This is a genomic window from Collimonas fungivorans (assembly GCF_001584145.1).
GTDB classification, from domain to species: Bacteria; Pseudomonadota; Gammaproteobacteria; order Burkholderiales; family Burkholderiaceae_D; genus Collimonas; species Collimonas fungivorans.
Map to the genome: position 1 here is coordinate 5,164,071 of NZ_CP013232.1, position 56,046 is coordinate 5,220,116.

59 protein-coding genes and 1 riboswitch (2 of these 60 running past the window's edge) are annotated in these 56,046 nt (G+C 61.0%); of the genes, 17 read left to right on the top strand and 42 right to left on the bottom strand.

Going from position 1 to position 56,046, the window contains the following annotated elements:
- The 17 genes from CFter6_RS22630 to CFter6_RS22710 all read right to left on the bottom strand — a co-directional run.
- Window positions 1-449 carry the 5' portion of a type II secretion system protein N gene (locus CFter6_RS22630; protein WP_061541815.1) on the bottom strand. 112 nt of this gene lie to the left of the window's left edge, so the window shows 449 of its 561 coding nt (coding positions 1-449); it begins with the start codon at window positions 447-449; the stop codon falls past the left edge of the window.
- A gap of 18 nt (window positions 450-467) precedes the next feature.
- Window positions 468-1,688 carry a type II secretion system inner membrane protein GspF gene (gspF, locus tag CFter6_RS22635; protein WP_061541816.1) on the bottom strand — a complete coding sequence of 407 codons (1,221 nt, stop codon included), beginning with the start codon at window positions 1,686-1,688 and terminating at the stop codon, window positions 468-470.
- Between the two features lie 31 nt (window positions 1,689-1,719).
- Entirely contained in the window at window positions 1,720-3,171 is a 1,452-nt protein-coding gene (gspE, locus tag CFter6_RS22640; protein ID WP_205631418.1) for a type II secretion system ATPase GspE, read from the bottom strand.
- Window positions 3,168-5,462 (bottom strand): type II secretion system secretin GspD, encoded by a 2,295-nt coding sequence (gene gspD / locus CFter6_RS22645; protein ID WP_061541817.1) that lies wholly within the window; start codon window positions 5,460-5,462, stop codon window positions 3,168-3,170. Before gspD ends, gspE begins: the two co-directional genes overlap by 4 nt.
- On the bottom strand, window positions 5,459-6,238 hold the full coding sequence (locus CFter6_RS22650) for a type II secretion system protein N (protein WP_061542529.1): 780 nt from the start codon (window positions 6,236-6,238) through the stop codon (window positions 5,459-5,461). The genes gspD and CFter6_RS22650 overlap by 4 nt, the downstream gene beginning before the upstream one ends.
- A 66-nt stretch (window positions 6,239-6,304) precedes the next feature.
- Window positions 6,305-6,856, bottom strand: coding sequence for a type II secretion system protein GspM (gene gspM / locus CFter6_RS22655; protein ID WP_061541818.1), 552 nt, complete (start codon window positions 6,854-6,856; stop codon window positions 6,305-6,307).
- Window positions 6,856-8,139: a type II secretion system protein GspL gene (gene gspL / locus CFter6_RS22660; RefSeq protein ID WP_236904452.1), complete on the bottom strand. Its 1,284-nt coding sequence runs from the start codon at window positions 8,137-8,139 to the stop codon at window positions 6,856-6,858. The genes gspM and gspL overlap by 1 nt, the downstream gene beginning before the upstream one ends.
- A gap of 14 nt (window positions 8,140-8,153) precedes the next feature.
- The gene (gene gspK / locus CFter6_RS22665) at window positions 8,154-9,131 is read right to left on the bottom strand and encodes a type II secretion system minor pseudopilin GspK (RefSeq protein WP_236904453.1); all 978 of its coding nucleotides are present in this window, start codon (window positions 9,129-9,131) and stop codon (window positions 8,154-8,156) included.
- Complete coding sequence (locus tag CFter6_RS22670; RefSeq protein ID WP_061541820.1) at window positions 9,128-9,808, bottom strand: PulJ/GspJ family protein; 681 nt, start codon at window positions 9,806-9,808, stop codon at window positions 9,128-9,130. Before CFter6_RS22670 ends, gspK begins: the two co-directional genes overlap by 4 nt.
- A complete protein-coding gene (gene gspI / locus CFter6_RS22675; RefSeq protein WP_061541821.1) occupies window positions 9,798-10,190 on the bottom strand; it encodes a type II secretion system minor pseudopilin GspI in 393 nt (130 codons plus the stop codon). Before gspI ends, CFter6_RS22670 begins: the two co-directional genes overlap by 11 nt.
- A complete protein-coding gene (locus CFter6_RS22680; RefSeq protein ID WP_061542531.1) occupies window positions 10,191-10,688 on the bottom strand; it encodes a GspH/FimT family protein in 498 nt (165 codons plus the stop codon).
- A gap of 8 nt (window positions 10,689-10,696) precedes the next feature.
- The gene (gene gspG, locus CFter6_RS22685) at window positions 10,697-11,158 is read right to left on the bottom strand and encodes a type II secretion system major pseudopilin GspG (protein ID WP_183081630.1); all 462 of its coding nucleotides are present in this window, start codon (window positions 11,156-11,158) and stop codon (window positions 10,697-10,699) included.
- A gap of 200 nt (window positions 11,159-11,358) precedes the next feature.
- Complete coding sequence (locus tag CFter6_RS22690; RefSeq protein ID WP_061541823.1) at window positions 11,359-12,375, bottom strand: NAD(P)H-dependent glycerol-3-phosphate dehydrogenase; 1,017 nt, start codon at window positions 12,373-12,375, stop codon at window positions 11,359-11,361.
- A 77-nt stretch (window positions 12,376-12,452) separates the two neighbouring features.
- Window positions 12,453-12,803 (bottom strand): SH3 domain-containing protein, encoded by a 351-nt coding sequence (locus tag CFter6_RS22695; RefSeq protein WP_417924816.1) that lies wholly within the window; start codon window positions 12,801-12,803, stop codon window positions 12,453-12,455.
- 238 nt (window positions 12,804-13,041) lie between these two features.
- Window positions 13,042-13,548 (bottom strand): protein-export chaperone SecB, encoded by a 507-nt coding sequence (gene secB, locus CFter6_RS22700; protein ID WP_014008035.1) that lies wholly within the window; start codon window positions 13,546-13,548, stop codon window positions 13,042-13,044.
- 134 nt (window positions 13,549-13,682) lie between these two features.
- Window positions 13,683-13,946, bottom strand: a complete 264-nt coding sequence (gene grxC / locus CFter6_RS22705) for a glutaredoxin 3 (RefSeq protein ID WP_014008036.1) — start codon at window positions 13,944-13,946, stop codon at window positions 13,683-13,685.
- A gap of 48 nt (window positions 13,947-13,994) precedes the next feature.
- Entirely contained in the window at window positions 13,995-14,396 is a 402-nt protein-coding gene (locus CFter6_RS22710; protein WP_061541825.1) for a rhodanese-like domain-containing protein, read from the bottom strand.
- 184 nt (window positions 14,397-14,580) lie between these two features.
- On the opposite strand from CFter6_RS22710, the gene gpmA reads away from it, so the two are divergent.
- The 5 genes from gpmA (at window position 14,581) to CFter6_RS22735 (ending at window position 21,235) form a co-directional block, all read left to right on the top strand.
- A complete protein-coding gene (gene gpmA, locus CFter6_RS22715; RefSeq protein ID WP_061541826.1) occupies window positions 14,581-15,327 on the top strand; it encodes a 2,3-diphosphoglycerate-dependent phosphoglycerate mutase in 747 nt (248 codons plus the stop codon).
- A gap of 98 nt (window positions 15,328-15,425) precedes the next feature.
- Window positions 15,426-16,877, top strand: coding sequence for a murein hydrolase activator EnvC family protein (locus CFter6_RS22720; RefSeq protein WP_417924781.1), 1,452 nt, complete (start codon window positions 15,426-15,428; stop codon window positions 16,875-16,877).
- A gap of 3 nt (window positions 16,878-16,880) precedes the next feature.
- Complete coding sequence (locus CFter6_RS22725) at window positions 16,881-18,392, top strand: S41 family peptidase (protein ID WP_061541827.1); 1,512 nt, start codon at window positions 16,881-16,883, stop codon at window positions 18,390-18,392.
- A 101-nt stretch (window positions 18,393-18,493) separates the two neighbouring features.
- On the top strand, window positions 18,494-19,252 hold the full coding sequence (locus CFter6_RS22730) for a HesA/MoeB/ThiF family protein (protein ID WP_061541828.1): 759 nt from the start codon (window positions 18,494-18,496) through the stop codon (window positions 19,250-19,252).
- Between the two features lie 180 nt (window positions 19,253-19,432).
- Window positions 19,433-21,235 carry an alkaline phosphatase D family protein gene (locus tag CFter6_RS22735; RefSeq protein WP_061541829.1) on the top strand — a complete coding sequence of 601 codons (1,803 nt, stop codon included), beginning with the start codon at window positions 19,433-19,435 and terminating at the stop codon, window positions 21,233-21,235.
- Window positions 21,236-21,300: 65 nt separating this feature from the next.
- Here the strand turns inward: CFter6_RS22735 and CFter6_RS22740 are convergent, their stop codons facing one another.
- The 7 genes from CFter6_RS22740 to CFter6_RS22770 all read right to left on the bottom strand — a co-directional run bounded on the left by CFter6_RS22740 (window position 21,301) and on the right by CFter6_RS22770 (window position 28,445).
- Window positions 21,301-21,834: a 6,7-dimethyl-8-ribityllumazine synthase gene (locus CFter6_RS22740; RefSeq protein WP_061541830.1), complete on the bottom strand. Its 534-nt coding sequence runs from the start codon at window positions 21,832-21,834 to the stop codon at window positions 21,301-21,303.
- Between the two features lie 154 nt (window positions 21,835-21,988).
- Window positions 21,989-22,157: riboswitch (FMN riboswitch) on the bottom strand.
- A gap of 75 nt (window positions 22,158-22,232) precedes the next feature.
- On the bottom strand, window positions 22,233-22,991 hold the full coding sequence (locus CFter6_RS22745) for an ABC transporter ATP-binding protein (protein WP_061541831.1): 759 nt from the start codon (window positions 22,989-22,991) through the stop codon (window positions 22,233-22,235).
- Complete coding sequence (locus CFter6_RS22750; RefSeq protein ID WP_061541832.1) at window positions 22,984-24,786, bottom strand: branched-chain amino acid ABC transporter ATP-binding protein/permease; 1,803 nt, start codon at window positions 24,784-24,786, stop codon at window positions 22,984-22,986. The genes CFter6_RS22745 and CFter6_RS22750 overlap by 8 nt, the downstream gene beginning before the upstream one ends.
- Window positions 24,786-25,841: a branched-chain amino acid ABC transporter permease gene (locus CFter6_RS22755; RefSeq protein WP_061541833.1), complete on the bottom strand. Its 1,056-nt coding sequence runs from the start codon at window positions 25,839-25,841 to the stop codon at window positions 24,786-24,788. Before CFter6_RS22755 ends, CFter6_RS22750 begins: the two co-directional genes overlap by 1 nt.
- Window positions 25,842-27,008, bottom strand: coding sequence for an ABC transporter substrate-binding protein (locus CFter6_RS22760; protein ID WP_061541834.1), 1,167 nt, complete (start codon window positions 27,006-27,008; stop codon window positions 25,842-25,844).
- An 82-nt stretch (window positions 27,009-27,090) separates the two neighbouring features.
- Window positions 27,091-27,666 carry a nucleoid occlusion factor SlmA gene (slmA, locus tag CFter6_RS22765; protein WP_061541835.1) on the bottom strand — a complete coding sequence of 192 codons (576 nt, stop codon included), beginning with the start codon at window positions 27,664-27,666 and terminating at the stop codon, window positions 27,091-27,093.
- A gap of 80 nt (window positions 27,667-27,746) precedes the next feature.
- Window positions 27,747-28,445 (bottom strand): HAD-IA family hydrolase, encoded by a 699-nt coding sequence (locus tag CFter6_RS22770; protein WP_236904454.1) that lies wholly within the window; start codon window positions 28,443-28,445, stop codon window positions 27,747-27,749.
- Window positions 28,446-28,476: 31 nt separating this feature from the next.
- On the opposite strand from CFter6_RS22770, the gene CFter6_RS22775 reads away from it, so the two are divergent.
- Window positions 28,477-29,412 carry a TraB/GumN family protein gene (locus CFter6_RS22775; RefSeq protein WP_150118842.1) on the top strand — a complete coding sequence of 312 codons (936 nt, stop codon included), beginning with the start codon at window positions 28,477-28,479 and terminating at the stop codon, window positions 29,410-29,412.
- Between the two features lie 9 nt (window positions 29,413-29,421).
- Window positions 29,422-31,215 (top strand): FAD-dependent 5-carboxymethylaminomethyl-2-thiouridine(34) oxidoreductase MnmC1, encoded by a 1,794-nt coding sequence (mnmC1, locus tag CFter6_RS22780; RefSeq protein WP_082814947.1) that lies wholly within the window; start codon window positions 29,422-29,424, stop codon window positions 31,213-31,215.
- A gap of 43 nt (window positions 31,216-31,258) precedes the next feature.
- On the opposite strand, the gene CFter6_RS22785 is transcribed toward mnmC1, so the two are convergent.
- Complete coding sequence (locus CFter6_RS22785; protein WP_061541838.1) at window positions 31,259-31,576, bottom strand: YXWGXW repeat-containing protein; 318 nt, start codon at window positions 31,574-31,576, stop codon at window positions 31,259-31,261.
- Window positions 31,577-31,831: 255 nt separating this feature from the next.
- Between CFter6_RS22785 and CFter6_RS22790 the strand changes: the two genes are divergently transcribed.
- Complete coding sequence (locus CFter6_RS22790; protein WP_061541839.1) at window positions 31,832-33,463, top strand: NAD(P)/FAD-dependent oxidoreductase; 1,632 nt, start codon at window positions 31,832-31,834, stop codon at window positions 33,461-33,463.
- Between the two features lie 34 nt (window positions 33,464-33,497).
- Here the strand turns inward: CFter6_RS22790 and CFter6_RS22795 are convergent, their stop codons facing one another.
- The 3 genes from CFter6_RS22795 to CFter6_RS22805 all read right to left on the bottom strand — a co-directional run bounded on the left by CFter6_RS22795 (window position 33,498) and on the right by CFter6_RS22805 (window position 34,623).
- A complete protein-coding gene (locus CFter6_RS22795; protein ID WP_061541840.1) occupies window positions 33,498-33,779 on the bottom strand; it encodes a type II toxin-antitoxin system RelE family toxin in 282 nt (93 codons plus the stop codon).
- Window positions 33,769-34,017 carry a type II toxin-antitoxin system Phd/YefM family antitoxin gene (locus CFter6_RS22800; protein ID WP_061542534.1) on the bottom strand — a complete coding sequence of 83 codons (249 nt, stop codon included), beginning with the start codon at window positions 34,015-34,017 and terminating at the stop codon, window positions 33,769-33,771. The genes CFter6_RS22795 and CFter6_RS22800 overlap by 11 nt, the downstream gene beginning before the upstream one ends.
- Before the next feature lie 243 nt (window positions 34,018-34,260).
- On the bottom strand, window positions 34,261-34,623 hold the full coding sequence (locus CFter6_RS22805) for a hypothetical protein (RefSeq protein ID WP_061542535.1): 363 nt from the start codon (window positions 34,621-34,623) through the stop codon (window positions 34,261-34,263).
- Between the two features lie 133 nt (window positions 34,624-34,756).
- On the opposite strand from CFter6_RS22805, the gene CFter6_RS22810 reads away from it, so the two are divergent.
- From CFter6_RS22810 to CFter6_RS22840, 7 genes are all read left to right on the top strand, one after another.
- On the top strand, window positions 34,757-35,326 hold the full coding sequence (locus tag CFter6_RS22810; RefSeq protein WP_014008055.1) for an MASE1 domain-containing protein: 570 nt from the start codon (window positions 34,757-34,759) through the stop codon (window positions 35,324-35,326).
- 140 nt (window positions 35,327-35,466) lie between these two features.
- Window positions 35,467-35,874, top strand: coding sequence for an ExbD/TolR family protein (locus CFter6_RS22815; protein ID WP_014008056.1), 408 nt, complete (start codon window positions 35,467-35,469; stop codon window positions 35,872-35,874).
- Between the two features lie 8 nt (window positions 35,875-35,882).
- The gene (locus CFter6_RS22820; protein ID WP_061542536.1) at window positions 35,883-36,602 is read left to right on the top strand and encodes a TonB family protein; all 720 of its coding nucleotides are present in this window, start codon (window positions 35,883-35,885) and stop codon (window positions 36,600-36,602) included.
- Window positions 36,603-36,682: 80 nt separating this feature from the next.
- Window positions 36,683-39,076, top strand: coding sequence for a TonB-dependent receptor (locus tag CFter6_RS22825; RefSeq protein ID WP_061541841.1), 2,394 nt, complete (start codon window positions 36,683-36,685; stop codon window positions 39,074-39,076).
- 98 nt (window positions 39,077-39,174) lie between these two features.
- On the top strand, window positions 39,175-39,825 hold the full coding sequence (locus CFter6_RS22830; protein WP_061541842.1) for a MotA/TolQ/ExbB proton channel family protein: 651 nt from the start codon (window positions 39,175-39,177) through the stop codon (window positions 39,823-39,825).
- A 45-nt stretch (window positions 39,826-39,870) separates the two neighbouring features.
- Window positions 39,871-41,592 (top strand): bifunctional metallophosphatase/5'-nucleotidase, encoded by a 1,722-nt coding sequence (locus tag CFter6_RS22835; RefSeq protein ID WP_061541843.1) that lies wholly within the window; start codon window positions 39,871-39,873, stop codon window positions 41,590-41,592.
- Between the two features lie 28 nt (window positions 41,593-41,620).
- Window positions 41,621-42,838 carry a phospholipase D-like domain-containing protein gene (locus CFter6_RS22840; protein WP_061541844.1) on the top strand — a complete coding sequence of 406 codons (1,218 nt, stop codon included), beginning with the start codon at window positions 41,621-41,623 and terminating at the stop codon, window positions 42,836-42,838.
- Window positions 42,839-42,856: 18 nt separating this feature from the next.
- Here the strand turns inward: CFter6_RS22840 and ygiD are convergent, their stop codons facing one another.
- Window positions 42,857-43,654, bottom strand: a complete 798-nt coding sequence (ygiD, locus tag CFter6_RS22845; protein WP_236904455.1) for a 4,5-DOPA-extradiol-dioxygenase — start codon at window positions 43,652-43,654, stop codon at window positions 42,857-42,859.
- Window positions 43,655-43,673: 19 nt separating this feature from the next.
- Window positions 43,674-44,072, bottom strand: a complete 399-nt coding sequence (locus CFter6_RS22850; protein ID WP_061541845.1) for a DoxX family protein — start codon at window positions 44,070-44,072, stop codon at window positions 43,674-43,676.
- Window positions 44,073-44,209: 137 nt separating this feature from the next.
- Between CFter6_RS22850 and CFter6_RS22855 the strand changes: the two genes are divergently transcribed.
- Window positions 44,210-45,124 carry a LysR family transcriptional regulator gene (locus CFter6_RS22855; protein ID WP_061541846.1) on the top strand — a complete coding sequence of 305 codons (915 nt, stop codon included), beginning with the start codon at window positions 44,210-44,212 and terminating at the stop codon, window positions 45,122-45,124.
- 45 nt (window positions 45,125-45,169) lie between these two features.
- Here CFter6_RS22855 and phaP read toward each other — a convergent pair whose 3' ends face one another.
- From phaP to CFter6_RS22880, 5 genes are all read right to left on the bottom strand, one after another.
- Window positions 45,170-45,724 (bottom strand): TIGR01841 family phasin, encoded by a 555-nt coding sequence (gene phaP, locus CFter6_RS22860; RefSeq protein WP_061541847.1) that lies wholly within the window; start codon window positions 45,722-45,724, stop codon window positions 45,170-45,172.
- A gap of 102 nt (window positions 45,725-45,826) precedes the next feature.
- The gene (locus CFter6_RS22865; protein ID WP_236904456.1) at window positions 45,827-46,618 is read right to left on the bottom strand and encodes a M15 family metallopeptidase; all 792 of its coding nucleotides are present in this window, start codon (window positions 46,616-46,618) and stop codon (window positions 45,827-45,829) included.
- Window positions 46,618-47,802, bottom strand: coding sequence for a patatin-like phospholipase family protein (locus CFter6_RS22870; protein ID WP_061541849.1), 1,185 nt, complete (start codon window positions 47,800-47,802; stop codon window positions 46,618-46,620). The genes CFter6_RS22865 and CFter6_RS22870 overlap by 1 nt, the downstream gene beginning before the upstream one ends.
- Before the next feature lie 348 nt (window positions 47,803-48,150).
- Entirely contained in the window at window positions 48,151-48,570 is a 420-nt protein-coding gene (locus tag CFter6_RS22875) for a type II toxin-antitoxin system HicB family antitoxin (protein ID WP_061541850.1), read from the bottom strand.
- A 1-nt stretch (window position 48,571) separates the two neighbouring features.
- A complete protein-coding gene (locus CFter6_RS22880; protein WP_061542538.1) occupies window positions 48,572-48,835 on the bottom strand; it encodes a type II toxin-antitoxin system HicA family toxin in 264 nt (87 codons plus the stop codon).
- Between the two features lie 208 nt (window positions 48,836-49,043).
- Here CFter6_RS22880 and CFter6_RS22885 point away from each other — a divergent pair, with 208 nt between their 5' ends.
- Window positions 49,044-50,561 carry a B12-binding domain-containing radical SAM protein gene (locus CFter6_RS22885; RefSeq protein WP_061541851.1) on the top strand — a complete coding sequence of 506 codons (1,518 nt, stop codon included), beginning with the start codon at window positions 49,044-49,046 and terminating at the stop codon, window positions 50,559-50,561.
- Here CFter6_RS22885 and CFter6_RS22890 read toward each other — a convergent pair.
- From CFter6_RS22890 to CFter6_RS22920, 7 genes are all read right to left on the bottom strand, one after another.
- Window positions 50,558-50,803 (bottom strand): DUF3717 domain-containing protein, encoded by a 246-nt coding sequence (locus CFter6_RS22890; RefSeq protein WP_061541852.1) that lies wholly within the window; start codon window positions 50,801-50,803, stop codon window positions 50,558-50,560. The genes CFter6_RS22885 and CFter6_RS22890 overlap by 4 nt on opposite strands.
- Window positions 50,804-50,856: 53 nt before the next feature.
- Complete coding sequence (gene rbsD / locus CFter6_RS22895; RefSeq protein WP_061541853.1) at window positions 50,857-51,249, bottom strand: D-ribose pyranase; 393 nt, start codon at window positions 51,247-51,249, stop codon at window positions 50,857-50,859.
- A 1-nt stretch (window position 51,250) separates the two neighbouring features.
- Window positions 51,251-52,171, bottom strand: a complete 921-nt coding sequence (rbsK, locus tag CFter6_RS22900) for a ribokinase (protein WP_061541854.1) — start codon at window positions 52,169-52,171, stop codon at window positions 51,251-51,253.
- Between the two features lie 60 nt (window positions 52,172-52,231).
- Entirely contained in the window at window positions 52,232-53,239 is a 1,008-nt protein-coding gene (locus CFter6_RS22905; protein ID WP_061541855.1) for a LacI family DNA-binding transcriptional regulator, read from the bottom strand.
- 22 nt (window positions 53,240-53,261) lie between these two features.
- Window positions 53,262-54,227 carry an ABC transporter permease gene (locus CFter6_RS22910; protein WP_061541856.1) on the bottom strand — a complete coding sequence of 322 codons (966 nt, stop codon included), beginning with the start codon at window positions 54,225-54,227 and terminating at the stop codon, window positions 53,262-53,264.
- Between the two features lie 23 nt (window positions 54,228-54,250).
- On the bottom strand, window positions 54,251-55,858 hold the full coding sequence (locus CFter6_RS22915; protein WP_236904457.1) for a sugar ABC transporter ATP-binding protein: 1,608 nt from the start codon (window positions 55,856-55,858) through the stop codon (window positions 54,251-54,253).
- A 132-nt stretch (window positions 55,859-55,990) separates the two neighbouring features.
- Window positions 55,991-56,046, bottom strand: the end of a protein-coding gene (locus CFter6_RS22920; protein ID WP_041742629.1) for a sugar ABC transporter substrate-binding protein. Its footprint extends 901 nt past the window's final position; only the last 56 of its 957 coding nucleotides appear in the window; the start codon falls outside the window, past its right edge — the gene reads right to left on this strand; its stop codon occupies window positions 55,991-55,993.

The window sequence follows — 56,046 nt, forward strand, 5'->3', positions numbered from 1 at the left end:
AGTCCCGACTTGGTGCGCGCATCTTCCGGCAGCATCACACGCTTCAGGACGCCGCCCTCTGATAACAAGACGTAGGTTGCGTGCACTTCCTTGACGCTGGTTCCCGGCAGCAGCTCCTTGCCCTGCCGCACCGCCTGCGCCGGCTTGCCGTCGGCGCTCAGGATCGCCACGCTCTCGCCGTCTTTTTTCGCCGCCACCACGCCCAGCAGCTGGTAGTTGCTGGCGACCGTCACCGTGCCGCGGCCGCCAAACAAGCCTGCCGCCAGGGAAACATCGATCTGCGCCTGTTCCGCCTGCGGCGGCGCCGTCACTGCACGCAGCTGCGGCTTGACCAGTTGCATCACCCAGTATGCCGTGCAAGCGCACAGCAGCATGAACAGCAGCAGGCTGAGGAGTTCCGGCAGGCGCTTGCTTTGGCGGCCGAGTTTTTTTGTTATTTGCAGTTTCACGCTTTTCCTAACCTTGTCCTAACGCACCAACTGGTTGATTTCAATAATCGGCATCAGCACCGCCAGCACGATCAACAGCACCACCACCCCCATCGCCAGGATCAGGGCCGGTTCCAGCAAGCCGGCGATAGTCATGGCGCGCCGCTCCAGGTCCTGCTCCTGGGCGCTGGCGGCACGCTCCAGCATGGCGGGCAATTCGCCGGTCACTTCGCCGGCCCGTATCATGTGGATCAGCATCGGCGGAAAATGCTTATGCGCAGCCAATGCGCGCGCCAGGCCCACCCCCTCGCGCACGCTGGTGGCGGCGGTATCGACCTGCTGCCGCATGGCGACGTTGGACAGCGTATCGCGGCTGGTTTGCAGCGCTTTCAGGATCGGCACGCCGGAGCCGGTGGTAATCGCCAGCGTACTGGCAAACCGCGCGGTATTCAGGCTGCGCTCGAATTTTCCATACAGCGGCGCATTCAGCAGCCAGGTATGCCAGCGCATCTTGGTCGCCGGGTTTTTCAGCGCCATGCGCCAGCTATAGAACAGCGCGATCACCACGATCAGGACTATCCAGCCATAGTTGCGGACAAAGTCCGAAGTGGCCAGCATCATCACCGTCAGCATCGGCAGTTTCTGCTTGGTGTTGGCGAACACCGAAACGATCTGCGGCACCACGTAGGTCAACAGGAAAATCACGATCACAAAGGCCACCACAGTCACGATCGCCGGATAGGTAAACGCCAGTTTCACCTTCTGCACCAGCGAATTGCGGCGCTCGATATAATCGGCCAGCCGCGACAGCACACGCGACAACTGGCCGATCTGCTCCCCCGAAGCAACCAGCGCCCGGTAGATTTCGGCGAAATCGCGCGGATGGCCGGCCAGCGCGGAAGACAAGGAAGCGCCGCCCATGACCTCGGACCGGATCGATGCGATCAGGTCGCGCTGGTAGCTGCGCTCGGCCTGTTCCAGCAACGCCGTCAGGGCCTGCTCCAATGGCAGGCTGGCTTCCAGCAGGCTGGCCAGCTGACGCGTAAACAAGGCGATCTCCACCGTCGACAGATGCTCGCCAAAGCCGCGCCGTTTCAGGTTGCCGGCAGCATCCACCTGCTGCGCGATCGCTTCTACCGTCAGCGGCAGCAACCCCTGGGCGCGCAGATCGGCGCGCGCCATCTTGGCGCTGTCCGCATTCACCACGCCCTTGGTGGTGCTGCCGGCGGTATCTACCGCTTCGTAACGAAATGCTGGCACTCTGTTCCTCTGCTCTTCGCTGGTTTCTCAGTCATTCTTTGGTGACCCGCAGCAGCTCGGCCTGGGTCGTGATGCCTTCGGTCAGCCAGCGTTCGCCATCCTGGCGCATGGTGCGCATGCCATTGCGCTGCGCCACCTGCTGGATCTCTGCTTCCGACGCCCGGTTATGGATCTGCGCGGTAATTTCATCGGTAGTCAGCAACAACTCGTAGACGCCGACCCGGCCGTGATAGCCGGTATGGCCGCATTGCTCGCAGCCGACCGCATGCCACAGCTGGCCGTCGTGGCGACGGCAATGGGTGCACAGTTTGCGCACCAGGCGTTGCGCCACCACTCCCAGCAGGGAAGACGACAGCAGGAAGGGTTCGATCCCCATGTCCAGCAAACGCGTCACCGCGGCGGCGGAATCGTTGGTGTGCAAGGTGGCCAGCACCAGATGGCCGGTCAGCGAGGCCTGCACCGCGATCTGCGCGGTTTCCAGGTCGCGGATTTCACCGATCATGATGACATCCGGATCCTGCCGCAAGATCGCCCGCAAGGCTTTGGCGAACGTCATGTCGATGCGCGCATTGACCTGGGTCTGGCCGACACCGGCCAGTTCGTACTCGATCGGATCTTCTACCGTCAGGATATTGGTGCTGCTGGTATTCAGGCGCGACAATGCCGCGTACAGCGTGGTGGTCTTGCCCGAACCGGTCGGCCCGGTGACCAGCACGATGCCGTGCGGCTGCGCGATCAGGCGGTCGAACTGCGGCAGGACCGCCGGACTCATGCCCAGGTGCTGCAAATCGAGCCGGCCGGCTTCCTTGTCCAGCAGGCGCAGCACGGCGCGTTCGCCGTGGCCGGTCGGCAAGGTCGACACCCGCACATCCACCGGCTTGCCGCCGACGCGCAAGGTAATGCGGCCATCCTGCGGCAGGCGTTTTTCGGCGATGTCGAGCTGCGCCATGATCTTGATACGGGAAATCAGCGAGGCATGGACCGCTTTTTTCGGCCGCACCACGTCGCGCAGGCTGCCATCGATGCGAAAACGCACTACCGATATCTGCTCGAACGGTTCGATGTGGATATCCGAAGCGCCTTCGCGCAGCGCTTGCGTCAACAGCACGTTGATCATGCGGATCACCGGCGCATCGTCGGACGATTCCAGCAAGTCCTCGATGGCCGGCATGTCTTGCATCAGCTTGGCGAGATCGAGATCGGATTCGAATTCGTCGACCACTTGCGCGGCATCGCCGCCGGCGCCGGCATAGGCCCTGGCGATCGCCTCGTCGAGCTGTTCGCGCGACAGCGTGCGGAACCTGACGCGGCCGAAACGGCGGCTGGCTTCAGCGATCGCACTAGGCTTGGTTGCCTCGGAAATCCATAACTCGACCGCGTTGTCGGCGCCGTTGGCATCCTCGGTACGCTGCGCCAGCAATGAAAAATCGCGGGCGAAGGCGTAGGGCAGCAGGCGTGTATCGGTCATCCTGGGATCGCTCATGGCGTTCTGTCATTCAAGAAGCCCGGAGCAGGCGTAGCCGCGGGTTTCGGCGGCTGCAGCGAAGGCTGCTCGGGAGCAGGCTGATGTCCGTCCGGCGCATCCTGCTGCTTGCGCAGGTCGATGAACGGACCGCCGTCTTCCAGCTTGGACGTCACCGACGAGCCGAAATCGGTCAGGACACTTTTGTTCGGCTGCACCTTGATCTGCTGCTTGCGCATGTAATCGTAGCGATCCACGGCCAGCAGGTTGCTGGTCTCTTTGTCGCGCACGATGATCGGACGCAGGAATATCATCAGGTTGGTTTTCTCGCGGGAACCGGACTGGTATTTGAAGAGATTGCCGATAAACGGCAAATCGCCCAGCAGCGGGACTTTTTGCACGCCGCTCTGGTTGTTATCGCCAATCAAACCACCCAATGCAATAATTTCGCCGTCATCAATCACGACATTCGTATCCAGGGAACGCTTGGTCGTCGTCGGGCCATTGGTATTACCGGCGGTGCCGGCAACGACTGCCGACACTTCTTGCGAAATTTCCAGGCGAACCGTGCCGCCTTCCGAAATATGCGGCTTGATCTTCAGTGCCGTGCCGACGTCCTTGCGGTCAATAGTGGTGAACGGGCTGCTGGTGCCGGCTCCTGTGGTCAAGGTAGAACCCGTAACAAAAGGCACGTTCTGGCCAACGATGATCTTTGCTTCCTCGTTATCCAGGGTCAGCAAATTCGGCATCGACAGTACATTGCTGCCGGTAGTCGAATTCAAGGCGCTGGCTAAAGCACCCAGGCCGATCTTGCCGGCGATCTGGCGAAATATGCCTAGCTGTAAACCGCTGCCGACCGTTGGTACCGACGCAGTGGTGCCGGTATTAACCGCCTGGCCGATAGCCGTGTTGAACAAGTTACCACTAGTAATACCAGTATTGGTCCCGGTAAAACCGGTGCCGCCGCCGATCCGGTAATTGCTGTTCGAATCCCCGCTCAACGCCAGCCACTGCACACCAATCTCGCTCGCCGCGCTATCTGTAACCTCGACAATCAAGGCTTCCACATAAACCTGGGCACGGCGCGTATCGAGCTGGTCGATCACGCCGCGCATATTGCGGTAGACCGGTTCGCTGGCAGTGATGATAAGGGTGTTGGTGGAGTCGTCCGCCTGGATAAAGCCGGCGGCGCCGCTACCGCTGCCGCCGGAAGACTGGGACGAGCTATCGGAAGATGGCGACGACGGTGTCGACGGCGAAGTGGAATTATTATTCGATCCGAGCGCGCTGCTGCTGTTGGAGCCCTGCAGCATGCCGCCGGAACCGCTGCTGCTGGAACTCTTGGCCTGACTGACATTCGACATCGACGTATCCTGCGACACAATCGCGCGCAAGGTCTTGGCCAGTTTCACGGCATCGGCATTTTTCAGGTAAACCACATGCACGTTGCCGGCGTTGGCGGTCGGCTGGTCGAGCTTGGCGATCAGCGACTTGGCCAGGTTGGCGCGGCCGGCGGACGGCGCCCGGACGATCACCGAATTGGTCCTGGAATCGGCCATGATCATGGTGCGGGCGCTATCGCTGGCGCCAGGCGCGGCCGAGCCGGAATCGAGCAGCTTGCTGGCCATCACGGCGATATCGCTGGCCACCGCGTAGCGCACCGGAATCACGTCCAGGTCATTGACCGCCGGCACATCGAGGGCGGCGATCATTTTCCCCAGGCGCTGCAGGTTTTCCGCGTAATCGGTCACCACCAGCGTGTTGTTGCCCGGATTGGCGTTGATCGTGTTGTTGGGCGAAATCAGCGGCCGCAGCACCGGCAGGATATTGGTTGCCGATTCATAGTTCAGCGAAAAAATCTGGGTGGCGATCTGGTCGCCGCGGACGCTGGCCGGGCGCGTTGGCGCTACCTGCAGCTTGGCGTCGGCTTCCGGCACCACTTTCACAAAACCATCGCCGCGCACCACCGCATAACCTTGCAGGCGCAGGGTCGAGGCCAGCAGATCGAAAGCCTGGGTTTTGCTCAGCGGTTTTTCCGACACCAGGTTGATGCTGCCCTTGACGCGCGGATCAACGATGAACGTCGTATTGGTGTACTGGCCGACAGCCTTGATCACCGACTCGATGTCGGCGCCGACGAAATTCATCACGGCCTGGCCGCTCACGCCTTCGGCGGTTGTTCCGGCGGTTCCCAGCACCGGCTGTGCCACGGAGGTGCCGGCAGCAGTAGCACAAGTCAGCAGGGCGATGGCGGCGGCGCTGCGCCAGTTGCTTGTACTTGAAAGTAGTGCGAAATACATTTTATCTTTCATGATTTGAACTCTAGTCCGATAACGTTTCTGCCATTCACCTGGCGCCGCTGCCCCAATAAACTGAGCAAGGTCGCCAACTTTTCCTCTTGTCCTGCCGCAGCTTCCGCGCTACCCGAAAACTGAAAATGTCCATCTTGCAGTTTGCCGCTGCCGTTCAGCAGCATCGCCCCGCCCAAGGTCGATAGCGTCAGTCCCGCCTGCCGCCCCTGCCAGTCAAAGCGCAAGCGATAACTGCCGAGCGGCTTGACCGGCGACAAACGCGACGCCATCGCCAGCAAATCCAGCGTCATCACGCCATTGACATCCACCCTGCCGCTGCCCGCCAACGCCACTGTCAGCGGCTGCCAGCCCAGCTGCATCTTGCCCGACGGCTGCAAAGTGTTCAAGGGCGCACCCAGCGCCGCCAACCGCTCGGCCGGCAAAACCATGCTGGCCGGGCTGATGTTCCATGCGCTCCAGCTGCCGCGGATGCTGACCGCCGTCGACAGCACTTGTGCATTTTCCAATGTCGCCTCGACCCGCCCCAGCAATACCAGCGGCGACAGGTGCCAGGCGAAACGCCCCGGCAACAAAGCCGTCACGGCATCCTTGCCGCTAGGCGCAGCGCCGATAAAGGCCGAACCATGCCACAAGGAACCTTGCGCATCGCCCAGCGTCAGCCTGCCCCCGGTGCGGCTTTCCAGCAGCGGCGCCAGCCACGCGGCCGGCAAAAAAACCGATATCGTGACCAGTGCGCTCAGCAGCGCCACCGCTGCCCACATCAATATTCTGCCCAGGCCGCGCATCAAATTCCCTGGAACCGGAATGACGACGCTGGCGCTGGTCCTGTTCGTTTGCCGCCATTACTCATGCTTTTGCTGCCACAAGGTGACCGTGGCGTTGACGATGCCCGGCTGCGCATTCGCTCCCGTGGCCGCGCTGATGTTGGCGTCCACTACTTGCCAATGCGCGTTCTTTTGCGCATCGTCGAGCCAGTCGAGCAGGCCGGCGAACGCCACCGCCGATAACTGCACCTTGGCCATGTCGCCGCTCAGCGCCACGCTCTGCGGATTCAAACCCTTGCTTTTTAATGCGGTCTCAACCGCCTCCTTGCTGAGCGGCGCAGCCGGCCGCTCGGCCGCCTGGCCGGACAAGGACAACGCCTTGGCCGTCAGCGACTGCAGTTCGGCGGCTTGCTGGCGCAGCGCCGGCAAGTCTTTCTGCAGGCGAGCGCGTCCGCTCAGCGCCGGATCCAGCAGCAGCAGGTAAATCACGGCGACCAGGATCAGCGCCCCGGCCCCGGCCAGCAGCCGGCGTTCGCGCTGGTTCCTTTGCGCCCAATACTGGCTTGCAGGAGTGCTGATTTTTTCCCAGGCTTGCTGTAGCGGATTCGAATTACTGGTGCTGGTCGACATTACTTGCGGCTCCCGATCTGCCATACGCCGGTAGCCGGCTTGCTCAGCGTTAATTGATTGCTCTCCAGCGCGCCCTTGACCTGCGCTTCCGCCGCATCTGCATCGGCCGCATTTTTCAAGCGCACCAGCAGATGATGATCGCGATACTCGACGCTGCTGATCGCTGCGATGTCCGCGCTTTGCGGCGAACCGGCCCAGGTTGCGCCGAATATGGACGCCAGGGCAAGAAAATCGTCGGCTGCAAGCTGGCCGCCGTCGCGCTGCGCGGCAGCGATCTTTTGCCTGGTCTGGGCGATCGGATCGACGATCACGGTTTCTTTCGGATAGGCCGCGCGGTAGCTCTGCATCATGCCGCTGCGCAGGCTGGCGGCTTCGCGCCGCATGCGCAGCCAGTCGTAATTCAGGCTGACGATATTCACCAGCAGCACGGCTGCCGCCAATCCCAGCGGCCAGCGCCAGCGGCGCCAGCTGAACTCGGTGCCGGCGGCGCTGGCGGTCAGGCCGCTCATCAAATCGATACCGCTGCGTGCCAGCTCCTGGACGCCTGCTATCCATTGCGACCAGTCGTCAGGCTGCACCGTAATATGCGACTGATCGAATTCCTGGTATTGCGCCAGGCTCGATTGCGGCACATACAAGGTGATTGGGTGCTGCGGCGAGATCGCCATCATGCTTTCCAGCACATCCTGCGCCACCGATTGTCCCGACGCCGGCGACATGGACCAGCCCAAGCCTTGCTCTGCCGATATCCGCAGAGCGACGTCGATATCACCGCCGTGGTCGGTAACGGCGGCGACCGCCGTATCCGGATCGCGCAGGGGCAGGCACAGCTGCGCCGGCCATGCTTGCAGGTTATGCGCGCCCAGCGCCAGCAAGGTCTTGACCAGCAGTTCCAGCCAGTCCCTCTGCACCACGGCGATCAGGCGCAAATTATCGACGGCGCGGCCGGCAACGCTGCTGCGCTTGCGGCCGGCGACGATCACGCAATCAAAGGGGTCAACCAGCAGTTGTTCTTCCACCAGGTTCGGCAGCGCCATTTTCAGCTTGGCGTCGGATAGCGGCGGCACCTGCAGTTGCAGCAGGTTGACGTCGGCCGCGGCCAGCAGCAGCACCACGCGGGTGGCGCCCGCGATCACTTCAGCCAGGCCGGACAGCTGCTCGGCGCCCTGGCGTTCGATGCGGCCGCTGTCGGCCGCCAGCGCATAGCGGCAATCGGGCATGGCTACCGCCGCCGCGCTGTCAAGCGTGGCTTTGGCGGGCAAGCGGATATATAAGGTACTCAAAACGCATCTTCCATTTATTGTTCTCTAATCCACACTATGTTGCTGCCGGCTCGGTTATTGGTCGGACGCTGTATCAAGGATACGGTATTGAGGCCCGCCCGCCCCATTCGAATCTTGCCGTACACCAAAAAAAAGTTGCTGGCGACTGCCACATTGGTGTTCGCCGAAAAGGGTTTCCCAAACAAGTTTGACATTTGTGTCGACAAATTCGTCGTATCGAGAAACGGCGCGGTACGGCGGGCGGCTACCAGCGTATTCGCCTCCGACAGCGACAAATCGGCGAAACGGGCCGCCAGCACCTCCGCCGGCGCGGTATTTGCGTTGATCGGCATGGCGGCGCCGGCCAGGGGCAGAACCACGACAAAGTCTTGCAATTGCTTCACCATGGCCGGGGTATAACCAGGCACCGACAGCAGGTCGTCCACCTGCAGCAAGGGCAAAGCACTGCTGTCCGACTTGGCTGCGGTCTGCTGCCCGGCAGGATTGGTGATCGGCTGGCTTTTGGCGATGGCTTGCGCGGTGGCGGTAGCCAGCGTGGTCGGCAGATGGAGGTAGCCCAGCAGGCGCTTGTACACCGCCACCTCGTCGGCGACCGGATTGCCGTTCTGGCTCAGGTTGTTCAGGTTGTAACGCGACTGCGCATCGATGATGCTGCCGGAGAGGACGGCGTCGCCCGCATCGCCTGCCGGCTGACCGTCTTCCACGTATTGGTCGAGACGGGTGTCGGCCAGCGGCGCGGCCCACGGCTGGCCGAGGTGGTCATAGTTGAACTGGCGGCCGCTGGCGCGCAAGATCATGCTGGCCCAATCCAGGGCGCCGCGCATGATCCAGTCTTTCTGCAGCTGCAGGCGCTGGTTCTCGATCGAACGCACTTGCACCTGCTGCTGCCAGAACAGGCTGGCGACGATGGTCACCGCCAGCGTCGTCAGCAGCAAGGCGGTCACTACCGCGACGCCACGCTGCGCATATGACATGTGCGGCGCCCTGCTCATGAGGCCCCCAGCAGGAAGGTCTTGGCCATGGTGCTGCTGTTACCGTCGCTGTGGCCGCGCAGCTGCAAGGCTACCTGCAGGCCGGTCCAGCGATTGGCGTTGAGGTTGGCGCTGTCCTGGCTGCCGGTGCTGGCGGCAGCGGCAGACGGGCGCCAGCCCTGGCCGTCGCTGCCCCACAATTGCATCTGCATGTCGGCGATATCGGACTGCAGCAGCACGGCCTGGCCGTTGTTGCCAGTATCGCCGGCATCGTTAAGGGCGCCCTGCCACATGGTGTCGAGCTGGTTCAGGTCGCGCGTGGGCGCCGATTCCTGGCGTGTCAGCCGGCCGTCGCGCAAACGGTAGTCGATGACCTGGACGCGGGTCGGCTGCTGGTCGGCAAACACCAGCCGCACCATCAGCAAGCGCCCCGGTTGCGCCAGCAAGGTGGGCCGCGCCGACATCAGGCTGAGCGGCGCGATCTGGGCGCAATCGCTTTGCAACTGGGCAAACGTCAGCTGCATGCCGCGCGTCTGTTCCATTTCGGTGGTGAGTGAAACCCGCGACCGCACAATGCCGTCCAGTCCGCGCCAGCCGAGTATCGCCACCATCGCCAGTATGGTGATGGCAATAATCATTTCGACCAGGGTGAAACCGGACGAGCCGTTTCTGCTGCGAACTTTGCTGCTAACGCGCATTCGGCACCACCTGCGACAGGTTGATGATGCGCCGGTCCGAACTGGCGTTGGCGAACACCGCTACCTCGACCCGCCGGAAATACGGGTTCGGCGTGCCGGATACCTTTTCTTCGCAACGCAGCGGCAAATCGCCTTGCGGACAATCGAAGGAACGGTTGCCGATGGAAGGCCATTCATGGCCGAGACGGATCTGGGTCAGCCGGTTTTCCGCCGACCAGTTCGCCATCATGGCGGCGCGCAAGCCGCTGCTGTTCTGCGTCAGGCTGCCGACCGCACGCAGGCTGGCGCCCAGCGAAGTACCGACGATGACCAGCGCCACCAGCACTTCCAGCAAGGTAAAACCTGCATCATGGCGATGGGAGAGCGGCTTCGGTGTAAACATTTATTCGACCGCAAAATGACCGACGCCGTCGGCGCGGATGACAACGCTGCTGTCGCCGCTGGCCATGGTCAGTGCAAACGGCTTGTCGACCGGCTCGCGGCCGAAGATGATGCGCAGCGTATCCGGCGCGGAAGCTTCGGTCGGCGCTGGACTCATGGACAACTGCATGGGCGTGCGCTTGAAATCGCGCTGGCGCAGCATGTCGTCCTGGGTCAGCGCCTGCCAGCCGTTTTCTTCGCGCACCAGGAAACGGTAGCTGCTGGCGTCGGCTTCAAAAGCAGTGGGACGATTGCGCAAGATGGCTTCTTCGCGCGTCAGCTGCAGCAGCAAGGCGATGCGCTGCGCATCGTTCTGCATCACCTGCCGATCGCTGCGGAAAGCGTTAAGTGAGACGGCGCCCAGCGTGATGCCGGCAATCACCACCACTACCAGCAGCTCCAGCAGGGTAAAACCCTGGAGCCGGCCGGCTCTGACCTGGCGCAGATTGCGATGCGCCATTGCAAACATTACAGATCCCACGAGCCGATGTCGGCGTCATTGCCTTCGCCGCCCGGCTGGCCGTCGGCGCCATAGGAGAATATATCCACTTCGCCCTTGATGCCGGGCGACAGGTATTGGTAAGGAGTGCCCCAAGGATCTTTAGGCAGCTTGTCGATGTAACCGCCGCTCTTCCAGCCGTTGGCGGCGGGACCGTTGGTAGGCTTGGCCACCAGCGCCTGCAAGCCTTGTTCGGTGGTCGGGTAGCGCTGATTGTCCAGCTTGTACAGCTTGAGCGCCTGCATCAAGGTGCCGATGTCCTGGCGTGCCGCCTGGATCCGGGCATCGTCGGTGCGTCCCATCAGCTTAGGCACCACCAATGCCGCCAGGATCCCCATGATCACCACCACCACCATGATTTCAATCAGCGTGAATCCGCGCTGCATGAGCGTAGGGCGACGTCGAACAGCAGGGAACATTGTGCTATGCATTTCTTTCCTTATCAAAAAAGCCATGGACATGTTTGGAAAGGGCGATTATATGCCGCAATCGTTGCAAATCAGCATGAGAGATACACTTAATTCTACCCAGTGTATCTATCCAGGTTTTGTCATTGATTTGACACAAAGAAATGATACTACTTCAAACATGCGCGACGACATTGCATCGCCGCGCCCAATCCGCAAAAATATTACGCGGACTCTTCGCGCGGATTGCGCGACAGCAGCAGCTCCATTACCGACTGCAGCGAATCGCCGTCGAATAAAACGCCGGCCACCGCATCGCTGATCGGCATGTCGACCCCGGACTCCTGCGCCAGTGCGCGCACCGCGGCGGCGCAACGCACGCCCTCGGCGACATGGCCGAGTTCGGTGACGATGGTAGCCAGCGGCTTGCCTTGCGCCAGGCCCAGCCCGACCCGGCGATTGCGCGACAGGTCGCCGGTGCAGGTCAGAATCAGGTCGCCGACCCCGGACAAGCCCATGAAGGTTTCGCTGCGGCCGCCGAGTGCAATGCCGAGCCGGGTGATTTCCGCCAGGCCGCGGGTGATCAGGGCGGCCCGTGCATTCAGGCCGAGCCCGAGGCCATCGGCTACGCCGGTGGCGATCGCCAGGATATTCTTCACCGCGCCGCCGACTTCGACGCCGACCAGGTCGTCGGTTGAATAGACGCGGATATTGCCGCCGTGGACCGCCGCCACCACCTGTTCGCACAATCCCGTATGGACGCTGGCGACCGACAAGGCGCATGGCAGGCCGCGCGCGACTTCCTGCGCAAAAGACGGCCCCGACAGCGCCGCGGCAGGAATCGCGTCGCCCAGCACCTGGCGCACGATCTGGTGCGGCAGCAGGCGCGTGTTTTCTTCAAAACCCTTGCACAGCCAGACGATATTCGGGATAGGGAAAGCTTGCAGCTGCTGCGCCAGTTCGCGCAGACCGGCGACGGAAGAAGCGACGATCAGCAATGCTTCGCTTTGCGTCGCTTGCGCAGCCGTGGTCACGTGCGCAAGCGCTGCGGAAAAATCGGCGCTGAGGGCCAGCGTGTCCGGCAAGGAAAAACCGGGCAGGTAAGCAGTGTTTTCGCGTTGTGCTGCAGCCGCCGCCATGGTGTCCGGATTGCGCCCCCACAGCAGCACGTTGTGGCGCTGCGCCAAGGCGACCGCCAGCGCGGTGCCCCAGGCGCCGGCGCCAAGTACGGTGATATTCATGGATGGGATGGTGGGTTCAGAAGACACGGGCGGCCATCAAAGGTGTAAAACAAAAATCGGCGAAGCAAAGATCAAGGTCAATCGCCCCAGACCTCGGTCGCCTTGACATACCCGGCCTGGCCGTCGCGATGGCGCACCTTGGCCCAGCCGGATGCTACCGGATCAACCAGTTCCAGCAGCACGCCCTTGTCGGCGGTAAACACGACAGCCGCGGCATCGTCGGGATTGGCCCGGATCTTGGCGTTGGCGATACTGACCTGCAGGTTGCGCTTGGCGACCAGCCCCTTGGACTGCAGCCACGACAAATCGCCGCTGGCGTCGCGCACCTTGGTCCACTCGCCGTAGGTCAGCACTACTTCGACCGGCATGCCGCGCGGCGCAACCGCCACCCGCCGGCCTTTTTCGGATGGCGCATCGTACAGCACCACCGGCGCCGCACCGACCGCCTTGAAGTCGAGCGCATGGGCAGAACCGGCAACGCCAAGCAAGCTGGCCGATAACAACACGGTGGAACCGGCTATGCGTGCAAAATTCATCTATTGCTCTCCAGTTGCGGTAAAACTTCCAGGACGGGCAACGACACCCCTGGCTGGCGCCGTCGATCTGGCGCCAGCCAGGATAAAACTACGCGCCCCGCCCTGCTTACTGTGCAAATACTGTGCGAAATCAGTTGATCGCCGAAGTGCCGTCAACCGCGATGCTGTCGCCGCTGCCTTTTTGCTGCTGTTCGGCCAGCGCTTGCAGGCGTTGTTGATAGAACACTTCGAAATTGATTTCGGCCAGGTGGATAGGCGGGAAACCGGCGCGTGTGATGGCGTCCGCCAGGTTGGCGCGCAGATAAGGGTAGACGATGTTCGGGCAGCCAATGCCGAGCAGCGGGTCCAGCTGTTCGGTCGGGATGTTGCGCAACTCGAAAATACCGGCTTGCTTGCCTTCAACCAGGAACGCTACCTTGTCTTTCACCTTGGCGGTGACGGTCACCGTGACAGTCGACTCGAAAATGCCTTCGGCCAGCGCTTCAGCGCCGACATCCACCGCTACTTCGATTTGCGGAGCTTCCTGCTCGAGGAAAATGGCCGGCGAATTCGGTTGTTCAAGCGACAAATCTTTCAGGTAAACGCGTTGAATCTGGAACACCGGTTGTTGTTCAGCTTGTTGGTTCTCTTCAGCCATGACACTCTTTCAGTTAACATTTAAATTAGCCGGGCAGCAGACAGGCTGCCTGGCGGGTTTTTGGCGCGATCAGCGGCACAATCTGCAACAATACCTGAATCGCGGGGCCAATTGACGAAATTAGTTGCCCGAAATCAGGCACTTTGCAGCAAAGGCTCCAGCTTGCCATCGCGATCCAGCGCATGCAAGTCGTCAAAGCCGCCGACATGGGTCGCCCCGATATAAATCTGCGGCACGGTGCGGCGGCCGGTCTTTTGCATCATCGTGTCGCGCTGCGCCGGATCGAGGTCGATCCGGATCTTTTCGATATCCTCCACGCCTTTCGCCTTCAGCAATTGTTCGGCGCGGATGCAATATGGGCACACAGCGGTGCTATACATTACTACATGGGCAGTCATGGTTGTTCCTTGTACTGGCTGAGCCGGATCCAGGAGATCCCGGCCGCGTTATTTGACGGTAGGCAGGCCCTGGGTCTGCCAGGCAGCGATGCCGCCTTCCAGGTTATAGGCCTGGGCAAAACCGGCCTGCCCCAGCTGCGAGACGGCCTTGGCCGACTGGTTGCCAGTCTGGCATACCACCAACACGTTCTTTGCTTTAAACTTCTCCAGTTCAACCATGCGCTGCGGCAAGTCCTTCAAGGGAATATTCTTGGCGTCGATCAGGTGGGCTGCAGCGAATGCATCGCTATCGCGCACATCGAGCACCAGTGTCTTGCCTTGGTTAATCAGCTGGGTAGCCTGTAAAGTCGACACCCGGTTACCGCGTTTTTGCAACAAGGGCAGCAGCAGCGCGCCACCCGACAAAATTGCTACTGCGAACAGAAAAATGTTATCAATCAAGAATTTCACGTTGATCCAATGGTATTAGTTAATCCCGCCATTATAAAATAGAAGCTGAAGCGCCATTCAATTCGTATCAGGTCCCGCGAAAAAACCTTTGTGCTTTGCCTGCCGACAGGTAAATGCGGAGCCTTCGGCTGAATTCCAATGGCAAGCAATAGATTTCTTACTTTTAGTTGACAAACTTACCACCATGTACAAAATCGTATTGATGCGCCACGGCGAATCCACCTGGAACCTGGCTAACCGCTTCACCGGCTGGGTCGACGTCGACCTCACCGAAAAAGGCGTGGCTGAAGCCAGGCAGGCCGGCCAGCTGCTGAAAGAAGCCGGTTTCACTTTCGACCTGGCCTACACCTCGGTACTGAAACGCGCGATCCGCACCCTGTGGGGCACGCTCGACGAGATGGACTTGATGTGGCTGCCGGTCAGGCATCACTGGCGCCTGAACGAACGCCACTATGGCGCCCTGCAAGGCTTGAACAAGGCGGAAACCGCGGCCAAATACGGCGACGAACAAGTCATGGTGTGGCGCCGCAGCTACGACACGCCGCCGCTGCCGCTGGAACCGGACGATCCGCGCACCTCTTACGACGATCCGCGCTACGCCGGCCTGAAACGCGAGGAAATCCCGCTGACCGAATGCCTGAAAGACACGGTAGCGCGTGTCTTGCCGTTCTGGAACGATGAAATCGCGCCATCCATCCGCAACGGCAAGCGCATCATCATTTCGGCCCACGGCAACAGCCTGCGCGCCCTGATCAAGATGCTGGACGGCATCAGCGACCAGGATATCGTCGGCCTCAACATCCCCAACGGCCAGCCGCTGGTATACGAACTGGACGCCGACCTGAAACCGATCAAGAGCTATTACCTTGGCGACCAGGCGGCGATAGCAGCGGCGATGAACGCCGTCGCCAGCCAGGGGAAAGCGAAATAAATATCTCGCTGGACAAGCTCTTCGGCAGCAGCAAACTCCGTCGCGCCATTGGCCGCCCGCCAGCGGCGCGCTTGTTGGCGAGCTTATTGGCACGATCCTTGGCTCGATTGCCAGTGCTGCTGCTGGCGGCAGCCCTGGCGGCAACCTTGTCCCCGGGCGCCGGCGCCGCCGTCAAAATCACCGAGCGCAGCAAGCAGAAGCAAGCGGCGGAAGCACAGCGCGCCGACCTGCGGCAAAAACTGGACAACCTCAAGCGCGACATCAGCCAGACCGAAACCGAAAAAGACAACGCCAGCGACGCCCTGGCAGATTCCGAAGCGGCGGTTTCCAAGGCCACCCGTTCCCTGCGCGATCTCGGCGCCGAACAAAAGCAGACCGAAGCCAAGCTGGCCAAGCTGGCTAAACAGCATGACGAACTGAGCAAGACCGTGGTCCGGCAACAGAACCAGCTGGCCAACCTGCTGCGCCAGCAATACGTTGCCGGCAACGAAGACCGCATCAAGCTGCTGCTGTCGGGCGACAACCCGAACCGGATCAATCGCGACCTGCAATACCTGGGTTACGTCTCGCAGGCGCAAGCGCGCTTGCTGGAATCGCTGCGCGCCAACCTGGCCGCGGTGGAAGCCAACCAGACCGAAGCCCAGGACGCCAAGGACGACCTGGACGAAATCGCCCAGGAACAGCGCGATCAAAAGAACCTGCTGGAAAAGGAAAAAGCCAAGCGCAGCGCCCTATTGACCCAGCTATCGAGCAAGCTGGCGAGCCAGCGCAAGGAAGCCGGCAATATCCAGCGCGACGACCAGCGCCTGTCTGGCCTGGTCGACAAACTGGCGGAGCTGATTGAAGCGCAAAAGAAAGCCGAAGCTGCGGCCCGCGAAAAACTGCGCCAGCAACAGCTGGCCCAGGCGCAAGCCAAGGCCCAAGCCCAGGCAGCGCGCGAACGCGAACGCCAGCGCTTGCTTGAGCAACAGCGCGCGGCCCAGGCCGGGAAACCGCCGGCCTCCGGACCTACCCCGGCGGGACCAAAAGTCCCCAATCCGGACGCGATCGACGACGATCAGCCGCCGCCGGCAGTAGCCGCGGCGCCGACGCCCGCCCCGGCGCCGCTGGCGCGCAACGAACTGACGCCGGAAGCCGACAGCGCCTATGGCAAGCCGTTCGAATCCCTGCGCGGCCAGCTCAGGCTGCCGGTGCGCGGCGACGTCATGGCGCGCTTCGGCAGCAAGCGCGGCGATGGACCGAGCTGGAAAGGCTTGTTCATCCGAACCCCGGAAGGCAGCGAAGTAAAAGCTGTCGCCGCCGGCCGGGTGGTGTTTTCCGACTGGCTGCGCGGCTTCGGCAACCTGATCATTGTCGACCACGGCAACCAGTACATGACGATTTACGGTAATAATCAGGCATTATTGAAGCGTCCCGGAGATGCCGTGAAAGCCGGCGACGTAATTGCCAGCGCCGGCAACAGCGGCGGCAATGAACAATCGGGTTTATACTTTGAAATTCGGCATCAGGGCCGTGCGTTTGACCCACTCGGATGGGTAACTACTAGGTGAAACATGGGCAGTAAACTCAAGAATATCGGTCTAATCAGTCTTGGCGTCATCGCAGGGATAGGCGCCTCCATCCAGTTCGATGCCATTGCGCAGAAAAGTGCCGCAGCGCCATTGCCGCTGGAGGAGTTGCGGCAGCTGGCCGATGTTTTCGGCCTGATCAAGTCCGATTACGTGGAGCCGGCCGACGATAAAAAACTGCTGACCGAAGCCATTTCCGGCATGGTGGCCTCGCTCGACCCGCATTCCGCCTACCTCGACAAGAAGGCTTACAAGGAGCTGCGCGAGAGCACCCAGGGCAAGTTTGTCGGCCTCGGCATCGAAGTCGGCATGGAAGACGGCTACATCAAGGTGGTGTCGCCGATCGAGGATTCCCCGGCCTACCGCGCCGGGATCAAGGCCGGCGACCTGATCACCCGCCTCGACGCCACCCCGGTCAAGGGCTTGACCCTGGAACAGGCAGTCAAGCGCATGCGCGGCGAGCCCAACACCAAGATTTCACTGACCATCTCGCGCAAGGATGAAGACAAGCCGCTGATTTTCAGCATCACGCGCCAGGAAATCCGCGTGCAAAGCGTGAAAGGCAAAGTAATCGAGCCGGGTTATGCCTGGCTGCGCGTGACCCAGTTCCAGGAACCGACGGTGGATGACATGGCCAAGAAAATCGCCGCCATCTATGCCCAGGAGCCGAACCTGAAGGGCCTGGTGCTGGATTTGCGCAACGATCCGGGCGGCGTATTGCCGGGCGCGATCGGCGTTTCCGCCGCTTTCCTGCCGAAGGATTCGGTGGTGGTCACCACCAACGGCCAGTTGCCAAGCTCCAAGGCTTCGTTCTACGCCAAGCGCGAGTATTACGCCAACCCCGGCAATGACCCGCTGGCGCGCCTGCCGGAAGCGCTGAAGAAAGTGCCGATGGTGGTGCTGGTCAATACCGGTTCCGCTTCCGCTTCGGAAATCGTGGCCGGCGCCCTGCAAGACTACAAGCGCGCCACCATCATGGGCACACAAACCTTCGGCAAGGGTTCGGTGCAATCGGTGATCGCCCTGCCGCCGGACCGCAATACGGCGGTCAAGCTGACCACCGCCCGCTACTACACGCCGAACGGCCGTTCGATCCAGGCCAAGGGCATCGTGCCGGACGTGATGGTGGATGAATACGCCGACGGCGACGGCCTGAACGGCCTGCGCCTGCGCGAAGCCGACCTGACCAAGCACCTGAGCAACGATACCGACAAGGGTCCGGAAGTCAAGGCGCCCAAGGTCGACGAGCTGGAAGAAGCGCAGCGTATTGCTGCCGCCGAAAAGAAACGCAAGCCGCTGGAGTTCGGCAGCAAGGACGATTTCCAGCTGGCCCAGGCCTTGAACCAGCTGAAGGGACTGCCGGTGCAGGTATCCAAGGTGAAACCGGACAACCGTTCGGAAGGCGACAAGGACAGCAAGCCGTCGAAAGACGACAAGCCGGCTCCGGCCGACGGCGCCATCATCCGCAAGGATGAACCGAAGGACGAGAAAAAATAATCGTTTTTCACGCTACACTAAGGCCGCAGCGATGCGGCCTTTTTTCATGGCGTATGGCGTCGCTATGAAATTCCATGGTTTTATCTATTTGGCAGCTTCCTATGAACGACCAGCAACTACTCCGTTATTCGCGCCACATCCTGCTGAATGACATCGATATAGCCGGCCAGGAAAAATTCCTGGCGGCGCACGCGCTGATCATCGGCGCCGGCGGCCTCGGTTCGCCGGTGGCCATGTACCTGGCGTCGGCCGGGGTTGGCCGCATCACGCTGGTGGATAACGACAGCGTCGACCTGACCAACCTGCAGCGGCAGATCCTCCATACCAGCGAACGGATCGGCCAGGCCAAGGTGGCGTCCGGCAAAACCGCGCTGGCGCAAATCAATCCAGACATTCAGGTAGCGGCGCTGGCGGAACGTGCCGACCAGGCGCGCCTGAGCGAGCTGATCGGCGCTGCCGATGTGGTGATCGACTGCAGCGACAACTTCGCCACGCGGCAAGCCATCAACCGCGCCTGCGTTGCCCATCAGGTGCCCCTGGTCTCGGGCGCGGCGATCCAGTTCGACGGCCAGCTCAGCGTGTTCGACGCGCGCGACCCCAGTTCGCCCTGTTATGCCTGCCTGTTCCCGCCGGACCGGGAATTTGAAGAAGTCGCCTGTTCCACCATGGGCGTATTCGCACCGCTGGTCGGCATCATCGGCAGCATGCAGGCGGCCGAAGCGCTCAAGCTGATCGCCGGCATCGGTACTTCCCTGTCTGGCTTCCTGCTGATGCTGGATGCACGCAGCATGGAATGGACCCGTATCGGCGTCGCCCGCGATGCAAGCTGCCCGGTCTGCGGACAGCGCAGCCATCCCTGAGGCAAAACAAATCACACATTGATCGGCATTTTATGCAATTGCCAAATGCGTGATTAGACATATCGCTCTTATTGCCGGAATTTCTTCCTCCAATTTCTCCCGCTGCATTAAATTACGCCTTGTTATCGTGTCGTCACAAGATCCGGATAACATCAAATAATGAAAAGCGGGAGATAAAACATGAAACGCAGACAGTTTTTGCAGGGTTCGGCATTCTTCACGGTAGTTGCAGCAACATCCGGATTGCTGAGCGCATGCGGCGGCAGCACTAACGATGGCGGTCCAGGGGAATTCGTTTTCCCGCAGGGGATAGCCTCCGGCGACCCGAAAGACAACAGCGTGGTGTTTTGGGCGCGCATCGTGCGCAGAAACGGCGCCATTGCCGCCGCTACAATCGCGGTGCGGCTGGAAGTCTCCGCCACCCAGGATTTCTCCGCGCTGGCCGCGCAAGCCAACCTGACCGCGACCGCGGACTACGACTTCACGGTGCGCGCCAAAGTGACGCAGCTCAAGCCGGATACCGTCTACTACTATCGCTTCGTCGCCGGCAGCGACGTCAGCGTAGTCGCCCAGACCAAAACCGCGCCGCTCGCCAGCGCCAGCAACAGCCAGGTGCGCTTCGCCTGGTTCACCTGCCAGGACTGGTCGGTCAACCACTGGCAAGCCATGTCCCTGCTGGCGCAGGAAAACCTGGATTTTGTGGTGCACGTCGGCGACTACATCTACGAAACCGTGGGCGCTTCATTCCAGACCGGCGGCGCCGAACCGGCGCACCAGCCGATCACCTTGCCCGACGGCCTGGCCCACCCGGGCGGCGGCGTATACGCCAATACCGTCAACGATTACCGTACCCTGTACCGCACTTACAAGACCGACGCGCGCCTGCAGAGCATCCATCACAAATTCCCGGTGATTGCGATCTGGGATGACCATGAATTTTCCGACGACTGCTGGCAGGACCACCAGGTCTACACCAACCAGAACAAGCAGGAAACAGCGCGCCGGCGCAGCGCCACCCAGGCTTGGGCGGAGTACACGCCTATCGATTTCGGCGACCTGTCGTTCGACCTCAACAACAGCAGCTACCAGAACATCCGCATCTATCGCGATTTCCGCTTCGGCCAGCTGGTGCACCTGGTGATGACCGACGAACGGCTGTACCGGGACGACCATATCGTCAGCGAACAGTCGGTGGCGCAGCAGGCCGGGCATGATCCGGTCAACGGCGACGATTCGATAGGCGCGCGCTACTTCGTGCCGCGGGCCACCCTGCTGCAGATGGAAGCGCAGGAAACCGCCAAGCTGGGACGGCCGCCGTCGATACTCGGCACTACCCAGACGCAGTGGTGGAAAGACACCCTGAAGAATTCGGACGCAACCTGGAAAGTATGGGGCAATGAAATCATGCTGAACCGCATGTGGGCCGACCTGTCGCCGCCGGCGCTGGGCATTCCCGCGCCCTACAACCAGCTGTATGTGATCAACTGCGATTCATGGGACGGTTATCCCAGCCACAAGGCAGAACTGCTGTCTTACCTGAATACGCAAAACATCAAGAACGTGGTCGCCATCACCGGTGACCTGCATGCCTTCCAGTGCGGCGTGGTGCGCGCCAATCCTGCCGATCCGGGCAGCGCTCCGGTGCTGGTGGATTTCCTGGCGGCGGGCATCAGCAGCCAGTCGTTTTACAACTACATCAAATCCGGCGCGGCGGTAGTCAATCCCTTGCTCGGCGCGCTGGTGCAGACACCGCAGATCTTCGACAGCCTGTTGAAGGGATTCAATCCCGACTTTGCCTATGTCGACCACGACGCCCAGGGCTACGCGTCGGCTACCGTGACCAGCGACAGCATTGTAGTGGTGTTCAACAAGGTGAAAACGCTCGCCGCGGATAAAAGCGCGCCGCCGCAACCGTTGTTGAAACGCACCCGCATCACGCTGGCAAAGGGCTCGAGCACTCCGCAGATTGAAGACAACATCTGATTGTTGCCGGCAACGGCAATGCTATCGCCTGCCATTGTTTCGGCAGGCGATAGCAAGTTGCTTTATCAGGCGCTATGCAAGGCGCGTACGGCAGGCTGCCCGGATTTCAGGAGCCGCAGCTTATGGATGGTGTCGGCACAGGCACGCGCAGCTTCCGCGCCCTTCACCAGGAAATGCTCGAAGAAATATTTATGGTGCTCTTCGCCGGCGTGGAAATGGTGCGGCGTCAATACCGCCGACAGCACCGGCACGCCGGTTTCCAGCTGCACTTGCATCAGGCCGCTGATCACCGCCTGCGCCACGAACTCATGGCGATAGATGCCGCCGTCCACCACCAGCCCGGTCGCCACCACAGCGGCATAGCGGCCGCCGTTAGCCAGCAGTTTGGCATGCAAAGGAATTTCGAAAGCGCCGGCAACTTCAAAGAAATCGATGTCCTGTTCGCTGTAGCCGGCCTTGGCGATTTCGGCGATGAAGGCGATCCGGCATTGATCGACGATGTCGCGGTGCCAGCCGGCCTGGATGAAAGCGATGCGTTCGCCGCCTGCGGCGCCAAGCGTTTTTAATCTATCGACTGCGGGATTGTGCTGCTGTTGCATTTGACTACTCCTGTTTAAATAAATAAAACAGGGCGTGTTGGATCGAAAGGAAACGCGGACTCATACGTCATCCATCAGCGCCGGCAGCCATTGGCAACGGCATAGCCGCTGCCCGGGCAGCAAGACACTGGTCGACTCCTGTAGGCGCCACGCAACCTGTTCTCTCTTTATCCGGACTATACCGTCGGCCCCGGGATCACACCGGGTCTGCTGACCTTGCTGCGGCGCATCTTTCTAGCGACACTGCAACAAGCGCTCGCGGGCTATGCGCATTGCACGCAATTACCGCCGGTGGGGAATCGCACCCCGCCCTGAGAACGTTTCGCTCGATTTTTTGAGCGAGCTGAGAATTTATCACAGAAGCACCGAACCTGCAGACGGCCGCCCGATCTCCGCGCTCAGCCGGTTTTTTTTGCCAGTCCGAGATAGGTGTCTATCACTTTCGGATCGTGCGCCAGTTCCGCGGCCGGGCCTTGCAGCACCATGTCGCCGGTTTCCAGCACATAGGCATAATCGGCAGCCTGCAAGGCGGCGCGGGCGTTTTGCTCGACCAGCAGGATCGCCACGCCGGTCTGCTTGAGGTGCACGATGATGTGGAAAATCTCTTTCACGATCAGCGGCGCCAGGCCGAGGCTGGGTTCGTCCAGCATCAGCAATTGCGGCTTGGCCATCAAGGCCCGCCCCAGCGCCAGCATCTGCCGTTCGCCGCCGGACAAGCTGCCGGCCTGCTGGCGGCGCCTCTCCTGCAGGCGCGGAAACAGCTCGTACACTACCGCCATCTGGTCGGCATAAGCGCGGTCGCCGGCCTTGTAACGGCGGTAGCCGCCCAGCAGCAGATTGTCTTGCACCGTCATGCTGGCGAACAGTTCGCGCGTTTCCGGCACCAGGCACATGCCGCGCGCAACCCGGGTTTCGATCGCCACGCCGTCGATACTTTCGCCCAGCAAGGTGACCTTGCCGCGCATGCCGGTGTTGTTCGGCATGGCGCCGGCGATAGCATTCAGCATGGTCGACTTGCCGGCGCCGTTGGGACCGATCACGGTCACGATCTGGCCGGCGCCGACTTGCAGGCTGGCGCCGTGCAAGGCCTCTACCTTGCCGTAGGCAACGTGCAGGTCGACGACGTCGAGCACCGGAGAGGCCACGGGATTACTCATCGATGCCTCCCAGGTAAGCTTCCAGCACCGCCGGGTCCTGCTGAATCTCAGCCGGCAAACCTTCGGCAATCTTGCTGCCGAATTCCATCACCACCAGCTGGTCGGTCAGGTTCATGACAAAATCCATATCGTGCTCTACCAGCAAAATGCTCATCCCTTCCGCCTTCAGCTTGCGCAGCAGATCCGCCAGCGCCAGCTTCTCCTGGTAGCGCAAACCGGCCGCCGGTTCGTCCAGCAGCAGCAAGGTGGGATCGCAGCATAGCGCCCGCGCGATTTCCAGGATCCGCTGCTGGCCCAGCGCCAGGCTGCCGGCTTCTTCATACAGCAAGTGTCCGAGGCCGACCCGCTCCAATTGTTTTTTCGCTTCAAACAACAAAGTCTGTTCTTCGCCGCGGTTAAACCGCAGCAGGCTGCGCGCGATGCCGCCGACGTCGCTGCGACGGGCACGCAGATGGGCGCCGATGGCGACGTTCTCAAGCACCGTCATGCTGCCCATCAGCCGCACATGCTGGAAAGTGCGGGCGATGCCGCGCGCGACGATCTGGCGCGACGCCAGACCCGAAATCTGCTGCAATCCGTCCTGGGCGCGGAATCTGATCGAACCGCTGGTCAACGGCAAGACTCCGGTAACCAGGTTGAACATGGTGGATTTGCCGGCGCCGTTAGGCCCGATCAAACCGACGATCTGTGCCGCCCTGACGCTGAAACTCATGTCGTTAACCGCCACCAGGCCGCCGAATTCCTTGCGCGCCCGCTCTATCTCCAGCACCACTTCGGCATCCGCATGCCGGCTCCGGATGGCTAGCGCCGCAGCAGATGTAGGCGCCAGCGCCACCGGCTTGCCCGGTATCCACCCGCGCAGATACGGCCACAGGCCGTCGCGCGCGCGCTGCAACAACAGCACCATCATGATGCCGAACACGATGGTTTCAAAATTGCCGTTGGCGCCCAGCAGCCTCGGCAGCAGCGATTGCAGCTGATCCTTCAGCAAGGTCAGCAGCGCCGATCCGAGGATCGCGCCCCACACGTAACCGGCGCCGCCGACCACCGCCATGAACAGGTATTCGATGCCGGCGTTGAGACCGAACGGCGTCGGGCTCACCGAGCGCTGCAGATGCGCGTACAGCCAGCCGGAGATACTGGCCAGCAGAGCCGCCAGCACAAAGATCAGCACTTTGATCCAGGCCGTGTTGACGCCCATCGCCTCGGCCATCACGGCGCCGCCGTTGAGTGCGCGGATGGCACGGCCCGAGCGCGAATTCAACAGGTTTTGCAAGCCGGCCAGCGCCACCAGCAAGATCGCCCAGATCAGGTAAAACATCTTGCGGCCGCTATCGAGTTCGACGCCGAACAGGCTGACAGCAGGGATGCCGTTCAAGCCATCGTATTTGCCGAGGAATTCCAGGTTGCCGAACAAAAAATACAGCGACAGCGCCCAGGCGATGGTGCCGAGCGGCAGATAGTGGCCGGACAGCCGCATGGTGATGGCGCCGATCGCCAACGCCGCCAGCGTTGTCACACCCAGGCCGGCCAGCAAGCCGATCCAGGGCGAGAGGCCGAGCTGGCTGCTCAGGTAAGCAGTGGAGTAAGCGCCAAGGCCGACAAAAGCAGCCTGGCCGAACGAGGTCAGGCCACCCACCCCGGTCAGCAGCACCAGGCCCAGCGCTACAATCGCATAGAGTCCGATGTAGTTGGCCAGGGTGATCCAGAATTCCGGCGTCGGCAAGATTGGCAGCAAGGCCAGCAGCAGCACAAAACCAATCAACGGCAGGCTGGCAAAAGAAAATTTAGGCATCACTGATCGCCCTCGTCCACTTGCTTGCTGGTCAGCGAGCGCCACAGCAGCACCGGGATGATCAGCGTAAACACTATCACCTCCTTGAACGCACTGGCCCAGAACGAGGAATATGATTCCAGCAAACCCACCAGCAAGGCGCCGGCGGCCGCGACCGGATAACTGCCCAGGCCGCCGATGATGGCGCCGACAAAACCCTTCAGCCCGATCAGGAAACCGCTGTCGTAGTACACCGTAGTCAAAGGCGCGATCAGGATGCCGCACAAGGCGCCCAGCGCGGCAGCCAGCGTGAACGCCAGGCGTCCCGCTTGCGCGGTGCCGATGCCGACCAGACGCGCGCCGAGCCGGTTGACGGCGGTGGCGCGCAAAGCCTTGCCGGACAAGGTGCGTTCGAAATAAAGATAGAGCGCAATGATCAACAGCAGTGAAACCGCGATAATCACGCAGCTCTGGCCGGAAACGGTGAGGCCGCCGATGTCGAAGCGGGCGTCGGAAAACGGCGTGGTGCGCGAGCCTTCGGCGCCGAACATCAGCAGGCCGATGCCGATCAGGGCGTAATGCACCGCCACCGATACGATCAGCAGCACCAGGGTGCTGGCTTCGGCCAGCGGCTGGAACGCCAGCCGGTAGATCATCGGTCCCATCGGCACCACAATCAGCAAGGTCAGCAGCACTTGCAGCGGCATCGCCAACGTCGCATGGCCATACCAGCGGGTGACGGCATAGATGGCCAGCGGCAGCAGCACAAACTTCAGCAGGGCAACACCGATTTGCCGGACTTTGCGGATTTCGCCGTTGCGGCCGAACATCGCAGCCGCCGCTTCCTGGATAAAACTCAAGGCGCCGAGCGCCACCAGCAAGGTCGCAGACAGCGGAAACTTGTCGGCCTGGATCGCCGCCAACGTCAAGGCGCCGAAAGCGACGAACTCACCTTGCGGGATAAAGATGACGCGCGTGACCGAGAACACCAGCACCAGCGCCAATGCCAGCAACGCATATACGGCGCCGCTGGTGATGCCGTCCTGAGCCAGGATGGCGGCAATTGAGAGATCCATCTACTGCGCAGCGCCTATCAGTTTCCACTTGCCGTTGACAATCTCCACCATCACCCGTGCGCGCTGGTCGAAACCGACGTGGTCGGTAGCGCTCATGTTGACGATGCCTTGCGATACCGGCAGGTTCTTGATGGCTTCGATAGCGTCACGCAGTCCGGCGCGGAATTCCTTGCTGCCCGGCTGGCCTTTTTTCAGCGCTTGCGGCGTGGCTGCGCCCAACAGCATGCCTGCATCCCACGCATGTCCGCCGAAGGTCGAAATGCTGCCGGCGCCGTAGGCTTTTTCATAAGCGGTGCGGTAAGCCATGGCCGATTTCTTGACCGGATTGCTGTCCGGCAGCTGCTCGGCCACCAGCAAAGGTCCGGCCGGCAAGAAAGTGCCTTCGCAATCCTTGCCGCAGACGCGCAGGAAGTCGTTATTGGCAACACCATGGGTCTGGTAGATCTTGCCTTTGTAACCGCGCTCCTTCAGTGTCTTCTGCGGCAAGGCGGCAGGCGTGCCGGCGCCGGCGATCAGGATCGCATCGGGATTGGCGCTGACCATCTTCAATACTTGCCCGGTGACTGAAGTGTCGTTGCGGGCGAAACGCTCGTTGGCGACAATCTTGATCTTGCGCAGTTCTGCCAGCTTGGAAAATTCACGGTACCAGCCCTCGCCATAGGCATCAGAGAAGCCGATGAAGGCCACGCTTTTGACGCCAGCATCGGCCATGTGGGCGATGATCGCAGTCGCCATGTGCGAATCGTTTTGCGGGGTCTTGAAAATCCAACGGCGTTTGGCGTCGACCGGTTCGACCAGGGCAGCCGAAGCCGCCATCGAAATCATCGGCGTTCCCGATTCCGCCGCGACATCGCTCATCGCCAGCGAACCGGGAACGGCGGTCGAGCCGATCAACAGGTCAACCTTTTCTTCGCTGACCAGCTTGCGTGCATTCTTGACTGCGGTAGTACTGTCGGTGGCATCGTCGAGCACGATGTATTGCACTTTCTGCCCGGCGATCTCCTTCGGCAACAGGGCGAAGGTATTTTTTTCCGGAATGCCCAGCGAGGCGGCCGGACCGGTGGCGGAAACGCTCACGCCGACTTTGATCTGGGCATACGCGCTGCCGGCGGCCAGGGTGATTGCCAATGCTGCGGAAACGGAAGTCCCCAACCATGCTTTTTTCATCTGAACTGCTCCATTGTAGGTTTAGCGCCGACGTCTCCCGGCAACGCTGATATCGTTCTGCCGAGAGATGTTAGCAAAGAATTTAAACCAGCATCAGCGCGATCTGCTGTGCGGCGTCGTCGCCAGGCTTGTGCTGGAAACGGCTTTTGGCAAAACGCTGCCAGCGGCCCAGCACGAAACTGGTCAGGATATTGGCGCGCAAGGCGGCTTCCGCTTCGTTCGCTTCCCCTTGCGAGGCGGCGATCCGCAGCGCCTGTTTTAGCGCCAGCTCGATACGGTCGACAAACTGGTTCATGCGCAGTTGCAGGCGTTCGTCCTCGTTCACCAGCGCGTCGCCGATCATGACCCGGGTCATGCCTGGATTGCGTTCGGCGAAATTGAGTAGCATCAGGGCAATCGCCTGCGCCTGGTGCAAACCTTTTTCCTGCTGCTCGGTAATCTGGTTGACCAGGCCGAACACGCTGGTCTCGATGAAGTCGATCAGGCCTTCGAACATCTGCGCCTTGCTGGCGAAATGCCGGTACAGCGCCGCCTCCGACACATCGATCTTGGCCGCCAGCGCGGCAGTGGTGATCTTTTCTCCCTTGGGTTGCTCCAGCATGGTTGCCAGGGTCTGGAGAATCTGGAGTTTGCGCTCGCCGGGTTTGGTAGTTGCCATGATTTTTATTTTAGTAATGATGGAGGTAAAAAAACTATGCCTGTTCCCTGCCCGGCGCCGAGCCAGCCGGGGCCAGCCACCTAACGCAAGCGGTGCAGATTCCTGGCCAGCTGTCGCACCGATTTTACTTTGACATCGACGTATTTGGGGCGCTTTATCACATTTGACTGGTCGGCCAGGTATTGCGTGACCCAGGCCGTGCGCATGCCGACCGATTTGGCCGCCTTGAGCGTGGCGATCGTATCTTCCACCAGGACGCAACGGCGCGCCGCCACCTTTTCCCGCGCCAGCAGCTGGCGCAGCAGGTGGCGCGACGGTTTCGGCCGCAATTGGCGATGGACATGCATGGATTCGATCGAGATGTGCTTGCCGAAATGGCGCTGCAGGCGCAGATGGCGCAAGACGTCGCCCGAATAGCGCTGCGGCGCGTTGGTCAGCAGGATCTTGCGCCCCGGCAGGCGCTTGAGCAGGTCGATCAGGCCACGCTCGGCGCGGATCATGCCCAGCAGGTCGTCAAAACGGTGTGCTTCGCGCAGGAAATCCACAGGCCGCACCTGGTGGTGCTTGACCAGGCCCAGCAAGGTAGCGCCGTAACGCCGCCAGTACATCTCGCGGGCGGCATTCACCGTAGCAGCGTCGGCGTCGACGCCATCGCTGCCCAGGGTGCGCGCCATGAAGGCGTTCATGTTTTGGTGGATCGCGGGGAAAATGGCGTGCGAGGCGTCGTGCAGGGTGTTGTCCAGGTCGAACAGCCAAAGCGCTGTAGTATTCTTTGCCATTGTGCCGTGCATTCGTTTTTAGGGAGAAAGTGTGCTTCGTCAGATTATAGTGACATTGTGCTGGTTGCCGTTAAGCCTGCTGGCGCTGCCGGCCCAGGCCGACGCCGCGGATGCCGCCGGCGCCACGATGGCGCCCGCACCCGCCCGCCAGGGCGGCGCCATGTTCAAGATTCAGCGCGCCGGCCACAGTGCTTATGTATTTGGCACTATCCATGTGGGCCGCGCCGATTTTTATCCTTTCGATGACAAAGTCTTGCAAGCGATGCAACACTCGTCGGCCATCGCACTGGAAATCGATCCCGGCAATGCCCAGGGACTGGCCGACCTGATGACCAGATACGGCATCTACGCCAACGGCAAATCGTTGGCGCAGGAACTGCCGCCGCCGCTGCTGTTGCAACTCAATCCGCTGCTGGAAAAATACGGCCTGACGCTGGACGCCGTGGCCAGCATGAAACCGTGGCTGCTGGCGACCATGCTCGGCATCAGCGAATACACCCACCAGGGTTATCTGGCGCAATACGGGGTCGATGCTACCTTGGCTGCGTATGCAAAAAAACAGGGCAAGCCCGTGGTTGAGCTGGAAACCGCAGAACAGCAGTTGTCCTTGCTGGGCAAGCTGACGCCGGCCGAGCAGATCCAGTTCCTGCAGGACAGCATTGACGAGATACTGGATCCGGCCAAGGCGCAGCGTTCATTGCAACTGATGACGCTGTGGCGTAACGGCGATGTCGACGGCATGGCCGCCATGCTGGCGGAACTGACCAGCGACGACACTTTCACCGGCAAGTTCGTGCAGCGCGCCTTGCTGGATGAACGCAACCCCGGCCTGGCCGACGGCATAGCCAAACTGACGAGCGCGACGCCACATGCATTCATCGGTATCGGCATGCTGCACCTGGTCGGTAAAAACAGCGTGCTGGCGATGCTGCGGCAACGCGGTTATACGGTAAGCCGGGTTTACTGACGCCGCGTCATGACGGTCACGGATACGCCGCCGGCAGACTACGCGCTTGATTGGCGCGGGCGGGACAGCTTCGTCCTGCTTGACAGCGAGTTCGGCCACGGCAAACATTTTTTCACCGCATGGCAAGCCTGGTGCGGCGATCCCCGGCGCCCGCGCCAATTGCACTACCTGGCGCTGCTGCCGCAGCCTGCCGCCCCTACCACACACAATGAGCTGCAGCAAACCGCGGAAGACCATCCGGAATGGCAGGCCTTGTGCAGCGAACTGTGCGCAGCATGGCCGCCGGCGGTGCCTGGCTTTCACCGGATTTTCCTGCAGCAGGGACAACTGGTCCTGACGTTGATGATCGGCGACAGCGCTGCCTGCCTGCGCCAGATAGTTGCAAAAGTGGATGCCTTCCGCTTGCACGGAAGCCGTTGGCGGGAATGGCCGTTGCCGGTGCTTGGCATATTGGGCAGGCTGGCTGCCGGACATGCAAGCCTGGACATTACAGGAGCGGAAGCGGCAGCCCGCAAACAGCTGCAGCAAGCAGGATTCGTGTTTGACAGCAGCGACGGACACACCGCCCGTTTTAACCCACGCTTCACCGCACGTTCGGCAGCTGCACCTGTCCACAATGACCGCCGCGCGATTGTCATCGGCGCCGGCCTGGCCGGCAGCGCAGCCTGCCAGCGCCTGGTGCAGCGCGGCTGGAACGTCGACCTGGTCGAAAGCCACACGGCGCCAGCGCAGCAGGCATCAGGCAACAGCGCCGGCATTTTCATGCCTGTGTTGTCGCGCGACGACAATCCCGGCTCGCGCCTCAGCCGCAGCGCCTATCTGTTCGCCCTGCAGGCCTGGCGCCAGCTGGGCGGCATCGGCGCCGCATTTGACGGCGCAGCCTGCGGCGTCCTGCAGATCGCCCGCGACACCGCACATGCAGAGAGCCAGCAGCAACTGGCTGATTACTGGCGTTATCCGGCCGACTATGCGCAGTGGCTGGACCAGGCGGCCGCAAGCCGCGTTGCCGGCTGGCCGGTCAGCGGCGGCGCCTGGTTTTTCCCGGCCGCCGGCTGGGTGCAGCCGCGCAGCCTTTGCCAAGCCATGCTGGACAGCTGCGGCGAGCAGCTGCAAACCCATTTCGGACAGCACGCCACCGCCCTCGAACACGGCAGGGACGGCTGGACCATACGCGACCGGCAGGGCGCGAAAATAGCCGCCGCACCGGTAGTGATCCTGGCGAATGCCTGCGAGGCCTTGCAGTTTCCACAAGCGGAAGATTTGCCTCTGAGCGCCATCCGCGGCCAGGTCACCTACCTCGATGCCGGGCTGGTTCCCGCCATCAGGCCGGTGATTTGCGGCGAAGCCTACCTGACTCCAGCTTATGAAGGTAGCTGCAGCATAGGCGCTTCATATGACGAGGATGGCGAAACGGCGCTGCGCCGCGACAGCCAGGACGACAACCTGGCGCGCCTGGCGAATATCCTGCCTGGCTGGCAGGCCGGCCAGGCTCCGCTGGCCGGGCGCGTCGGGTTCCGCTGCGTGGCCAGCGACCGCCTGCCGCTGGTCGGCGCCTTGCCGGATAAAAACGGAGCAAGTCCTGTGCGTGAAGCAAAGCTGAAAGACTTGCCGCGCTTTCCCGGTTTGTACAGCCTGCTGGGTTATGCCTCGCGCGGCCTGATCTGGGCGCCGCTGGCGGCGGAATTGCTGGCGTCGCAACTGAATCGAGAACCGCTGCCGATCGAAGCCGAGCTGGCGGCGGCGCTCGATCCGGCGCGTTTCCTGTTAAAAGAGCGGCGCCGCGGCGGCCCTCCGCGCCAATGAAAAAGGGCGCCTCTCGGCGCCCTCTTGCTGCTTGATGATCTGCTTAACGATCCCAGCGGTATGGCCGCATCTGCCAGTCGCCGCGCGGACCGCGTTCCCAGCGCGGCGGCACGTAACGGTAACCCGGCCGCGCCCTCATCCAGCTGCCGCCCATCCACACATGGCGGCGGCCGTTCCAGCGCCAGTATCCGGGCGCCCAGACATAACCGGCGCGCGATGGCGGCACCACCTCATAACGCGGCGGCGGCGGCTGTCCGATCTGGACCCCGACATAAGTTGCCGCCTGGACTTGGGTCAGCGGCGTCACCAGGCCTGCGCTCAGCGCCAGCACGCTGATGCATAAAATTGATTTGATTTTCATTCGATATCTCCTTCGTTTAGACCCATCGGGTGATGACTAAAATATAGGCGATAACCATGTAGCGGCTTGTTATTTTGTGTTTCCAAAAGATACAGGCTGCACAAGCGCCTGAATGGCTTGCCGGCAGCCATTGCGCCCTCCCTAAGGTAAAATGGCGGCCTGCCGCAAGGCATTGTCGTTTTATAAAAATTGCGAGGCAGCCGCCGCTCGGTGTAGAACAGCGGCCTGCCTCCATCTGACTTCCCGGAAATACCCATGTTGCGATTGAATGAAGTACAACTCCCCCTCGACCACCTCGAAGACGCCTTGCACGCAGCGATTCTGGGGCGGCTGGGAATCGCCGCTGAGGAAATGCTCGGTTACACAATTTTCCGCCGCAGCTACGATGCCCGCAAGAAATCCGCGGTGATACTGACTTACAGCGTGGATGTCGAGCTCAAGGATGAAGATGCTGTACTCAAGCGCCTGGCGCGCGATCGCACCGTGGCGCCGACGCCAGACACCAACTATCGTTTTGTGGCGCAAGCCCCGGGCCGGCTGAAATCGCGGCCGGTGGTGATCGGCACCGGGCCGTGCGGCCTGTTTGCCGGCCTGATCCTGGCGCAGATGGGGTTCAATCCGATCATCCTGGAACGCGGCAAGGCGGTGCGCGAGCGCACCAAGGATACCTGGGGACTGTGGCGCAAACGCGAGCTGCAGCCGGAATCCAATGTCCAGTTCGGCGAAGGCGGCGCCGGCACGTTTTCCGACGGCAAGCTGTGGACCCAGATCAAGGATCCCAAGCACTACGGCCGCAAGGTGCTGACCGAATTCGTCAAGGCCGATGCGCCGGACGAAATCATGTATGTCAGCAAGCCGCACATCGGCACTTTCCGGCTGGTCAAGATGGTGGAGCAGATGCGCGCCAGCATCGAAGCGCTGGGCGGCGAGTTCCGCTTCCAGCAAAAGGTCGAGGATATCGACATCGAGTGGAAAAACGATAGCGGCCAGGTACGCGCAGTGGTGCTTGCCAGCGGCGAAACCATCGTCACGGACCATGTGGTGCTGGCGATCGGCCACAGCGCCCGTGACACTTTCCAGATGCTGTACGACCGCGGCGTGTATATCGAAGCCAAGCCATTCTCGCTCGGCTTCCGCATCGAACATCCGCAATCCCTGATCGACAAATGCCGCTTCGGCCCCAGCGCCGGCCATCCTATCCTCGGCGCCGCCGATTACAAGCTGGTCCATCATTGTGAATCAACGCAAGCCCGTGGGCGCGCGGTCTACAGTTTCTGCATGTGCCCGGGCGGCACCGTGGTGGCAGCCACTTCTGAACCGGGACGGGTGGTGACCAACGGCATGAGCCAGTACTCGCGCAACGAACGCAACGCCAACAGCGGCATCGTGGTCGGCATCACGCCGGCCGATTATCCCGGCCATCCGCTGGCGGGCATAGATTTCCAGCGGCAATGGGAATCGCGCGCCTTCGAACTGGGCGGCGGCACCTACGATGCGCCCGGCCAGCTGGTAGGCGACTTCATCGCCGGCCGGCCATCGACTGCCCTCGGTTCGGTGACCCCTTCCTACAAACCCGGCGTCCTGCTGGGCGACCTCAGCACCGCCTTGCCGGACTATGCGATTGCCGCTATCCGTGAGGCCTTGCCGGTATTCGATAAGCAAATCCGCGGTTTCGCCATGGCCGACGCGGTGCTGACCGGGGTCGAGACCCGCACTTCGTCGCCGGTGCGCATCAAACGCCACGACGATAGCCTGCAAAGCGTGAATACGACGGGATTGTTTCCGGCCGGCGAAGGCGCCGGTTATGCCGGCGGCATCATGTCGGCGGCGATTGACGGGATCCGGGTGGCGGAGGCAGTCGCCTTGAGCATAATGAACAAAAACTAAGACAAAACTAAGCTCGCTCAAGAAGGCCGTCGGCCTAACGTTTTTCCGCAGCCTTGTACACTGCGTTACGCTCGCGCTTGCCTACGGCGACGACCAGCACGATCAACTCCTGGTCACGCACTTCGTAGACTAGCCGGTAGCCGGCCTGGCGCAGCTTGATTTTATATCGGCTTCTGGAGCCGGATAACTGTGCGGATGGAACATGAGGAGTATGCAATCGTTCCGCCAGTTTCTTTTTGAACTGCTCGCGCATGCCTTGATCCAGCTTGCGCCATTCCTTCAATGCTTCCTCAAGGAAAGCCAGTTCAAAGCTCATCCAGCTTGACCCTGATAACAGCTTGCCCTTCGCGGGCGTCTGCAACGGCATTCAGCTCCATGTCTTCCAGCTTGTTCATCAGCGCTTCATAGGCTTTTGCCGGGACACAATAAAAAGCTGGCTGGTTCCGGTTCAATATCACTACAGGAAATCCTTCACCTGCAGCAACAGTTCCCATAGGGTCTTTTTTCAACTCGGAAACGCTGGCGGTTGTTTCGGCAAGAATCAGGTGTGCCATAGGAATACTTTTAAAAGTATTGTTAACGGCACTAATAATAGCATCTTTCATAGCACTCTTATAAATACTACTCGACTGAAGCCGAACAATATTTGATTGATGAAAAATCGTAGTATGGCCCAACTTTTGACCCAGGTCGCATGCATGCCGATAAGGCTTGGCTGAAATTGAATGGGCAAAAAAATACGCCCGAAGGCGTATTTTGATAACAGAATTTTGCACCCCGGCAGACAACAGGATGGGCTATTTGCTCGCGTCCCGCGTCGCCTGCAGCAAGCATTTCGACAGCTTGTCAAAATGCAGCCAGGCAGCCTGGCTCAGTTCCACCTGCTTGCGGCGCGTATCGTCGGTATCGCTCAAGACGATCCAGCCCTTTTCCCGCATCGACTTCAAGCGCGCGTGCAGCATGGCCGGCGAACCGAGTTCGCTTTGCGCCATCATGTCGCGCACCGACAGGCGTTCCCGGGCTTGGCCTGCGCGGGCGACGAAAGCCAGGATGCGATCTTCCAGAGGGTCCAGCGATGGCAGCGACGGCAAGCCACGCAAGGCATTCGCCAGTTGCAGGAAACGCACGTAGATATCTGCCGGTCGATTATTTTTTTCCATGGCCATATTGTAAGCTGCTGCCGCAAGCGGTTTGCCAACGCTGTTAAATTCATATCGATCATACCCGTCATTTCAGGCCTGTCGCAAGTATCTTCCTGCGCCGGCGCGGATACTTCGGTAAGATACGCGCGTCATGTCCACCACCCCCTCTCCCGCCGCGAAACTGCGTCTCAACCTGCTGACGGTCGGCAGCACGGCGATCGTCTATATGCTGGTGTACATGACCAACGACTGGCTGTTCAAGCACATCGAGTTCGCCCAGGGGATCGCCTGGATCTACCTGCCGGCAGGGATCCGGCTCATCTGCACCTTGCTGTTTGCCGAAGCGGGCGTGCTGGGCATCCTGATCGGCTCGCTGCTGGCTTCCAGCGTCTACGCCCTGTTCCCGGGCGATCCGGTCACCACCGTCGGCTACAGCATCATCTCGGCGCTGGCACCTTACCTTGCCTATAGGTTCACATTACAGGGAATGCGCCTGCAGCCGTCGCTGAGCAACCTGACCACCACCCGCCTGCTGGCCTGCATCCTGCTGTACGGGCTGACCAACCCGCTGCTGCAGCTGCTGTGGTTCGTCCTGCGCGGCGTCTCCTACCATTTCTGGTCGGGCCTGATCGTGATGTCCATCGGCGACCTGACCGGCTCGCTGATCGTGGTCTATGCGATCAAGATGCTGCTGTCCTTCCTTCCCTTGCCAAGGCACTAACCTCGCGTGGTGTTGCGGCCACATCGTCATCGATTGTAATACTGCCGAAATAATTCATCGCTATTCTGCCGACAGTTATAGAAATTATAGCGGTTAGCGACTTCGCGCTATCGCCGCACATCTTCCATCGGGGTATAGCAATGCGTAGTTGGGACGAACCAAAAAAGCGGAAAGCCCGCGTCGAAATCATTCCCATGATCGACGTGATGATGTTCCTGCTAGTGTTTTTTGTGCTGATCAGTCTCAACGTCATCCCCGCACTCGGCCTCAAAACGCATTTGCCGACCGCCAGCAGCTCGCAGGACCTGAAGCCGCAAAACAAGGCGGTCATCACGATCGGTCTCAACGACGCGCTGCAGGTCGACGGCGTCGACACCAAGATCAGCGAGCTGCCGGCGCGCCTCAACCTGGCGCGCAAGAACGGTGAAAAACTCAACGTCATCGTCAACAGCGATCGCGGCGTCGAGGTGCAGCGGCTGGTGGAAGTGATGGACACGCTGAAGCAGAATGGCTTCGAGTCGATCTCCATCGCTACCCGCAAGCCGTGATGCGGGCAATGATGACCATGCCGTTCCTGTTTCGCTTCCGCGATGCGCTGGCGACCTTGCCTGCCATGCTCATGCTGGCGATCCTGGTCTTTGCCGGCATCCAGAAAGTGGTGAAGATCGAGCCGCATGCGGACGACTCGCTGGTGCAGATCGCCTTGACCGAACCGGAGCCGCCGGCACCACCCGTGATCACGCCACCGCCGCAGGTTCCGACGCCGCCGCAAGTAGTCAAGCCAGTCCCGGTAGCGCAACCAGTCCGGCAGCCGACACCGCCGCAGGCGGTCAGCCAGGCGCCTGTCAGCAACATCCCCAGCGCAGAAATGGCGGCGCCGCCCAAGGCCGTAGCTGCACCGGCTGCTCCAGCCCCGGTGACACCGCCGGCGCCTGAACCGGCGCCAGCCGTAGCCAAACCAAACAACGCCAGCATCGAAGCCGGGTATGTCTCCAAGGTGCGTGCGCACCTGAACAGCATCAAACGCTATCCGACCGGCCGCGAAGCCAGCCAGCAGCGGCCGCAAGGCAAGGTCAAGGTCTGGTTCGTGCTGAACCGCGACGGCAGCCTGGTGGAGCAAGGCATAGAAGAATCGTCGAACTCGATGCTGCTCGACGAAGCCGCCCGCAAGACCATCAACCGCGCTGCATTTCCTGCTTTTCCCGAATCCAGCTGGGCCGGAGAAGCGACACACAGATTCAGCGCGGAGCTGGAATTTATCCCGGGAGCGGGGTAGAGCAACAACGAACAACAGCGAGCGGCCGTTTGACTGCTTAGTTTGAATACACACACCAAAAATATACAGGGAGTAATGCCATGCAATTCAAAGTCACCCGGCTGTCACTGCTGATCTCCGGGCTATTCATCGCCGCCAGCCCACTTGCCCATGCTGCCGATACGTCCGATGTCGGCAAGGTCACGGTGCAAGGCGACAATGGCGGCCAGAGCACCGGCCTGATCCAGCAGGAAGAATCGGCGAAAGCGCGCAGCTCGGTCAACCGCGATTACATGGACAAGCAAAGCACCACCAGCAATCCGTTCCAGATGATTAACCTGCTGCCAGGCGTGAACAGCTACGATACCGACGGCACCGGCCTGTTCGGCGGCAATATCCGGGTGCGCGGCTTCAACAGCGACCAGCTTGGTTTCACCATCAACGGCGCGCCGGTCAACGATTCCGGCAGCTTCGCCGTCTATCCGCAGGAATACACCGATGCGGAAAACCTGTGCGACATCTTCGTCACCCAGGGCTCCACCGACACCGAAGCGCCGCACGTCGGCGCCACCGGCGGCAACATCGGCATGACCATGTGCACGCCGGAAGACCAGCGCCGCTTCCGCACCGAATACACGTTCGGTTCGAACAGCCTGTGGAAAGCTTATGTACGCCTGGATTCCGGCAAACTGTTCAACGACCGCTTCAAGTTCTTCGTCTCCTATTCCAAGACCCAGGCCGACAAGTTCAAGGGCGATGGCCGCGCCGACAAGGAACACGTCGACTTCAACAGCAAGTTCGACCTCGGCGGCGGCAGTTTTGTCGATACCGGCTTCATGTACAACTCGGCCCTGAACAACAATTATCGTTCACTGACCAAGGCGCAGATCGCCCAGTATGGACGCAACCTCGATTTCGGCACCGTCCCGCCGATACACCAGCCAGGCGGCCCCGGCGCGCAAAATGATTCGACCTACGGACCGAACGCCGGCATCAACACTGGCAACAAGGACCTGTACTACGGCTACAACCTGAATCCGTTCAAGAACTGGCTGGGCACCATGAACGCCCACTTCCAGCTGGCGCCGCAATCCAGCATCGATGTCAACCCGTACATGTGGTACGGCTTCGGCACCGGCGCCAACCAGCTGCAAACCGTCAGCGAAGGCAATTCCGGCACCCTGCTCGGCGGCGGCGTGCGCGACGCCAACGGCGACGGCGACACCAAGGACACCGTGTTCGTCTACGAAGGCAGCCGCACCCGCACTTACCGTCCCGGCGTCACGCTCAAGTACAACCAGCAGATCGACAACCACAAGCTGATGGTCGGCTACTGGTACGAACGCGCGCGCCACCAGCAAACCGGTCCATTTGCGCCTATCGACAACAACGGCAATTCTGCCGATGTCTGGCAAAACAATCCCGGCGCCTGGCTGCGCAACCAGGACGGCTCTTTCGTGCAGTATCGCGATACGCTGACCGTCAGCACCGGCAAATCGGCCTTCGTGCAAGACAACATCAGCCTGTTGCAAGACAAGCTGAACCTGCAGCTCGGCGCCCGCTACTCGAGCATCGACCGCGATTTCACCAACAACCCGAGCCAGAGCGCACCCGGCTTCTATACCTTGCAGAAATCGTATTCCGACCTGCTGCCTAGCGTCGGCATCCGCTATCAGCTCGACCAGGTGCAATCGGTATTCTTCAATGCAGCGAAGAACTTCAAGGCGCCAGGCAATTTCTCTTATTTCGGCCTGATCTCGGGCGGCAAAATCGTCAATGGCGTCTATACCGGCGGCACCGTGCGCAACCCGCTGGTGGACAAGGAAACGTCATGGAACTATGACCTCGGCTATCGCTATGCAAGCGACAAATGGACATTTTCCGGTTCGGTGTTTTATGTCGACTACAAAGACCGCATAGCCACTTCCTACAACCCGGATACCGGCAACCGCACCGACTTCAATGTCGGCGATTCCACCTCCAAGGGTTTCGAACTGGAATCAGGTTACTCGCTTAGCAAGAACCTGAGCCTGTACGGATCGCTGTCCTACATCAAGAGCAAGATGAAGAGCGACATGCCGTTTGCCGCCAATTTCGCGCTGCCCACCGGCGGCAAGGAATTTCCAGATACGCCTAACTGGCTGAGCGGCATGAGCCTGCAATATGCGCAGGACAGCTGGTACCTGTTCGGACAGGCAAAATACACAGGCAAACGCTACACCACGCTGGTCAACGACGACAGCCTGGGCGGCTACACGGTATTCAATGCCGGCGCCGGCTATACCTTCCCGTCGTCGACCTGGCTGAAGAAACCGACAGTGCGTTTCAATCTCAACAATATCTTTGACAAGCAGTACCTGAACCTCAGTTCGGGCAGCGGCAGCCAGTTCACCACCAATGCTGTTGCAATCGGTCCAAATGCGCCGGCATCGGCGCCGCAGTTCTACGTCAGCGCCCCACGTACTTTCAGCGTGACGCTGGTTGCGGATTTTTAATCGGGCTGTAGCAAGCCAAGTGTAGCAAACCATGGCGGCGGTCCCTGAACCGGGGCTGCCGCTGCAACAAAAGTGCATTCGTGCGCAGAGAGGTCAACATGAACATGCAATTATTCCACGAGCTCGCTTTCTATCTGATGTACGCCTGTGCTGCCTTGGCGATATTCGTGATTGTCGAACGCGGGCTGTTTTTCAACTACACGCTGCGCCAGGCGATCGGCCTGGAAAAAGCCATGACCCATGCGGTTCAGCATGTGCAGGAACTGCCTGCCGCGTTGACATCGCGCGCCAGCCTGCCGCTGACGCTGGTGTCCGACATCCTGGCGGAAAAGCACCAGCTGACCAGTGAAAAAGACTTGCAAGATTTCAGCGAGTCGGTCTACATCGCCAACCGCGGCGAAGTGCAGCACCGGCTATGGATCCTCGACACCATCGTCACCGCCGCTCCCCTGCTCGGCCTGCTCGGCACGATTTTGGGTATCATCGATACTTTCAAGGCGCTGGCGGTATCCGGCGTGTCCGATCCGGGCCAGGTGTCGCAAGGCATAGGCACCGCCCTGTATGCAACGGCGCTGGGCATCGGCATTGCGGTAGTCGGCATGTTTTTCTTTAATATGTTCCAGGAACGGATAGAGCGCATCAACGATCATCTGAAAGTGCTGATGCTGCGCGCCTGTGTCGGCCGCGCGGCGGGACACGATACAAAGGCCGCGGCGCTGGCTGAAGCGGGCAAATTGCATCTCGCCTAATAAACTGGATGGAAGCGGGATAGAATCGAGGACTGCTTGAAACACATGTGTGCAAAACCTGTAGTCCGGACCATCCTGTTGTGCTGCATCGCAGCCGCTTTCCTGGCTGCATGCAGCGGCCTGCAACCGGCAGCGCAAAATGCGCCGCTGGAAATCAACCTGGTCGCCATCAATGACCTGCACGGCCACCTGGAAGCCGAAACCAAGAGTTATGCCAGCACGGCCGAAGCCCTGCCGCGCAAGTTCAAGGTCGGCGGCCTGGATACCATCGGCGGCGCACTCAGTGCATGGCGCGCCGAGGATCCGCAGCTGCTGCTGGTCGGCGCCGGCGACCTGATCGGCGCCAGCCCTGCCCTGTCTTCGATCTGGGCCGACGAACCGACCATCAGCGCCCTCAGCCAGCTTGGCCTGCGCGTCAGTTCAGTGGGCAACCATGAATTCGACCAGGGCAGCGCCGAGCTGCTGCGCTACCAGCATGGCGGCTGCAAATCGAACCGGCCAGACAAGGCATGCCAGTTCGACGACCATTTCCCCGGCGCCGGATTTTCTTATCTGGCCGCCAACGTCATCGACAAGACCACCAACCGCCCGCTGCTGGCGCCCTACCGGATCGAACAGGTGCGCGGTCTCAAGATCGCTTTCATCGGCGCCGTAGTGCGCGGCACGGAAAAAATGGTGTCTGCCGACGGCATAGCCAATGTTGAATTCACCGACGAGGCCGACGCCATCAACCGCTGGGTACCCGAGATCAAGGCGCAAGGCGTCAGCGCCATCGTGGTTCTGATCCATCAAGGCGGCGAAACCCCGGAACCGTTCGACATGGCGGCATGCACTCAATTGCGCGGTCCGATTGTCGACATCGTCAAACGCCTCGATCCGGCGATCAGGCTGATCATCAGCGCGCATACCCATAACGGTTATACCTGCCAGGTCGACGGCCGCACCGTGACGCAAGGCGAATCCTTCGGCCACATGCTGACCCGGATCAAGCTCACGATCGATCCGCGCATCGCCGACCTGCAAGGCAAGATCACTGCCATCGACGCCCGGAACGTATTGATGGACCAGCGGCGCTTTGCGCCCGATCCCGCATTGTCGGTTTTCCTGCAGACGCTGAAAGCACGCAGCGACCTGGTGCTGGCGCAACCGATTGCACGCATCGCGGTAGCGCGCATCGACAACAAGATCAACGATGCCGGCGAATCGCCCATGGGCGATGTGGTCGCAGACTCGCAGCTGGCGGCGACGCGCAAATTCGGTGCACAGATCGCCATGACCAACCACAAGAGCATCCGTGAGAGCCTGGACAGCGGCGCCGCCGGCAGCAACTACGCCCAGGTCGCAGCCACCACGCCCTATGGCAATACGCTGATCCTGCTGTCGCTTACAGGCAGCCAGCTGCTGGCCTTGCTGGAGCAGCAAAGCTGGCTGGATCAGGATCGTCCGGGCGGCCGCATCATGCTGCAAGTCTCGCGCGGCCTGAGCTATCGCTGGGACGCCAGGCGGCCGCTCGGACAGCGGGTTGTTCCCGGCAGCATAAAACTGAACGGCGTCGCCTTGCAGCCGCAAGGGCAATACCGGCTCAGCGTCAACAGTTTCATTTCCCAGGGCGGCGACGGCTTCAGCCTGCTGACGCAGGGCGCCGACCGCGTGGACACCGGCATCAACGACCTCGACGCGCTAAGTCATTACCTGATCGCCAGCGAACGCGACAACCACCCAGCCGGCAGCGCGCAGGCAGACGGCCGCATTGTGCGTGTGCATTAACTCACCAGAAAATTTCCCGGAACCGCCCATGCGTAAATTGATCGCCACGATTTCAATCCTAATCGGCTGCACCGGCAGCGCCCATGCCGAATTCGGCATCCCCGGCTACGAGTTGGTGCATACCGCGCCGGTTGAGACCACGCTGGCAACACCTGACTTGCGGGAGCCGCTGCAGGTCTGGAGCGAGATGTTCGACGGCGCAAAACAACAGATCGTGCTCGGTCAATTCTATGTCGCCAGCCAGCCTGGCGCCGCATTCGAGCAGGTGATCGCACGGCTCGCCGTGGCCGGCGCGCGCGGCGTCAGGATCCGTTTCCTGATGGAAGAAAAAGGCAAGTTCGCCTCCGACATGCCGACCATCGAACGGCTCAAGCAGATTCCCAACCTGGAATTCCGCTATCTCGATTATTCCAAGCTGACCGGCAATGGCATCATCCACGCCAAATACATGGTGGTCGATGGCAGCAGCGCCTATGTCGGCAGCCAGAATTTCGACTGGCGCTCGTTTGCCCATATCCATGAAACAGGCTTGCGCATCACCGATGCCATGGTGGTCAGCCAGCTGCAGAAAATCTTCGAACATGACTGGCATGCGCAGGAACTGATCGCGCAAGGAAAAGAAGTACCCAAGCTGAACCAGGGTGTGAAGAGCGCCAATGACCAGCAAGCGGCATTCCTGGTGGCCAGTCCGAACGCTTTCAATCCGCCCGGCGTCGGCGACTCCGAAACGGAACTGCCGAAACTGCTGGCGGCCGCCAAATCCGAAGTCAGGATACAGTTGCTGGACTATGCGCCACTGAGCTACGGACCGAATCACACCCGGCCATATTACGCGGTCATCGACAATGCGATCCGCGCTGCGCTGGCGCGCGGCGTCAAGGTCAAGTTGATGGTGTCGAACTGGAATACCGAAAAACCGGCGCTCGCCTACCTGAAAAGCCTGGCGCTGCTGCCCGGCATGGAAATCAAGATCGTCACGCTGCCGCAGGCGAGCAGCGGCTTCATTCCGTTCGCCCGGGTGATCCATAGCAAGACCATGGAGATCGATGGCCAGGTGGCATGGATAGGCACCAGCAACTGGAGCGGCGGCTACCTGGACCTGTCGCGCAACCTGGAAATCGTGCTGCGCAACGAGAAGATGGCAAAACGGATCGGCGACCTGCACCAGCAGACATGGGATTCGGCCTACGCCCAGCCTATCGACGTAATGAAGGATTATCCCAAGCCGGTGAAGGGCAAGGAATAATCCAGCTCAGGTTCCGGCTCAGGCAGCACCGACCACGGCGGTCAGCATGCTGATGGAACCGATGTCGATGCCGTCCACCGCAATCGATATCGTCTCGTCGTCCTGCCTGGCGCCGGCGATGTACAGCAGAGGCAGGTAATGCTCCGGCGTCGGCACTGACAATTGCGCGTCCTGGCCCTGGTCGGCATAGTCGATCAGCGCCTGCATGTCGCCGCTCACCAGGCTGTCGCGGATGTGGTCGTTGAAGCGCTGGGCCCAGCCGTGTACCGGCGCATCCTGGCTGCGGTTCATCAGGCGCAGGTTGTGCACCACGTCGCCGCTGCCGATAATCAGCACGCCTTGTTCGCGCAAGACGGCAAGCTTGCGGCCCAGGTCGAAGTGGAACTGCGCCGGCTGGGTAGCGTCGATGCTTAGCTGGATCACCGGCACATCGGCCTTGGGAAAGGCCTTGACCAGCACCGACCAGGTGCCGTGGTCAAGCCCCCACGAATGATCCATGGCGACTGCCACCGGCGCCAGCAGATCGCGCACCTGCGCCGCCAGCTGCGGATCGCCCGGCGCCGGATAACGCACATCAAACAGCGCCTGCGGAAAACCGCCGAAATCATGGATGGTCTTCGGCTGCGCCATGGCGGTGACGCCGGTGCCGCGTGTGTACCAATGCGCCGACACCGACAGGATCGCTTTCGGTTTCAATTGCGCGGCGCTGGCCCCAAGCGCGGCCCAGGCTGCGGTGTAGCGGTTATCTTCCAGCGCATTCATGGGGCTGCCGTGACCGAAGAAAATCGCCGGCATGCGGGTGGTAATCGTGCTCATCTTGATCTCTTCCAGAAATTTATTTATCGGCTTTGCCGCCGCCCAGCGCAAATGCGCCGTTGCCCAGCAAGGCTACCGAAATTGCGGTAACCACCATGAAGGCTGGATATTCCCAGCCGCCGTTAGGACTGGTGAATACCCAGCCGTTGCCGGCGTGTACCGACAATGCGCCCAGCAGCACCGGCAGCGAAATCACGGCGGCGACCCGGGCCTGCAGGCCCAGCACCATGGCGATCCCGGTCAGCACTTCGACCGCCACCACAGGATATACCGACCATGCCGGAAAACCCTGGCTGGCGAAGAAAGCGGCGGCGCCGGGCAAGGTGAAGACAAAAACCTTCAGGTAAGCATGGGCCAACAGCGCGATGCCCAAGGTCAGCCTGAGCAGGGCGGCGGCGTAGGTGCTTGGATTGTTCATGATATTACTTTCGCAAGAAATGGTTTAAAACCATGGGAATTTACGGATCGTGTCCGACTATATATTCTTGCAATGTAAAGAAAAATCATGTTTTATTGAAATACTATTTCCGAATTCCAAAATAATAAGGCATTGCAATGAACCTGTTCGAGGCAATGAAGGTGTTTGTCAAAGTAACTGAAACCGGCAGCCTGTCTGGCGCAGCGCGGATCCTGAACCTGTCCAATCCGTCCGTGACGCGGCATGTCGCCGACCTTGAGGAATACCTTGGCGCGCGCCTGCTGAACCGCAGCACGCGCCGGCTGAGCCTGACCGATACCGGCAGCGCCTACCTGGAGCGCTGTAAACAAGTGCTGGCCGATCTCGAACAGGCCACGCTGGCGGCCGGCATGCATGCCGCCAACCCGAGCGGCGTGCTGCGCATCAATGCGCCGGTATCCTTCTCCGTCAACCATCTGGGCCGGCTGCTGCCGCTATATGCGCAGCGTTATCCGAATGTGAAACTGGACGTGACCTTGTCCGACCGCATTGTCGACCTGGTCGAAGAAGGTTTCGACCTGGCGATCCGCATCGGCAAGCTGCAAAACTCCAGCCTGGTGATGCGCAAGCTGGCCAAGGCCCATGTGCTGACCTGCGCCGCCCCGGCCTACCTGGAACGACACGGCGTGCCGCAGCATCCCGACGACCTGGCGCGGCATACCTGCCTGACCTATGCCTATACGCTGCCGGACAATGAATGGCGCCTGCAGCGCGACGGCAAGGTCCATACCGTGCGCGTAGGCGGCGGCCTGCATTGCAACAACGGCGACCTGCTGATGGCGGCGGCATTGGCCGGCATGGGCGTAATCCGGCAGCCGACGTTCATCATAGGCGATGCCATCCGCGACGGCCGCCTGCAGCCGATCCTTACCGATTACCACGGCGATGCCCTGGCGGTTCACGCGGTGTACCCGAGCCGCCAGCACCTGTCGGCCAAAGTGCGCACCTTCGTCGATTTCCTGGCCGAGCAATTCGGCGAAGTGCCGGCCTGGGACCGCGATCTGCCAATATGAAAAAAGGCCGCATCCGCGGCCTTTGCTGAGTCGGTATGCAGGTACTTACTTCTTGCTGCGTGGCGTTGCCGCCTTGGTCAGCTGCGCGCCGGCATTGTTCAAGTTGGCTTCGAGGGTTTCGACTGCCTGCTTGGCGTTCTTGGTCAGCTGTTCATAACCGGCATTGGCATTGCTGATCACCGATTTCAGGATGGAGATCGCGTTTTCCGAACCGGCAGGCGCGTTCTTGCTGACTTCTTCGATCAAGGCGTTGATGCGGCGGCTGGTTTCCGCCACCTGCGCTTCTGCCGCGCGCGTGTATTCAGCCTGGGTGCCGGAGGCGATGCTGGCCAGGTGGCGGCCGTAAGCTGCGGCTTTTTCGGCGCCCGGCTTGGCCTGGGCCGCCGAGATGTTGAGGAATTCCTGCGGATCCTTGGCGCTCAGCAATTGCTTGGCGGCGCCGCCGGATTCTTCCAGCGAAGCCTTGGCCGCGCTGATGTTGAGTTCGATGACCTTTTCAACACCCTCGAAGGTTTTTGTGGTCAGGGTATTGAGCAATGCCAACTGGGCTTCGAAATGCGCTTTGGTTGCTGCGGCAAACTGTTCATGAAACGAAAACATGGCCTTCTCCTGTGTGAACAAATCATCTCTTGCTATCAACATGGCAATATTACACATTCTACAAGTAAAATGTGAATCTGCCTCCTGCCAAACCTGACAGTCCTAGCCCGCCGCGGCAGCGCAAACCTTCCTGTCTTTCGGCTTGCCGCCATGGCCGCTACGGCAGGCACGGTAGGCGACTACCGTGCTTTCAAACAGCTGGCGCGCCTGCGGCACCGGCAGTTTCGCCAGCCGTTCTGCCAGCTTGCGGCTGACCTGGAAATGCTGGTAATCGATGGGCTTTTTCCAATCCCCACCCCAAGTCAGAAAACCATGTTGCGCGAATAGTTCCACAACTTGTTCGCTGCTTCCCGCCCGGCTGGCGATGCGCGCGCCGAAAGCTTGCCCGGTCGGCGGGCTGTAAACCAGCCGGCCCTGGGCATCGCGCCGCACATACGGGTTTTGCAAAGGATTGATATCGATCGCCAAACCATAGGCATGCAAGGATGCCGCTCCGCCGCCGGTGATCGGCCTGTCGTTGAAGGCGGAGGTATTATTGTCCGCCATCGAGGCGTCGTCATTGCCTTGATAATGCTCCATCAGACGGGCCTGCGCAAGCGGGAAACGGCGCTTCAGCAGTTCGTCGAACAGCGCTTTGACCTGCGGCGCGACCGCCGCCATGACCATGATCTCGCCGTCGTCGTGGCGCACCTGGTGAAAGTCGAGATAGGAGAAACGGACTACCTGCAGCTGCGGGCAGTCGACCGGCGCGCCGGGCTGCAGCACATGCTGCTTGAGCAGCGCGCATTGCTGGCTGTCCAGTCCCGCAGCGCCGCCGCCAGCCTGGGCGCCGGCCGCCATGGCTGGCAGCAGCAGCGCCAGCATCAACCGGCCCAGCGCGGAAGCCGGCGCCATCAGCTCACCGGCGGCATGACCAGTTCATGCACCACCAGGCCGGCGTCGGAATCGCCGAAGGTGTCGCCGTTGGCCTTGACGCGCTCCGCGGCCTGCATGGCGTCGGCATAACCTTGTTCCCAGCGCCACTCGATCGAGCCGCGCGAAAAATTGATGTCCTTGGACGGCATGTTCCAGTCGTGGCCGCTGTAGCGCAGGCGCACGATGTGGATCGTGCTGTTGTCGTGCAAACCCTTGAATTCCTTGAGGTCGGATTTGCTGCGCAGCGCCGGCGGCAGCTTGTCGTACAGCGCTTGCGCGGCGCGCCGCAATTGATACATGCGCAAGTAGTTTTCGATATGGCGTTCCGAACGGGAGGCGAAGGTCACGTCTTTCTGGCGATTGGTGATCTGGTCCAGGGTAGTCGGCTCGGGACCGTCGGCGTTCCACAAATCGACCATCACGCACAGGGTGTTGCCGTCGACGTCGGTCTTGGATTCGTCGTCCAGCACCACTTCCAGCGGCGTATTCGAATACAGGCCGCCATCCCAGTACAGGTCGCCGTCGATGCGCACCGGTGCAAAGCCGGGCGGCAAGGCGCCGCTGGCCATGATGTGTTCGACGCCGATCTTCCGTTCCTGGGAATCGAAATTGACCAGGCTGCCGCAAGCCACGCGCATGGCACTGACGGTCAGGCGCATGCCGCCGGGGCTGTTCAGGTAGTCGAAATCCACCAGCCGCGCGAGCGTCTCAGCCAGCGGCGTGGTGTCGTAGAAACTGGCTTGTTCCGCCTGTACAGGCATACCCACCATGAAAGGATTCAGCGAACGCGGCGAGAAAAATCCCGGCACGCCGCGGGTGGTGACATCGGTCGTAGTCCACCAGGTGTTGAACTGGCGCATGGCATCCGGCACTTTGCTCAGATCCGTCAAGTCGCCGTGGCCGACCTGTTCCCAGAATTCCTTCAGGCGCGACAGCCGCATGTCGCGTTCGTTGCCAGCGATGATCGCGGCGTTGATGGCGCCGATCGAGGTTCCCACCACCCAGTCCGGAGTCAGGCCGTTCTCGTGCATCGCATGATAGACCCCGGCCTGATACGCACCCAGCGCGCCGCCGCCCTGCAATACCAGCGCCACCCGCGGGGTGACCGACTCGGCTTTGGTTTTAGTACGGATCCGTGCTTTGGAAGTGGTTGCATTGCTCATTTGACGCCCATCTTGTGTAGGGAAGAGCAATCATATTAACCGATCGCGGCAAGAGGCAACGGCGGCAGCCGATATGTCATCAAATCTTCATTAGCGGCAACGATTCTGATTTTTAATGTATTCGCCGCACCTTAAATGCAACAATTTATTACGGGCAATAAATTGCGGCCCCATCATTAAAACAGGAGTTTCCATGGTTTTGCGCCCCATCATCGCCGGAGCCAGCTAGCCGCCAGTTCAGCTGCGGTTATCGCTCAGGGCAATACCGATACGCTGGCGGCAATCGCGCATAACCTGGCGAACGTTGAGCGACTCGCCGAGGCAACCTTGCCGGCATTGAAAGTTTCCTTACCTGACGCCGCGCTGAGGCTTGGCGGGCACCGGGCGCAAGTGGCCGCGGCCCGGCGTAGAGCCAGGATCTTTGCCGGCCGTCGCCGCCACGCCGTCGCTTACGCACTGTTTCACGAAATCGTTCAGGGACTGCCCTTTCCTTGCCGCCGCCAGGCTGGCGTTGCGATGCAGCTCAGGCGTCAGGCGCACATTGAACGTGCCGCTGCAAGGCTTGTCCGGTTCCAGGCCTGCGCGCCGGCACTTGTCCAGATAAAAATCCACCGCTTCTGCAAATGCCGTTTGCAGCTCCCTAACGTTTTCCGCTTCGTAGCTTACGAGATCATTGATAAACAATATCTCGCCATGCAGGCAGCCATCCTCGATGCTGACCTCGATCGAGCCTGAATAATTTTTATGGCTGAGTATTTTGTCGCTCATTTCATTCCTCGCTAGCGTCCGTCAAACCGTACTCTTTCAGCTTGCCGTTTACCTTCAACAATAAATATCTTTTCACGATATTTCCTGGATGGGGCTTATGCACAAAAATCTTAAGGCCCGCCGCGGTTTTAAAACATCGATAAGAACCGCCCTTGTCAGAAAACTCGATAAATCCGTACGAATTGAGCAGATTGATCAATTCTTGCCATGTAAAGTCTGCGGGTACTGCAGCAGCTCGGTTGCGTAATTTATCGGCTTTAGTCATTTGATTATCCTGTCCTTCCTCCAAAATTGCAACTGAAAATCAGTTGCATGGCAATCTCGCGTTGTTCACGGCGGTTTATCTCGATACTCATGAACACGGTTGACCATGTCAATTTGGCAAATTCCCTAAAACCTCGGTCCTGCGGGTGCGCAGGCGTAAAATGGCGCATTCCGCAGTTTCTGCCGCCAATCTTTTTCGTTAGCCCGCCATGACCATCCTGCTGTCCACGCTCAACGCGCGTTATTCCCACGCTTCACTTGGGCTGCGCTATCTGCAGGCGAACATGGGGGATCTGCGCGAAGCTACGCAGCTGCATGAATTCGTCATCGGCGCCAAGACCACCGACATTGTCGAAAAGCTGCTGGCGCACAAGGCCGAGACGGGCACCACCATCGTCGGCTTCGGCGTGTATATCTGGAATATCGAGGAAACCACCAAGGTGGTGGCGATGCTGAAACGGGTAGCGCCCGACATGGTGATCGTCCTGGGCGGACCGGAAGTGTCTTACGAATCGGCCGAGCAGCAGATCGTGCAGCTCGCCGACTACCTGGTCACCGGCTGGGGCGACGTTACCCTGCCGCAGCTGTGCCGGCAGATCCTGCACGGCCCGAAGCCGCTGATGAAGGTGCATGTCGGGGTGCAGCCGCCCATGGCCGATATCGTCCTGCCGTATGGCTTGTACAGCGACCATGACATCGCCCATCGCACCTTGTATGTGGAGGCTTCGCGCGGCTGTCCGTTCAAATGTGAATTCTGCCTGTCGGCGCTGGACAAGACGGCGTGGCCGTTTGCACTCGACAATTTCCTGGCCGAGATGGAGTCGTTGTATGCGCGCGGCGCGCGGCTGTTCAAATTCGTCGACCGCACCTTCAACCTGAACGTCAAGACCAGCCTGAAGATCTTGCAGTTCTTCCTCGACAAACTGGCGGCCAGTCCTGACGACCCGGTGTTTGCCCACTTCGAACTGGTACCTGACCATTTGCCGGATGCCTTGAAGGAGTCGATTGCGCTATTTCCGCCCGGTGCCTTGCAATTCGAAATCGGCATCCAGAGTTTCAACCCGGAAGTGCAGGCGCTGGTGAGCCGCAAGCAGAATAACGAGAAGGCGGCGGAGAATATCCGCTGGCTGATCCAGCAATCGCAGGCGCATCTGCATGTCGACCTGATCGCCGGCCTGCCGGGCGAAGATGTCGCCAGTTTCGCCCGCGGTTTCGACCGCCTGGTGGCGCTCCAGCCGCATGAAATCCAGTTCGGCATCCTGAAACGCTTGCGCGGCACGCCGATCATCCGCCATACCGAGCCTTACGGCCTGATCTTCGATCCGCACCCGCCCTACACCATCCTCGCCACCAGCCTGATCGACTTCCCCACCATGCAGCGCCTGCAACGGTTTTCGCGCTACTGGGACCTGGTCGCCAATTCAGGCCGCTTCGCGCACACGCTGCCGATCCTGCTCGGCGATTCTCCGTTTGCCAGCTTCATGGCGTTTTCGGACTGGCTGTACAGCAAGACCGATGCCACCCACCGGATCGCACTGGATCGCCTGGCTGGCCTGGTCGGCCAGTGGCTGCATTTACAAGGGATGGGAGAAAGTGCGGTCAATGCCGTGCTCAGCACGGACTATGCGGGCAAGCCACCCAGGCAGGCTGACATGCCGCAGCACATGGTAAAAACCGATGCTGCGGTCGCCCCCAAACGCCAGGCGCGCCACCTGGTTCATACCTAACCCGCTGATCTGGCGGCGGCGCTGAGATCCAGCATGTGCTGGCGCCAGGCGCCAATGAGTTGCTGCGCCACGCTGTCCATGGAGGACAGCGCCACGCTGCTGCTATGGTCGATGATCATCATGGCATACACGTTGGCGAGCGCATTCACCTCAGGCGACAATGCGCATTCCTCCCCTACCGCAGGCCGTTGCAGACGCCAGTAATTGATGGCTTGTTCCAGTTCGGGCAATGAGATATTCATGGCTTTATTGTACCTGCCACGAGCTGCTTGTCAGATCTACGGCTGAAATATTGTCAGAAAACCACGCCGGCAACCAGGATGATGTTGGCGTACGGGGTGAACTCGCCGGTGCGGATAACGGCTTTCGCGCTGTGCGTCATGCGCTTGAAATCGGCATGCGGCAAAGTCCGCTTGTCGGCCAGGCCGAGCGCCTCGATCTGCTGCGCCAGCTGCGGGCTGTGCAACGGCAGTTCGTCGGCCAGCACATGATGCTCCACCTGCATTTCCGTCAATACCGTTTGCAGGGTATCCATGAAACCTGGCACACCGCGTGTCAGCGCCAGGTCGATCAGCGGCACGCCGGGCGGCACCGGCAAGCCGGCATCGCCGATCACTATGCTTTCGCCATGGCCCAGCGATGCGATCAGTTGCGACAGCGCGATATTCAGCAATGGGCTTTTTTTCATCTCAAGCCTCCAGTTCACGGCGATAGGGAATCGAGGTTTGCGCACCGATGCGCGCCACGCTCAGGGCTGCCGCGCGCTGGCCGAAGGCGATGGCGTCGGCTTCGCTGCGGCCTTCGGCCAGCGCGGCGACAAAACCGCCAATGAAGGTATCACCGGCAGCGGTGGTGTCGACCGCCTTGGTCGGCTGCGCGGAAAAATGGATCGAGCCGGACGACAGCGCCGCATACACGCCCTTCTCGCCCAGCGTGACCAGCACATTGCTGCTGCCGTTGACGCGCAATTTGAGGACTGCTGCCTCGATGGCAGCGTCGTTATCCAGGCTGGCGGCGTTCAGGCCGGCCAGCATGGCCGCCTCGATTTCATTCGGGATCAGGTATTCCACCTGCGCCAGCAGATCGGCCGGCAAGGCTTGCGCCGGCGCAGGTGCTGGATTAAGCACCACGGTTTTACCCAGCTGATGCGCCAGCTTGATCGCATGGATGACTGTCGCCAACGGCGTTTCCAGCTGCAGGACGACGATGCGCGCCTGTTCGATCAGGCTGCGCGCGGCATCGATATGCGCCGGGCTCAGCGCGTCATTGGCGCCCGCGGCGAGCACGATGCTGTTCTGGCCGCTGGCGTCGACCAGGATCGAAGCCACGCCAGAAGCTTCTCCTTCTATTGTGCTGATATGGCTATCGTCGATGCCGTCGTTGCGCAAGGCAGCCCGCAGTTCGTTGCCGAAGGCGTCGTCGCCGAGGCAGGCGACCATTGCCACCTTTACGCTAGCGTCGCTGAGACGCGCGCAAGCGACCGCCTGGTTCGCGCCCTTGCCGCCCGAAATGGTCTGGAAACGTCCGCCCGACAAGGTCTCGCCGGGAAGCGGCATGCGCGGCACGTTGAGCACCAGGTCCATATTGATACTGCCGATGATGACGATCATTGTGTGTTCTTTAAATAAAAATGACTATTGATAGGTCACGCGTGGGCACAGGTGCCCACCCTACATTCGCACGGTCGAGCCGCGTATATGCAATTCAGGCGCAATCGACAGCCGCTGCAAAGGACGGTCGGGCGTGGCGATCCTTTGCAGCAGGCATTCGGCCGTGAGCTGGCCGAGCCGGCGCGTATTCTGCGCCACGCTGGTCAAGGTCGGATGGACGAACTGCGCCAGGTCGATATCATCGAAACCCACCACCGCCAACGTCTCCGGCACCGCGATGCCAAGTTCTGCCGCGGCACGCAAAGCGCCTATCGCCATCAGGTCGTTGCAGCAGAAAATCGCATCCGGGGCCTGCGCAGGCGCAGATGCAAAGCCTGCCAGCAGGCTGCGCGCCGCCAGGTAGCCGCCGGCGCTGGTGAAATCGGCATAAGCCAGCAACGGTTCCGTCAGCGTCACGCCGGCTGCCAGCAATGTCTGGCGCAAACCGCCGATCCGCTCCCGCGAAATAGCGATATCTTGGGGACCGCCGATGCAGGCGACGCGACGCCGCCCCAAACTCAGCAGATGTGCGGCCGCCAATGCGCCGCCGGCGGCATTGTCGACCGCCACCAGGTCGATCGCCATGTCTTTCGGCGCCCGGTCCAGCAGCACGGTCGGCACCTTCATCTTGCGCAACAGTTCGCCGTCGGTCTGCGCCAGTGTGGCCACGATCAGGCCGTCGCAGCGCTTGGTCAGCAGCACGTTGAGGTAATCGCGCTGCTTGGCCGGATCGTCGTCGGAGTTGCACAGGATGACGCTGTAGCCGGCGGCATAACAACTGTCCTCAATGCCGCGCGCCACTTCCGAAAAATACGGATTGGTATTGTTCGGGATGATCAGGCCGATACTGCCGGTAGCCTTGCTTTTCAAAGAACGCGCCAAAGCACTCGGCACATAGGCCATGGCTTCAACCGCCGCCAGCACCCGCGCCCGGGCGTCGGCGCTGACCGGCCGGGTCTGATTCAGGACGTGCGAAACCGTGGTGTACGAAACCCCGGCCGTGCGCGCTACATCCTTGATGGTCGCCATATTATTTACTCAATGCCTGGTATTAGTGTGTCGAACGCTCGCCGCGGCGGCGATATGTGTCCAGCACCACAGCAGCAACAATCACCAGCCCGGTGATGATGCGTTTCATCGGCTCGCTGACGCCGACTTGCGCCAGGCCGGCTTCCAGCACCGAGATAATCAGTACGCCTATGAAGGTGCTGACCACCGAACCGCGCCCGCCCATCAGGCTGGTGCCGCCAATCACCACCGCCGCAATCACTTGCAGCTCCATGCCGACGCCGCCGTTCGGATCGGCCGCTTCCAGCCGCGATACCTGGAACAGGGCGCCGACCCCGGCCAGCAAACCCATCAGCGCAAACACCAGCACCTTGCTGGGACGCGGATTGATGCCGGACAGGCGCACCGCTTCTTCATTGGTGCCGATGCCGATCCAGTGGCGTCCGAGCACCGTTTTGGTCAATACCAGGTGGCCGACGACAACGATCAGGATGGCAGACAGGAAAGCCGGCGACATGCCGAACAGGATAGGCGAACTGATGCCATCGACCGCGCTGCCGATATATTCGGTGCGCGAATTGGTGACTTGGTAAGCCAGGCCGCGCGCCATTTCCAGCACGCCCAGCGAAACGATGAACGAAGGAATGCGCCAGCCGACCGAAATCAGGCCGGTCAGCATGCCGCACAAGCTGGCCACCAGTACGCCCAGCGTGGCCGCCGCAAACAGCGGCCAGCCCCAGCGCACCATCGCCATCGACAGCACCGAAGCCGCCAGCGCCATCACCGAACCGACCGACAGGTCGATGCCGCCGATGATCAGCACAAAGGTCATGCCGACCGCCATCACCACCAGCGTCGGAATGTCGTTAGACAAAGTGGTAAAGGTAGCTGCCGTGAGGAAGTTCTCGCTGAGGATGGAGAACAGTATGCACATCGCCAGCAGCGCACCGATCAGGCCCAGGTAATTCTTCAGGCCGGACATGCTTCGGGTAAAAGAGAGAGTTGTCATGATTTTCGAAAAAGTTGGGGGCTTCAGGCAGCTTGCGCGGCGGATGCATCTGCGGCAGCGCTGTCGTTACCGTTACTATTGCCGTTCACATAGCCGCTGAACGCCGCCGCCAGGATCGTCTCCTGGCTCCACTGGCCACGCTCGAAAGTGTCTACCAGCTTGCCGGCGCTCATCACCGCGATGCGGTCGCAGATCAGCATCAGTTCGCGCAGGTCGCTCGATACGATCAGCAGTCCCTTGCCTTGGCGCGACAGCTCGGCCAGCAGCTTGTAGATATCGAACTTGGCGCCGATGTCGATGCCGCGGGTCGGTTCGTCGAACAGCATGATCGGGCAATCGCGGTACAGCCAGCGCGCAATCACCACCTTCTGCTGGTTGCCGCCGGAAAGCTCTCCCGCTGCCTGCATGCCGTTGCGCGAACGTATTCGCAAGCGCTTGATGTAGTCGTCGGCGACTGCCGCTTCTGCCTGCCGGTCGAGCACGCCGAACTTGCTGACGGCGGGCAGCTTGGCCAGCGTGGTGTTAAGGCCTATCGATTGCGGCAGCAGCAAACCCTGGCTCTTGCGGTCTTCCGTGATCATGGCGATGCCGGCGGCGATGGCGTCTTTCGGCGACGAAATTTTCGCTGCCTGAGTTTGGTCGCCGATGAATACCTCGCCCTGGTCCGCGCGGTCGGCGCCAAAAATCAGGCGCAGCAATTCGGTCCGGCCCGAGCCGATCAGGCCGGCGACGCCGAGGATTTCGCCGGCGCGCAAATCGAATGAAGTAGGTGCAACCACCTTGCCGCGTCCGATATCCCGCACACGCAGCAACGGCGCGCCGATGGTGCGATGGCCGAGATCCAGCTCGGCTTCGGCGGCGCGGCCGACCATCAGCTGTACCAGCGCTTCGGTGCTGTAGCCGCCGATGGCGTCGTCGCATACCAGTTGGCCGTCGCGCAGCACCGCGATACGGTCGGCCACGCGCTTCAGCTCTTCCAGCCGATGCGAGATATAGATGATGGCGACACCTTCCGATTGCAGCCGCGCAATCTGCGTGAACAGCAGCTCGACTTCGCGGTTGGTCAGCATCGCGGTCGGTTCGTCCAGCACCAGCAAACGGCAGCTGCCGATCAGGTTGCGGGCGATTTCCACCATCTGCTGGTGGCCCACGCCCAGTTCGCCGACCGGCGTCCAGGGATCGAGATCGGTCAGTCCTACCGCCGCCATCTGGATCCGCGTGTCCTGTGCCAGCCTGGCCTTGTCGATCCAGCCGAAGCGGTGCGGCAGCTGGTTGAAATACAGGTTTTCGGCGATGCTCAGGGTCGGGATCAGGTTCAGTTCCTGCATCACCATGCGGATGCCGAGATGTTCGGCTTCCTTGCGCGAACCCGGCTGGTAGCGCTGGCCGTCGAGCAGCATGCTGCCGGTTGTGGCGTCGACCAGGCCGCAGACGATTTTCGACAGCGTGCTTTTGCCGGCGCCGTTTTCACCGGTCAGCGCCAGGATCTGGCCCGGGCTGATGCCGATAGAGACGTCGCTCAAGACCGGCTCGACATAGGTCTTGCCGATGCCGCTCAAACTCAGCAAGGGAACTGCGGATGCAACGGCGCGTCCGTCGGAACGCGCCGCCGCCATGGATTCATTGGACATTCTGTACTCCAGCAGTGACAGCTGTAGTTATACTTGGCGGAGCAAGGCAAGGTACTCCCTACCTTGCCCCGCGCGGTTGTGCAGTCAATTGGCGCGGTTAATTGACGCCGTTAATTGACGCCGTCAATTGAATTACTTGCTGTCTTTCGTTACCAGCGCGACCTTGGTCTCAACAGTGCCGCCGAGCG

Bases quoted from the DNA above. Each gene is read 5' to 3' on its own strand.
- gspE (WP_205631418.1), bottom strand. From the start codon at position 3,171: ATGAGCGATCCCAGGATGACCGATACACGCCTGCTGCCCTACGCCTTC.
- CFter6_RS22785 (WP_061541838.1), bottom strand. From the start codon at position 31,576: ATGAAAATCAAATCAATTTTATGCATCAGCGTGCTGGCGCTGAGCGCA.
- mnmC1 (WP_082814947.1), top strand. From the start codon at position 29,422: ATGACGGTCACGGATACGCCGCCGGCAGACTACGCGCTTGATTGGCGC.
- CFter6_RS22905 (WP_061541855.1), bottom strand. From the start codon at position 53,239: ATGGCGACCATCAAGGATGTAGCGCGCACGGCCGGGGTTTCGTACACC.
- CFter6_RS22885 (WP_061541851.1), top strand. From the start codon at position 49,044: ATGACCATCCTGCTGTCCACGCTCAACGCGCGTTATTCCCACGCTTCA.
- CFter6_RS22850 (WP_061541845.1), bottom strand. From the start codon at position 44,072: ATGAACAATCCAAGCACCTACGCCGCCGCCCTGCTCAGGCTGACCTTG.
- CFter6_RS22760 (WP_061541834.1), bottom strand. From the start codon at position 27,008: ATGAAAAAAGCATGGTTGGGGACTTCCGTTTCCGCAGCATTGGCAATC.
- CFter6_RS22740 (WP_061541830.1), bottom strand. From the start codon at position 21,834: ATGCAACAGCAGCACAATCCCGCAGTCGATAGATTAAAAACGCTTGGC.
- gspM (WP_061541818.1), bottom strand. From the start codon at position 6,856: ATGTCGACCAGCACCAGTAATTCGAATCCGCTACAGCAAGCCTGGGAA.
- CFter6_RS22770 (WP_236904454.1), bottom strand. From the start codon at position 28,445: ATGGCAAAGAATACTACAGCGCTTTGGCTGTTCGACCTGGACAACACC.
- grxC (WP_014008036.1), bottom strand. From the start codon at position 13,946: ATGACTGCCCATGTAGTAATGTATAGCACCGCTGTGTGCCCATATTGC.
- gspD (WP_061541817.1), bottom strand. From the start codon at position 5,462: ATGAAAGATAAAATGTATTTCGCACTACTTTCAAGTACAAGCAACTGG.
- gspK (WP_236904453.1), bottom strand. From the start codon at position 9,131: ATGAGCAGGGCGCCGCACATGTCATATGCGCAGCGTGGCGTCGCGGTA.
- CFter6_RS22825 (WP_061541841.1), top strand. From the start codon at position 36,683: ATGCAATTCAAAGTCACCCGGCTGTCACTGCTGATCTCCGGGCTATTC.
- CFter6_RS22690 (WP_061541823.1), bottom strand. From the start codon at position 12,375: ATGAATATCACCGTACTTGGCGCCGGCGCCTGGGGCACCGCGCTGGCG.
- ygiD (WP_236904455.1), bottom strand. From the start codon at position 43,654: ATGAGCACGATTACCACCCGCATGCCGGCGATTTTCTTCGGTCACGGC.
- CFter6_RS22670 (WP_061541820.1), bottom strand. From the start codon at position 9,808: ATGCGCGTTAGCAGCAAAGTTCGCAGCAGAAACGGCTCGTCCGGTTTC.
- CFter6_RS22750 (WP_061541832.1), bottom strand. From the start codon at position 24,786: ATGCCTAAATTTTCTTTTGCCAGCCTGCCGTTGATTGGTTTTGTGCTG.
- slmA (WP_061541835.1), bottom strand. From the start codon at position 27,666: ATGGCAACTACCAAACCCGGCGAGCGCAAACTCCAGATTCTCCAGACC.
- CFter6_RS22745 (WP_061541831.1), bottom strand. From the start codon at position 22,991: ATGAGTAATCCCGTGGCCTCTCCGGTGCTCGACGTCGTCGACCTGCAC.
- CFter6_RS22815 (WP_014008056.1), top strand. From the start codon at position 35,467: ATGCGTAGTTGGGACGAACCAAAAAAGCGGAAAGCCCGCGTCGAAATC.
- CFter6_RS22910 (WP_061541856.1), bottom strand. From the start codon at position 54,227: ATGACAACTCTCTCTTTTACCCGAAGCATGTCCGGCCTGAAGAATTAC.
- gspI (WP_061541821.1), bottom strand. From the start codon at position 10,190: ATGTTTACACCGAAGCCGCTCTCCCATCGCCATGATGCAGGTTTTACC.
- CFter6_RS22855 (WP_061541846.1), top strand. From the start codon at position 44,210: ATGAACCTGTTCGAGGCAATGAAGGTGTTTGTCAAAGTAACTGAAACC.
- CFter6_RS22870 (WP_061541849.1), bottom strand. From the start codon at position 47,802: ATGAGCAATGCAACCACTTCCAAAGCACGGATCCGTACTAAAACCAAA.
- CFter6_RS22890 (WP_061541852.1), bottom strand. From the start codon at position 50,803: ATGAATATCTCATTGCCCGAACTGGAACAAGCCATCAATTACTGGCGT.
- CFter6_RS22810 (WP_014008055.1), top strand. From the start codon at position 34,757: ATGTCCACCACCCCCTCTCCCGCCGCGAAACTGCGTCTCAACCTGCTG.
- secB (WP_014008035.1), bottom strand. From the start codon at position 13,548: ATGGCTGAAGAGAACCAACAAGCTGAACAACAACCGGTGTTCCAGATT.
- CFter6_RS22680 (WP_061542531.1), bottom strand. From the start codon at position 10,688: ATGGCGCATCGCAATCTGCGCCAGGTCAGAGCCGGCCGGCTCCAGGGT.
- CFter6_RS22915 (WP_236904457.1), bottom strand. From the start codon at position 55,858: ATGTCCAATGAATCCATGGCGGCGGCGCGTTCCGACGGACGCGCCGTT.
- gspG (WP_183081630.1), bottom strand. From the start codon at position 11,158: ATGCATAGCACAATGTTCCCTGCTGTTCGACGTCGCCCTACGCTCATG.
- CFter6_RS22865 (WP_236904456.1), bottom strand. From the start codon at position 46,618: ATGGCGCCGGCTTCCGCGCTGGGCCGGTTGATGCTGGCGCTGCTGCTG.
- CFter6_RS22790 (WP_061541839.1), top strand. From the start codon at position 31,832: ATGTTGCGATTGAATGAAGTACAACTCCCCCTCGACCACCTCGAAGAC.
- CFter6_RS22795 (WP_061541840.1), bottom strand. From the start codon at position 33,779: ATGAGCTTTGAACTGGCTTTCCTTGAGGAAGCATTGAAGGAATGGCGC.
- CFter6_RS22730 (WP_061541828.1), top strand. From the start codon at position 18,494: ATGAACGACCAGCAACTACTCCGTTATTCGCGCCACATCCTGCTGAAT.
- CFter6_RS22735 (WP_061541829.1), top strand. From the start codon at position 19,433: ATGAAACGCAGACAGTTTTTGCAGGGTTCGGCATTCTTCACGGTAGTT.
- gpmA (WP_061541826.1), top strand. From the start codon at position 14,581: ATGTACAAAATCGTATTGATGCGCCACGGCGAATCCACCTGGAACCTG.
- CFter6_RS22835 (WP_061541843.1), top strand. From the start codon at position 39,871: ATGTGTGCAAAACCTGTAGTCCGGACCATCCTGTTGTGCTGCATCGCA.
- CFter6_RS22725 (WP_061541827.1), top strand. From the start codon at position 16,881: ATGGGCAGTAAACTCAAGAATATCGGTCTAATCAGTCTTGGCGTCATC.
- CFter6_RS22880 (WP_061542538.1), bottom strand. From the start codon at position 48,835: ATGACTAAAGCCGATAAATTACGCAACCGAGCTGCTGCAGTACCCGCA.
- CFter6_RS22800 (WP_061542534.1), bottom strand. From the start codon at position 34,017: ATGGCACACCTGATTCTTGCCGAAACAACCGCCAGCGTTTCCGAGTTG.
- rbsK (WP_061541854.1), bottom strand. From the start codon at position 52,171: ATGATCGTCATCATCGGCAGTATCAATATGGACCTGGTGCTCAACGTG.
- CFter6_RS22840 (WP_061541844.1), top strand. From the start codon at position 41,621: ATGCGTAAATTGATCGCCACGATTTCAATCCTAATCGGCTGCACCGGC.
- CFter6_RS22755 (WP_061541833.1), bottom strand. From the start codon at position 25,841: ATGGATCTCTCAATTGCCGCCATCCTGGCTCAGGACGGCATCACCAGC.
- CFter6_RS22805 (WP_061542535.1), bottom strand. From the start codon at position 34,623: ATGGAAAAAAATAATCGACCGGCAGATATCTACGTGCGTTTCCTGCAA.
- rbsD (WP_061541853.1), bottom strand. From the start codon at position 51,249: ATGAAAAAAAGCCCATTGCTGAATATCGCGCTGTCGCAACTGATCGCA.
- CFter6_RS22830 (WP_061541842.1), top strand. From the start codon at position 39,175: ATGAACATGCAATTATTCCACGAGCTCGCTTTCTATCTGATGTACGCC.
- phaP (WP_061541847.1), bottom strand. From the start codon at position 45,724: ATGTTTTCGTTTCATGAACAGTTTGCCGCAGCAACCAAAGCGCATTTC.
- CFter6_RS22875 (WP_061541850.1), bottom strand. From the start codon at position 48,570: ATGAGCGACAAAATACTCAGCCATAAAAATTATTCAGGCTCGATCGAG.
- CFter6_RS22820 (WP_061542536.1), top strand. From the start codon at position 35,883: ATGATGACCATGCCGTTCCTGTTTCGCTTCCGCGATGCGCTGGCGACC.